This is a genomic window from Dolichospermum sp. LEGE 00240 (genome assembly GCF_015207875.1).
GTDB classification, from domain to species: Bacteria; Cyanobacteriota; Cyanobacteriia; order Cyanobacteriales; family Nostocaceae; genus Dolichospermum; species Dolichospermum gracile.
In genome coordinates this window covers 57,672-99,169 of record NZ_JADEVZ010000010.1, presented here as the reverse complement: position 1 = coordinate 99,169, position 41,498 = coordinate 57,672, and the positions used below count along the sequence as shown (strand labels likewise).

At 36.7% G+C, this 41,498-nt stretch carries 24 protein-coding genes and 1 pseudogene (1 of these 25 only partly in view); 16 read left to right on the top strand and 9 right to left on the bottom strand.

What is annotated here, in order from left to right:
- Nucleotides 1-127: pseudogene (locus IQ226_RS05485) on the bottom strand (photosystem II D2 protein (photosystem q(a) protein)); the annotation flags it as partial.
- A 499-nt stretch (nucleotides 128-626) separates the two neighbouring features.
- Between IQ226_RS05485 and IQ226_RS05480 the strand changes: the two are divergent.
- The 3 genes from IQ226_RS05480 to IQ226_RS05470 all read left to right on the top strand — a co-directional run bounded on the left by IQ226_RS05480 (nucleotide 627) and on the right by IQ226_RS05470 (nucleotide 3,405).
- Entirely contained in the window at nucleotides 627-1,196 is a 570-nt protein-coding gene (locus tag IQ226_RS05480; RefSeq protein ID WP_193893047.1) for a photosystem I assembly protein Ycf4, read from the top strand.
- A 158-nt stretch (nucleotides 1,197-1,354) separates the two neighbouring features.
- Complete coding sequence (locus tag IQ226_RS05475; protein WP_193893058.1) at nucleotides 1,355-2,137, top strand: peptidylprolyl isomerase; 783 nt, start codon at nucleotides 1,355-1,357, stop codon at nucleotides 2,135-2,137.
- A 125-nt stretch (nucleotides 2,138-2,262) separates the two neighbouring features.
- A complete protein-coding gene (locus IQ226_RS05470; protein WP_193893045.1) occupies nucleotides 2,263-3,405 on the top strand; it encodes a beta-ketoacyl-ACP synthase in 1,143 nt (380 codons plus the stop codon).
- Nucleotides 3,406-3,410: 5 nt separating this feature from the next.
- Here the strand turns inward: IQ226_RS05470 and IQ226_RS05465 are convergent, their stop codons facing one another.
- The 3 genes from IQ226_RS05465 to IQ226_RS24945 form a co-directional block, all read right to left on the bottom strand.
- Nucleotides 3,411-5,054 carry a radical SAM protein gene (locus tag IQ226_RS05465; RefSeq protein WP_193893043.1) on the bottom strand — a complete coding sequence of 548 codons (1,644 nt, stop codon included), beginning with the start codon at nucleotides 5,052-5,054 and terminating at the stop codon, nucleotides 3,411-3,413.
- A 208-nt stretch (nucleotides 5,055-5,262) separates the two neighbouring features.
- A complete protein-coding gene (locus IQ226_RS24950; RefSeq protein ID WP_228039260.1) occupies nucleotides 5,263-7,371 on the bottom strand; it encodes a hypothetical protein in 2,109 nt (702 codons plus the stop codon).
- Between the two features lie 122 nt (nucleotides 7,372-7,493).
- The gene (locus IQ226_RS24945; protein ID WP_228039259.1) at nucleotides 7,494-8,903 is read right to left on the bottom strand and encodes an NB-ARC domain-containing protein; all 1,410 of its coding nucleotides are present in this window, start codon (nucleotides 8,901-8,903) and stop codon (nucleotides 7,494-7,496) included.
- 700 nt (nucleotides 8,904-9,603) lie between these two features.
- On the opposite strand from IQ226_RS24945, the gene IQ226_RS05455 reads away from it, so the two are divergent.
- From IQ226_RS05455 to IQ226_RS24930, 7 genes are all read left to right on the top strand, one after another.
- The gene (locus tag IQ226_RS05455; RefSeq protein WP_193893041.1) at nucleotides 9,604-9,963 is read left to right on the top strand and encodes a hypothetical protein; all 360 of its coding nucleotides are present in this window, start codon (nucleotides 9,604-9,606) and stop codon (nucleotides 9,961-9,963) included.
- A 252-nt stretch (nucleotides 9,964-10,215) separates the two neighbouring features.
- Nucleotides 10,216-10,455 (top strand): hypothetical protein, encoded by a 240-nt coding sequence (locus IQ226_RS05450; RefSeq protein ID WP_193893039.1) that lies wholly within the window; start codon nucleotides 10,216-10,218, stop codon nucleotides 10,453-10,455.
- 652 nt (nucleotides 10,456-11,107) lie between these two features.
- A complete protein-coding gene (locus IQ226_RS24940) occupies nucleotides 11,108-11,398 on the top strand; it encodes a hypothetical protein (protein WP_228039258.1) in 291 nt (96 codons plus the stop codon).
- A complete protein-coding gene (locus tag IQ226_RS05440) occupies nucleotides 11,395-11,688 on the top strand; it encodes a hypothetical protein (RefSeq protein ID WP_228039257.1) in 294 nt (97 codons plus the stop codon). Before IQ226_RS24940 ends, IQ226_RS05440 begins: the two co-directional genes overlap by 4 nt.
- A 61-nt stretch (nucleotides 11,689-11,749) precedes the next feature.
- Complete coding sequence (locus tag IQ226_RS05435; RefSeq protein ID WP_168642875.1) at nucleotides 11,750-12,040, top strand: nucleotidyltransferase family protein; 291 nt, start codon at nucleotides 11,750-11,752, stop codon at nucleotides 12,038-12,040.
- Between the two features lie 512 nt (nucleotides 12,041-12,552).
- The gene (locus tag IQ226_RS24935; RefSeq protein ID WP_228039256.1) at nucleotides 12,553-13,614 is read left to right on the top strand and encodes a helicase-related protein; all 1,062 of its coding nucleotides are present in this window, start codon (nucleotides 12,553-12,555) and stop codon (nucleotides 13,612-13,614) included.
- A complete protein-coding gene (locus tag IQ226_RS24930) occupies nucleotides 13,523-14,296 on the top strand; it encodes a Zn-binding domain-containing protein (RefSeq protein ID WP_228039255.1) in 774 nt (257 codons plus the stop codon). The genes IQ226_RS24935 and IQ226_RS24930 overlap by 92 nt, the downstream gene beginning before the upstream one ends.
- Nucleotides 14,297-14,479: 183 nt before the next feature.
- Here IQ226_RS24930 and gcvH read toward each other — a convergent pair whose 3' ends face one another.
- A complete protein-coding gene (gcvH, locus tag IQ226_RS05425; RefSeq protein ID WP_193893037.1) occupies nucleotides 14,480-14,872 on the bottom strand; it encodes a glycine cleavage system protein GcvH in 393 nt (130 codons plus the stop codon).
- Nucleotides 14,873-14,953: 81 nt separating this feature from the next.
- Nucleotides 14,954-16,090: a glycine cleavage system aminomethyltransferase GcvT gene (gene gcvT / locus IQ226_RS05420; protein ID WP_193893036.1), complete on the bottom strand. Its 1,137-nt coding sequence runs from the start codon at nucleotides 16,088-16,090 to the stop codon at nucleotides 14,954-14,956.
- A gap of 155 nt (nucleotides 16,091-16,245) precedes the next feature.
- On the opposite strand from gcvT, the gene IQ226_RS05415 reads away from it, so the two are divergent.
- Nucleotides 16,246-16,743: a pentapeptide repeat-containing protein gene (locus IQ226_RS05415; RefSeq protein WP_193893034.1), complete on the top strand. Its 498-nt coding sequence runs from the start codon at nucleotides 16,246-16,248 to the stop codon at nucleotides 16,741-16,743.
- 136 nt (nucleotides 16,744-16,879) lie between these two features.
- Nucleotides 16,880-18,232 (top strand): C1 family peptidase, encoded by a 1,353-nt coding sequence (locus tag IQ226_RS05410; protein ID WP_193893032.1) that lies wholly within the window; start codon nucleotides 16,880-16,882, stop codon nucleotides 18,230-18,232.
- A 71-nt stretch (nucleotides 18,233-18,303) separates the two neighbouring features.
- On the opposite strand, the gene IQ226_RS05405 is transcribed toward IQ226_RS05410, so the two are convergent.
- Nucleotides 18,304-21,813 (bottom strand): WD40 repeat domain-containing protein, encoded by a 3,510-nt coding sequence (locus IQ226_RS05405; RefSeq protein ID WP_193893030.1) that lies wholly within the window; start codon nucleotides 21,811-21,813, stop codon nucleotides 18,304-18,306.
- 639 nt (nucleotides 21,814-22,452) lie between these two features.
- Between IQ226_RS05405 and IQ226_RS05400 the strand changes: the two genes are divergently transcribed.
- From IQ226_RS05400 to phnE, 4 genes are all read left to right on the top strand, one after another.
- The gene (locus IQ226_RS05400) at nucleotides 22,453-36,165 is read left to right on the top strand and encodes a LamG-like jellyroll fold domain-containing protein (RefSeq protein ID WP_193893028.1); all 13,713 of its coding nucleotides are present in this window, start codon (nucleotides 22,453-22,455) and stop codon (nucleotides 36,163-36,165) included.
- A gap of 1,309 nt (nucleotides 36,166-37,474) precedes the next feature.
- On the top strand, nucleotides 37,475-38,446 hold the full coding sequence (locus IQ226_RS05395) for a phosphate/phosphite/phosphonate ABC transporter substrate-binding protein (RefSeq protein WP_193893025.1): 972 nt from the start codon (nucleotides 37,475-37,477) through the stop codon (nucleotides 38,444-38,446).
- 99 nt (nucleotides 38,447-38,545) lie between these two features.
- Nucleotides 38,546-39,319, top strand: a complete 774-nt coding sequence (locus IQ226_RS05390) for a phosphonate ABC transporter ATP-binding protein (protein WP_193893022.1) — start codon at nucleotides 38,546-38,548, stop codon at nucleotides 39,317-39,319.
- Nucleotides 39,320-39,358: 39 nt separating this feature from the next.
- Complete coding sequence (phnE, locus tag IQ226_RS05385; RefSeq protein WP_193893019.1) at nucleotides 39,359-40,153, top strand: phosphonate ABC transporter, permease protein PhnE; 795 nt, start codon at nucleotides 39,359-39,361, stop codon at nucleotides 40,151-40,153.
- Between the two features lie 103 nt (nucleotides 40,154-40,256).
- On the opposite strand, the gene IQ226_RS05380 is transcribed toward phnE, so the two are convergent.
- Together IQ226_RS05380 and IQ226_RS05375 are read right to left on the bottom strand one after the other, a co-directional pair.
- Nucleotides 40,257-41,066 carry an alpha/beta fold hydrolase gene (locus tag IQ226_RS05380; RefSeq protein WP_193893016.1) on the bottom strand — a complete coding sequence of 270 codons (810 nt, stop codon included), beginning with the start codon at nucleotides 41,064-41,066 and terminating at the stop codon, nucleotides 40,257-40,259.
- Between the two features lie 72 nt (nucleotides 41,067-41,138).
- Nucleotides 41,139-41,498, bottom strand: partial view of an NUDIX hydrolase gene (locus IQ226_RS05375; RefSeq protein ID WP_193893055.1) — the 3' portion only. Its footprint extends 135 nt past the window's final position; only the last 360 of its 495 coding nucleotides appear in the window; its start codon lies beyond the right edge, outside the window — the gene reads right to left on this strand; it ends in the stop codon at nucleotides 41,139-41,141.

Below are 41,498 nucleotides of genomic sequence, written 5' to 3'. Positions count from 1 at the left end.
CGAGGAAGGCACAGGGGAATAATAATATTCCTGACCAACCTACGAATACGAAGCGATCGCGCTTTAGCCAGTCGTCTAATACGTCAAACCACCCTCTACTGGGGGCGCGTCCAACTGCGATGGTCATTTACTAAAATCCTCGTTTTTACTAAAATTGCCACGTTTTTTCAGCAGTGTTTCAGCGAGTTTACTGATTTATATCATCTGCCGTGAGGAATTCAACGTTTTCTTTCAATCCTAGCAGCTTTACAGACGCTAGGATTGTGAGAACTGATTGCTTGACAAAGTGATCATTTCTCATAAATTATGACATGATCGGCTACCGTTAACCAGCAATCTAGGTTTTGGTAACGTAATGATTCTTAACTTATCACATTAGTCAGAATTTGGGCTGGATATAGAACAGGAAGTTAAATATTTTCTATCAATATCAGAATTTTAACAATTTGACACAGATTTTCTCATAAATCTTCGTAGGGGCGCAGGGCCTGCGCCCTAAATTCTCTCCATGGCCTGCGCCCTAGAATCCTTGAAGTTGAGGATAAAATTCATTGTCATCTCTTCGATAACTTGCAATCCAGACTGCTTCAGTGGCAGACTTGAGAAAGATAGTCCAAGGTAGTTTAATGACCGTATCAACAACAATTAATAAAAGCGAGAACCTCCTCTCTCAAAAGGTTCTTGGTTCACGTCGGTTTAGTAACTACTGGTGGGCAAGTATTGTGACTATGGGAGCCAGTGGTTTTTTCTTAGCTAGTGTTTCTAGTTATCTCAAAGTTAATTTACTCATAGTTACTGATGCAACACAACTCATATTTGTCCCTCAAGGATTAGTGATGGGACTCTATGGTGCTGCTGGCTTGCTATTAGCTACATATCTGTGGCTTGTAGTTTTATGGGATTTAGGTGGTGGTTATAATGAGTTCAATCGGGAAACTGGGACATTAAAAATCTTTCGCTGGGGGTTTCCAGGGAAAAATCGTCAAATCCAAATTGACGGCAGGATTTCAGATGTACAATCTGTCAAGATTGTGATTAAGGAAGGTCTGAATCCTCAACGCGCTTTATATCTTCGGGTTAAGGGTAGACGGGATATTCCCCTGACACGAGTAGGTCAACCCTTATCTTTGGCAGATTTAGAAACCCAAGGTGCGGAATTAGCTCGTTTTTTAGGAGTATCTTTAGAAGGACTCTAGGAGTTTTGGATTTTGGATTGGTGAACAATAAGAATCAGATCCCCGGATTCTTAGAGAATTCGGGGATCTGAGGTCAAGTTATTTTCACAATTTAAAATCCAAACTTCAGGAATGGGCAAGAACAAATTAAGATATTTTGATTAATGCAGTTACTAACAATGCGGTTTAAATTTCCACAATTTTTTGTAGTTCTATTGATGATTGGCGCTTTAACTTTGGGAGGATGTGCGGGTAATACAACATCGTCTAGTGCATCCCCAACTGCAACAGCTACCTTAGACACGACTACTAGTGCAAAAACAGTATCAGAAACTATTAGCGAGAGTGTTCCTGGAATCAAAGGGTTGCCACGTCTTGAAGGTAAGGCTACGGTGGTGATGACGGTGAAGCGTGGAGAAGTAGTTAATCCCACAGAAATTGAGATGGAAATAGATGGGACAAATGCACCAATTACTGGCGGTAATTTTGTGGATTTGGTCCAAAAAGGTGTTTATGACGGTTTAGTATTCCATCGTGTTGTGCGCGAACCTCAGCCTTTTGTAGTTCAAGGTGGAGATCCACAAGGTAAAGACCCCAAATTTCCCGAAAGTAGATTGGGAACCGGTGGTTATATTGATCCTCAAACTAAGACTGAGCGACGGATACCCTTAGAAATTAAACCAAAAGGCGCAAAAGATCCTATTTACAGTCAGACTATTACTGAGAAGCCTGTGTTACAGCACAAGCAAGGAGCGATCGCTATGGCTAGATCACAATCCCCGGATTCTGCTTCTTCTCAATTTTACTTTGCTTTAGCAGATTTATCGTTCTTGGATGGTAACTATGCCGTGTTTGGTAATGTTACCAAAGGTTTTGAGGTAGTTAACAAAATCCAGCAAGGCGATCGCATTGAGTCTGCTAAAGTCACGAAAGGTGCAGAAAATCTGAAAATTCCTCAGTAGTTAGTTGTCAGTTGTTGATTTGTGATTTTATAAGTATTCTGACTTCTGACTTCTGACTCCTGAGAAAGGGCGCAGGCCCTGCGCCCCTACCTCCTGACTCCTCAGTTATTATATAAAATCTAAAATTGGTTAAAGTTGTTGTGACTGGGATTGGTCTAGTTTCTGCTTTAGGTGAAAGCTTAGAAGATAGTTGGCAAAATCTATTATTAGGAAAAACGGGAATTAAATTACATCAAATATTTCCAGAATTGGGAATAGTTCCCCTGGGATTAATTGCTGAAAAACCCTCTTTATTAAATACACTCGCGGAAATAGTTGTTAATTCAGCCCTACAAGATGCCGAATTGGTAGCACCTTTGTTTGATTGTGCTGTAGTCATCGGTTCTAGTCGGAGTTATCAAGCATCTTGGGAGATAATGGCACGACAGATGGATCAGCAAGAGGCAGAATCAAACTTAGACAATTGGTTAGATACTCTACCACAAATGAATGGAATTGCTGTAGCCCGGAAAATAGGCTCAACAGCAGCGGTTTTAGCACCAATGGCTGCTTGTGCAACGGGAATTTGGGCGATCGCTCAGGCTACAATGTTAATTAAAACCGGGCAATACCAACGAGTAATTACAGGGGCAATAGAAGCACCCATAACCCCCCTAACAATTGCCGGATTTAGGCAAATGGGGGCTTTAGCCAAAACAGGTGCTTATCCCTTTGACTTACAGCGAGAAGGCTTGGTACTAGGTGAAGGTGGTGCTATTTTGATTCTTGAATCTGCGGAGTTAGCAGCCCAACGACAAGCTAAAATTTATGGAGAAATATTAGGTTTTGGCTTGACAGCAGACGCATATCATGGAAACTCACCAGAACCATTAGGTAAAAGTGCCATCATAGCCATTAAGCAATGTTTAGAACGTAGTCATATTTCACCCACAGACATAGACTATATTCACACTCATGGTACAGCCACCCAGTTAAATGACCGGATAGAAAGTAAAATTATTCAACACTTATTTTCACCAAAATTAGCGATTAGTTCCACCAAGGGTAGCACAGGGCATACATTAGGAGCATCAGGAGCTTTAGGTGTAGCCTTTTCACTCATGGCATTGCAACAGCAAATTTTACCCCCCTCTGTAGGACTTCGGCAATCAGAATTTAATTTAAACTTCATCACCTCAGCACAGGAAAGTAAAATTCAGCAAGTCCTATGTTTTAGCTTTGGTTTCGGTGGACAAAATGCTGTGATAGCTTTAGGGACTGCCAATTAAAAAAATCATATGTTAGCAAAATATTCTAAAGGAGCGATCGCATATTTTCCCTGTTCATCCTGACTGACTAAACCTAAAGCTAGTAAGTCTCTATCAATAAACAACTTTGTAGCTTTACCACCTGCATCAATCTTATTATTAATCAACTGCATAGCATAGTAGATAGTATCATAAACCCGTTGAGGATTCAGGGCAGTTGAAATAGGTTGATATCTACTAACTGATTCACACAATCGGTAAACACCATGTTCTTGGGATAGGGGATAGCCATAATGCTGGACGGTTCGTGGTAGAAAATACCCGGCAGTAATTGGCTGTTTTTTTGACGGGCGTACACAGGAATAGTTGCAATTGCCAATCGTATCAGCAGCTACACTCCCAGGCATAAATCGCAGCACATTGAAATTTAAAAAATCTGGATGACAATTTTCAATACCAAAACGAATTGCTTCCATATCATCAGCCAAAGTTGTTGGCTCATAATCAATAATATCAGTTTTACTAGCGTTTAATTTAGCTTTTGGTAATCCTAAAATCAAAAAATAACTACTGGGTAATCCAGCTTTATTCATATCTTCAAAAACTCTGATAACCTTAGTTTGATAATCAAAAGCTTGCTTAATTTGACTAGCAATAGACCCATTAAACTTGTGACTAGCTAATGATACTTCTGGTAATGTATGTTCAACTCCGAAAAACATATATACACAGTTGTTTTCTACTAAATAACGCATTTGATCATAGTTAATTTTATCAATTCTAGTATTTGAACCCCAAGCAAATCCCTCTTCTTTAAGAATCTCTGCTTCTCTTTTGGCATCCTGGTCATGAACTGTAAAAGTATCAACATCGAGATAAACTGCTTCATAACCATGTTGTTTTAATTGCCGTAATTGTCTACGCAAAGATTCCGCACTTAATCTCACAACATGATTACTTTCATTACTTTTATTGCAGAAATGACATCCCCAAGGGCATCCTCGCTGAGTAAAGATTTGGGCTGTTTTTAATTGTCTTCCAGCTAGAGATTTAAAAATATCCATATCATGGACTTGTGGTATGTGAATTAAACCAAAATTTTGGTCAATATCATCAAACTTGTTAACTCTTGTTGTAATAGCACGATGAAAAACAATACTTGTATTATAAAAAGAATTAGGTGTAACGCGGTAAAATTTACCATCTTGATTCATAAAACATAATCCTGGTAGATTTTTCATATCTTCATAGAAAGTACCTCTGGCTACTGCATGAGCAATTTCTATAATTGATTCTTCTCCCTCACCATCACAAAAGGCTGTAATCCAAGGTGTAATACGGGCAATATCTTCAACACTTTTAGTTGCATAACCACCAACTAAAATTGGTACTGTTTCCCGTTGATATTTCTGAAGCTCTCTAAAAATTTTTCTACTATGATCATCAATTTCTGCCCATTGGGTTGTTAGACAACCAGCAAAGATAATTAAATCAGCATTTTTAACTTCATTTAAAACATCATCAATAGTCAAATCAGGACGTTCTAAATCTAGTTGTAAAACTTGACTAAATCCAGCATTAAATAAACTGGAAGCTAAAACAGGTAAGGCTTTATTAGCTCCGTTGAAACTTCTGTGTTTAATAAATTCGCCAATCAGTACAATTTTCACTTTCGTTTATTGATCATAACTCATTTTAAAACCTAGCATATTCATTGATATATTTGATGCCAAAATGCCTATTTTTGAAGAAATAGTAGCCAGGAGTTAGAATGAATTAGTGGAGATTTAGTCCTATATCCTCAGAATGATTTCAGAAACCAAATTTGATTATGAATGTATCAATTCTTGAAAAACCGACTGTCTGAAAACTCAGACTTTAATCAATAGCACCCAACATTTTTAAAGAAGCTTTTTCTGCATCGGTCAAGCCTGTAGTATGGTTAATATTCATACCTGCATACAAACGTTCAGATTTAAGAGATTGCAATCTACTACAAGTTTGCATATCCCACAACTGAATATTCTCATCTTCGCTACCACTAGCTAATAAATTACCATCAGCACTAAAAGCTAGAGAACGAATCGCTTCTGTATGTCCTAGTGTGAGAACTTCTACACAATTACCTGTACTAACTTGCCATAGTATCACTGTAGTATTAGCGCCAGCACTGGCTAGAGTCTGCCCATTGGGACTAAATGCCACTGAGTAGACTTGTTTATCATGCTCTAATGTTTGAGTACATTTATTTGTATGAAGATCCCACAATTTCACGGTTTGGTCTTCGCTACCACTGGCTAAAAACTCCCCATTGGGACTAAATGCTAGTGACCAAATCATGTCTTGATGGTCTGTAAAAGTTTGCAAACATTCTCCAGTTGTGACATCCCAAAGTTTGATGGTATTGTCAGCACTACCACTTGCCAGTATTTGTCCTTGGGGATGAAATGCTACTGTCCACACCCAATTACTATGGGCATCAATTTTTTTGAGACATTCACCGCTAAATGTGTCCCAGATGCGAATACTGTGGTCTTCGCTACTACTGACTAGAGTTTTTCCATCGGGACTAAATGCAACTGTCCACACCCAGTTATCGTGTCCTCTGAGAGTTTGAATACATTGGCTTTGATCAATATTTGCGATATCCCAAAGTTTGATGGTATTGTCAGCACTACCACTTGCCAGTATTTGTCCTTGGGGATGAAAAGCGACTGAGCGAATTCGTCCTTGATGTTCCCTCAAAATGTGGCATTTTTGGGTTTGTAAATTCCATAAGCCAATGTTAGAGTCATCCCGTCCACTAGCCAAAATCTGACTATTGGGACTAAATACTACTGAATATACATCACGGGTATACCCTTGTAAGGTATTCAAACAACCACCTGTTTTTACGTTCCATAACCTAGCTGTTTGGTCATCACTACAACTGATTAAAGTGTCACCATCAGGACTAAAGGCGATCGCCCACACTTGGCTAGAATGACCTTGTAAGGTTTTGAGGCATTCCCCCTGTGGCATATCCCAGAGTTTAATGGTTCTGTCTTCACCGGAACTAGCTAAGATCTGTCCATTAGGACTGAATCTGACAGAATAAACTTTTTTACTATGTCCCTCTAATGTTTGTCTACATTGACCTGTAGTTACATCCCACAGTCTCAGGGTTTGGTCGGCACTACCACTAGCTAATGTTTGTCCATCAGGACTAAAAGCTACAGAGTGAACATCGCTATTATGATCATTTAACGTTTTTAGGCATTTACCTGTATTAATATCCCACAGCTTAATTGTGCTGTCAGCACTGCCACTGGCCAGTAAAGGAGTAATGTTACAAGTTGTAGATGCTTGAAAAGTGACAGACAACACCAAGCCATTATGATCAGATAGTGTTTGCTGACAAACTCCTGTTTCTACATTCCAAAGTTTAATAGTTTTGTCTTCACCAGCACTAGCTAAAAGAGAACCATCGGGATTAAATGCTACTGAATAAACTTTATTGGTATGTTCTTTCAGGGTATTTAGACATTTACCTGTTTCTACATTCCAGAGTTTAATGGTATGGTCCGCACTACCACTAGCGATGGTTTTATTATCTGGACTAAAGGCTAACGTCCAAACCCAAGTAGTATGATCTTTATAAATGCGAAGTTGTTTAGTATCAGAAGTACGCCATAATCTGATTTCTCCACTCATTAAACCTGTAGCAAATTTTTTACCATCAGGACTAAATTTCACAGAAACAATACTAGACATTGTTTCCTTGAATACAGAACCAGTTAAATCAGCATTGGCAAAGCTGGTGTTTTTTAAGTCCACATCTTTGAGATAAGCTTGCCAGATGGTCAAACCGGAAAAATCGCGTCCACTTAAATCAATTTGGGAATTACTTTGGGATTTATATATCTGAAGTTGTCGTAGTAGATTAATTAAGTTGCCAACTGCATAACCTTGAGTTGGCGGTGATTTCCGCTGTAAATTCCTGATCAATTGCCGTAAATGAGATTCTAGTTGTGTGGCTGTACCAAAAGCTTTAATAAGTCTTTGCTTAACTGGTTCTAGTATCAGTCGTTCTTGTATTTGCCGGATATAATCAAGTGATCTTGCCTGGATTAAGGGGTGGGCATTAATAAACTCCAGTTTTTTTTTTCATTAATGTCAGAAATGTCATAAGTTGCCTGTTCAATGTAGCGGTCATTAATATATTCCATCACCACAGACTGCTGCCCAAATCTGCTACTATTTGTTTCTTTTTCAATTAGCGATCGCCGTAACAATGATTCAATAATTTCTAGTATTTTAGATTCTGCATCTGGTGTTTTTACATTATTTTTTACATCGCTTTTTATGTCTGTCAATGAGATATATTCACGACGTAATGCTAGACGATACATTACGTGTTGTTCTAATTCTGATAGACGGTTAAACTGTGTATCTAAAAGCGTGCGAATATCTCCATAGGCAGCACTTGCTTCCTTCATTTCTTTTAGGAATTCCGCAATGTTATTGCTGAATAAATCATAAACTGTAGTGGCAACTATTTTTAAAGCTAAAGGATTACCAGAATATCTGTTGACTAATTCTTGTAGTTGTTCATCATCACAAGTGCAACCTTTATCTAGCAAAATTTCTCTGGCTTCTGCTAATTTGAGACTATTTAACTGTAACACTTTTACAGGCAGATTTTTACCTTCTAGTGCAGCTACTTCTTTTGGCTTTTCACGACTAGTGATTAATAAACAACTATCATGTGATGCTTCTGCTATCTTTTTAAAAAAGTAGCCATAGTTTTCATACCCTGGTTCATATTCACCAGCCCATCCCTGAGTTTTGCCTTCACTACTACGTAGCACCGATTCCACATTATCTAAAATAATTAGGCATTTATGTTTTCTTAAAATATCAATTAGTAAAAGTATTTTATTGTTTTCACTAATTGCTAAGAAATTTTCAGTATGATTAGAGGGTAAAAATCCTAAAAGTTGACTTAGAATTTCTTCTAATGATGGTGCATTGCGGAGCGATCGCCAAATCAAATAATCAAAATTTGGCTGAACTTGTTTGGCAACTTTAGCTGCTATCACAGTCTTACCAATTCCACCCATTCCTAGCACTGCCACTAAACGACACCGCATGGTATCATTACCAACTATCCATTCTTCTAACTCTAAAATTTCTTCATTTCGACCCCGAAAACCTTCTACATCAACGGCTTCACCCCAATCTTCTGTTGAGGTAAGGACATTTTCTTGAGTACTTTGATACTGAGTAAACAATTTCTGTTTCAAGTTATAAATTTTTTTATTACCACTCCCTTCTATACCTAATTTACGATAACTTTCTCCTAATCTTTTTCTCACCGCCGGTTGAGAAATATTGAGTTTCTGGGCAATTTCTGCACCAGGGTAATTTTTTAATGCTAAAAGTAATGCCTCTAGCTCGGTTTTGCTAACATTGTGTTTGTTAGCCACTTTTATAATGAAATCATCAGGAATCTGAGGTATATTATCTACAATCTTCATATTATCTAAGCTCCATATATATTAGTTATTAGTATGTGAGATTTTTTTTATAGCATGAATATTAACTCTAAAAAGACTGTTATGTAACAGTTTTTAAGTTTGTCCACCCTACACTACTTGATATTTTATGGCTACGCTACGCAAGCTATCAGGAATCATTTAGGAGTCCTATATTGATAAGACATGGCGGTAACTGGGAATCTCACAGTGTCTTTAGACCTGAGAGGGATGGCTCACCCGTCAGGAACTAGTACAAAACGGCGTAAATAAACCAACCATTCTAAATTCTCCAAAAGCCTATACTGTCTTGATTTTGACTTCCGCCTTGCGGTACTAGTGGTCTGTCAATTCAAAAATGACGGGTGAAGGAGAATGGGAGGGAAGTAGTCTGGTCAATACGGCTTGCTTGATTACCATTGCAAGCCCAGTACCCTTATCACTGGGTTACTGACTCCTGTAAGGTTTAGGAATTCTATTTAAAGATTTTAACACTACTCCTTAGTATAACTTCTTTATATTTATGTGAGATAAATTGTCTCAAAAAAGTATACATAAATTTACATAGTCAGAATTTTCTAGAAAAATTTTATAAATACCTTGCTTTTTTACTGTATGTGTGATTATCTTATATATAAATACCTCTATGTGAGGTATACGGATAAGTCTTAAGTCAAATAGCCAATATTAGGGGGCAACTAATATGAAGAATTCTTTAAGACTGGCAGACTTTATTAGGAGTTCTAACGCTATCAAAGGTATTTTGAAGATAGGAGAACAATCCCCAGAAATTTTAGCCAAATCTAAACAGGCGTATGTAGTAGAGTTACCATCAGTCTTTGCTCACTTAATTATTCTGCTGATTGAAACTTTGTCAGAAACTCAACACGGACAATTAACTATCTCTAGTAAAAAGGGGAAATACGAGGCCATAGTAGAACTAAGTGGTCACATTAGCCACCGTTACACATTAAGTCCACAACAGCTTTTAGAAATCCAGCAATTACACGATTACATTATTGATACCTGGATAGATTGTAGGCATTTGCAGAATCAAAAATAATACCAGACGTTATAGTATAGCTATTTACAGGTTAAGAATACTGATAGCTTAATGAAATTCTTTACACAATTAAATATCTAATTTTCTCAGGACATTTGGCTTTTGATAAATGGGAAGTTTACAAGCTGGTGATGTATATTTGCACGCCGGATTTTATTGAGGTTTTTCTATCCCGTAGACAATTTTATGAACAGCAATAGACAGGATGACAAGATTTCTGTTCAACTCTTATCTAAAAAACAGGAGAAAACTATGAAAACTAATGACAAAGATAACCAAAGTCTGCTGTTAATTTTGACTGGAAAGGGATTTAAGTATCTGATGTTAACTATATTCGGTTTTGCGATCGCTGTTGTTGTGTTTTATGTTTGCGGTGCATCCTCAATCAGTAAAGTTTTGCTATCTTTTGATGTTTTTATCTATTTTCTGCGGTTTGGTGTTCTGCTGTTTTGCTTGTTAGCAATCACCATGATTTGGGAGTCTTGGAGTTAGTTCAACTTATCTGCCTGAGATTGAGATATTAACCGTAGTTTCTTTCCACTTAGCCAAAGGTTTTCAATTACAGGAGGTCATATCATCTCAGATAATGGCAATAGCATCAAAGGTGAAATATTAAGCTGTTGTGCATTTAGTTTGTATAATTCTAGCGGGCAAGATGCCCGCACTACAAAGTTCAAGTAAATTATGGTTATCAAATTTAGCTGCGTAACAGCTTATCACAACTTTTGCTAATCTTAGTTATGGGATTAATAACCTTAGCAATTGTGAATAAAGATAGTGAACTTGCTTATTTTGATATCGTGAAAATAGTAATGGTTTACAGCTTTAGCCCTCAAAAATCCAAAGATAACCAAAAAGTAAACTTTTATACTCTCTGCGTCTTTAGATACGGAGATTCTTAATGGCTAATAAGTAATTCAATACCTTGGTCAAAACCCTGAAACCCTATTGATATCCTAAGGATTTTATTGGGTTTCAGACCTATATTGGGACAATTGGCTAAGGTATTGCTATTATTAGTTGACTATGAGGATAATTGTATTTTATAATATTAAATATTTACCAATAATTTATCAATAACATCCTGTAAATCTTCAAATCCTGGACATCCTGATTCAGACAAAAATTGTACATATTGTAGCTTATGGATAGCGAATTAGAACAAAAAATCTATCACACATTGATAGAAAACTTACCTAATGATGATAACTTTATCAATGTTGTCAATAACTTATTGACTCTAATTGAAAGAGGTTGTAGTGAAAAAGCTGCATATCATAATCAACCCCTACCCAATGAACAGTTTAATTACTGGAATAGTTTTCAACAAGAAATACATCATTTAAAGATACTAAAACAGCAAGAAAAAATTAAAGCCTATAGAGGAAAACTGAAATGGGAAGATAATTTAGAAGAAATGAGAACAAATGGATGATTATTGTAGATTCAAGCGTATGGATAGACTATTTTAATGGTGTAGAAACACCAGAAACGAATAAATTAGATACACTGTTAGGAGTAGAACAAATTGCTGTTGGTGATTTAATTTTGACTGAAGTTTTACAAGGTTTTCGTTCAGATGAGGGATATCAAACAGCAAAAGAATTACTAACTTCTCTACAGATTTTTGAGATGTTAGGATTAAATATTGCTATCAAAAGTGTTGATAAATATAGATTTCTTCGGAAAAGAGGTATACCAAATTACAAAAAACAAAAACAATAAACAACATCCTGTAAATCCTTAAATCTTGGACATCCTGATTCTGACAAAATAATTACAAGTTATGAACAGAGAATATTTAATTAACTTCCTCAAAAAAAACTTAACCACCATTAAAAGTTATGGTGTAACTTCCTTGGCTTTATTTGGTTCTTATGCAAGAGATGAAGCAAAAACTACTAGCGATATTGACTTATTAGTAGAATTTCAAGGGAAAGTTACCTTTGATAAATATATGGACTTAAAATTCTTCTTAGAAGATAATTTGTCTTTATCCGTTGATTTAGTCACTAAAAAAATGTTGAAACCTCAAATTATTGATGCTGTAGAAAAGGACGCTATTTATGTCGCGTAGCTTAAAACTTTATTGTGCTTATCAAACAACAGGTGAACCTCTTCCACAACCAACAGTTAATCAAGCTGGATAAATCCTGTAAATCCTGATATGGCTTGCGTCACGCTTCACTATCAGACAAAATAATTACGAATTCCAAATTCCAAATTCCAAATCACGAATCCCCTTCGCGTAGCGTTTCCGAAGGAAATATTCCGAATCCCAAATTCCAAATTCCAAATCACGAATCTCGAATTCCAAATCACGAATTACGAATCACGAATTACGAATTACGAATTACCTCCACACAACATTTCCACAGGAAATAACAATTACGAATTACGAATTACGAATTATGTTCGCGCAGCGTTTCCGCAGGAAATATTACGAACTACGAATTACACCCGACGTACACCCATTATTGATGGTAATTATACATCAAAATCTCAACAAAAAGCCCCGGTAAATTAACAATTAAAAGTAAAATTGGACGGTTTTTACGTTCTCCTAAAGCTTGGTCATTACACAGTGAATTGTTAACAGAAACAGAATACAATACTTTAATTAATACCTTCATTGCTGCATTAGCTGATGCTGGTTTTTTAACCACTAAAAATGGTATTCAACTACAAATTAGTTCCTTAGCATGGAAATTTACAATATTAACTGAAATTCCTCCCGACCCTCTTTCATCTAAGCGTTTACAGGGTCAAGAAGATGCCAAAATACTGGTTAACAAATTCTTTCAAGAATTTTATCAAAGTAATGCCCAAAAAATTCAAACAATGGAAGGGCGAGAACATACAGGACAAGTTAAAACTAAAGCACGTCAAGAACGGGAAGAAAGATTCAGAAAAGGAGAATTAGCGAGTTTATTCTGTTCTCCGACAATGGAATTAGGTATAGATATTTCAGATTTGAGTGTGGTTCATTTGCGGAATGTTCCCCCCAGTCCTGCAAATTATGCCCAACGTAGCGGACGCGCTGGACGCAGTGGACAGGAAGCATTAGTTATTACTTATGCAGCTATTGGTAGCGGTCATGATCAATATTTCTTCCAACGTCAACAGCAAATGGTAGCTGGTGCTGTTGCTCCGCCTAAGTTAGAATTATCAAACCAAGATTTAGTTCAATCTCATGTGTATTCAATTTGGTTAGCACATACAGGAGTTTATTTAGATGACTCCATGAACAAAATTCTGGATTTAGATGTTACTAATTATCCCCTGAAAGATAGTGTACGTGAACAATTAATACTTAGTTCTGGGAAATTAGCTGAATGTCTGCAAGCTACTCAGTCAATACTTGCAGATACCTTCTGTCAAAGTGATTTACAAAAAGCCTCTTGGTATTCTGTACATTGGCTACAATTTACCATAGAGAATACACTGAATACATTCAATAGAAAATGCGATCGCTGGCGTAAACTTTATGATAGTGCAGTTAAACAAAGAGATCAGGCTAACATCATAATTAGTCGTTCTGCTGCTGGTTATGTCACAGATGAAGAACGCAAAAACGCTGAAGCTCAAGCACGAGAAGCGCAACGACACTCTCCAATATATCCTAGAAACAGCAATTCAAGCAGTTTATAAATTAGAACCAGATGAACTGGATTCAGAAAGATTAGGAGAAGGAAAATATTTGCTATTTTGGGAAGCATCAGAAGGTGGTGCAGGAGTTTTATCTCAGCTACTCCAACAAACAGATGCTTTTCAGAAAATCGCCAATTCTGCTTTAGATATTTGTCATTTTCAAACACCAAAGGATAGTTGTGTGCAAGCTTGCTATGAATGCTTACTTTCCTACAGGAATCAATTTGATCATCCGTTAATTAATCGTCATTTGATTAAACCTTTACTCGATGATCTGCAAGCAAGTACAGTAGAGATATCCGGTGTATTCCGAGATGAACAATATCAAAAACTATTCGCACAAACAGACCCAAATTCCGATTTTGAACGAGAAGTTTTACAAGAGATTTACCAACGGGGTTATAAACTACCTGATACAGCCCAGGAATTAATTACCGAAGCCAATTGTAAACCAGATTTTGTGTATAAGGAAGATGCGATCGCTATTTTCTGCGATGGTTCAGTTCATGATAGTCCTGAACAGAAAAAGCAAGACCAAATTGAGAGAGATAATCTGAGATACAATGCTGGATATCAGATATTAACCCTGCGCTATGATAAAAATTGGCGGGAGCAATTAAAGGTTTTAGCGTTGCAATCGGAACGTTCACGAAGTGTGGCGATAGCTTGCGTGGCGACGTAGGAGCCATAGCCATAACCCAACAAAATCCTTGGTAATGTTGGGTTTCACTATCGCTCAACCCAACCTACATTTCCTTAACCGACAAGTATTGCTGCCCGTCCTTGATGATTAGCGGGCAATTCGTCCCGCACCACAAGAAATTTTTGGGTATTTTTTTAATTGTAAGTCCCTAAATGAACTTATTTACACACCCTCTACCTGATCACTATATTCATCTGCTGTTAATGTATCCTCATTCACTTCATCAGGATCATTAATGCGAACTTTTAAGAACCAACCCTCACCATAGGGGTCTTCAGGTACTTGTTCTGGATCATTTATTAAAGCTTCATTGCGTTCTACAACTGTGCCAGTAACAGGTGAATTCAAGTCTTCAACAGCCTTCACGGATTCAATAGAACCAAATGTCTCTCCCTTGGTAATAACATCACCAGTATCCGGCAGTTCCAAAAAGACAATATCACCTAATTGTTCTATAGCAAACGCAGTAATACCAATAGTGGCAATTTCTCCATCTAGACGAACATATTCATGGGAATCTAAGTATCGAAAATCCTGGGGATATTCTAAAGACATATCACTTTCTCTTCCACGTTAAAAAAATAGTGTTACAAGAGTAACCTAAAAGACATTATTCCTCAAAAACCTCAAAGATTATCAGTTAGTAACACGATTCTTTGAGCGATAAAATGGGCGTTTCACAACCACCGCAGGGTAAACTTTACCACGAATTTCCACATCTAGCTGCTGCTTAAGCTTTGCTAATGGGGTGGGAACGTAAGCTAAGGCGATAGGATAACCAAGTGTCAGGGAGAGAGTACCACTTGTTACTTCTCCTACAACTTGTTTAGATGATAATACGGGGTAGCCGTGACGAGGAATATTGCGTCCTTGTGTTTGCAAACCAACGAGTTTACGGGATATTCCTTGGGCTTTTTGCTGTATTAAAACTTCTCTGCCAATAAAATCACCTTTGGTATCTAAATGTACTAACCAACCTAAGCCGGCTTCTAGAGGAGTGGTGGTATCGTCAATATCTTGCCCATAAAGTGCCATTGCAGCTTCTAAGCGAAGGGTATCTCTACAACCAAGTCCGCAGGGAATAACACCAGCATTATATAAACTTTGCCACAAGTCTATCCCAACGGAGGCATCCACCATCACTTCAAAACCATCTTCGCCAGTGTAACCTGTGCGGGCGAGGAATGCGTGTTTGCCAAAAATGGTCGTTTCTAAATGCCCAAAAGCCTTAATGGGTGATAAGTCTGTTGTGACTAGGGATTGTAGATGATGAGTAGCTGTGGGTCCTTGAACGGCAATTAAGATTTTATCCCGTGATAGGTCTTGAAATTGGACTACATCAAGATCAAGATGTGCCAATAGCCATTTTTTGTCTTTGTCGGTAGTTGAGGCGTTGACGATGATGACTAAATTTTGCGTCCCAGTGCTGTCTGTATTTTGGTAATAAATAATGATGTCGTCAATGATTCCGCCTTGGGGGTTAAGCAATACGGTATATTGTGCTTGTCCAGGTTGTAACCGACTTAAATCGGAGGGAACTAAATACTCCAGTTGGGAAATCAGGTTTTTACCTTGGAGGGTAAATTTGCCCATGTGAGAAATATCGAACATTCCAGCGGTATTTCTGACGGCATGGTGTTCTTGGGTGATACTGGTATATTGTATGGGCATTTCCCAGCCCCCAAAGCTGGTAAATCTGGCTTTGAGTTCTACACCCATTTGATATAAAGGGGTTCGTGTGAGAGATTGGGTAATATTTTCTTGATTAGCCACAGGTAGTTATTTATATTGACGTTTACGTGCGATCGCATCTCAACATTTATCTATCCTACGCGATCGCTGTTAATTTAGCAGAAAATTACAAGCTGCATCCTTCCTGCGGTTTAATGATTAATAGTGGAATTGTTGAGATTTATTAAGCAAAAATTATGAAGTATCGCTCAATCTTGGCTAGTGTGATTTTAGCTCTAGTGTTGTTTGTGTTTCCCTTATCAGCGCAAGCAGCAAGTTCTTCTAGTGTTACTAATTCTCTTAGCAACAAGGGAGTCGGGGGGAAGGACTTTTCTGGACAAAGTTTAATTGGGATTGAGTTTACAAGCGTGAAATTAGAAAATACCAATTTTAGCGCCGCTGATTTACGTGGTGCTGTATTTAACGGTGTCTTATTGGATACTGTAAATTTTCATGGTGTGGATTTTAGTCAAGGAATTGCTTATCTATCAAAATTCAAAGATGCCGATTTAAGTGATGCGGTTTTTACAGATGCAATGATGTTGCGTTCCACTTTTGATAATGTTGATATCATTGGTGCTGATTTTACCAATGCAATTTTAGATATGCTACAGGTGAAACAACTCTGCGTTCATGCCAGTGGTGTAAATTCTAAAACTGGTGTAGATACTCGTCAATCTTTAGGATGTAAGTAAAAACCCCATATCCCCTTCATTAATCAGAAGGGGCGTTAAGAATAATTGAGTAATTCTTAAATTCTTGTATCTATGCTAAAAGGATATTTTACAATTTTTATACCTTCTGGTCTGTGGATAATCCACATAAAATTCCATGTCTAAAAAAGCTGTATTATCTTATGTCGTAGATCGGAATACAGGTCTATGGAAAGCCTTAAGCGGTTGCAGTGCTTCCCAACAAGAAATTTCCGGTTCTCAAGTTTACAATAGTGAGAGGTTTACAGAAGCAGAATTACCACCACAGGTTGATCTGCGTCCCTTCATGACTTCCGTAGAAAATCAAGCTGGCTCTAACAGTTGTACAGCTAATGCAGTTGTAGGCGGTTATGAGTATATCATGAACCGTGTAGGAGAAGAAGTTGATTTTAGTCGTCTTTTTGTCTATTACAATGCCCGAGAGCTAGGACTAGAACACAATGGTGAAAATAAAATTCAAGACCAAGGAAGTAGCATTACTTTAGCATTGATGAGTTTACAGGAAAAAGGTATTTGCCATGAATCAACCTGGGCTTATGAAGTTACAGACAATGGTAAAGTCAGAAACGTTAATACTAAACCAATTTATGATGCCTATGAAGAGGCTGCCGAACTCCTAAGTGTTCCTGATTTCCAATGGGAAAACCCAGAACAAGTTCCTGTGGATCTTCATGCTATGAAACATTGTTTAGCAGAAGGTTATCCTTTTGTTTTTGGACTCACTTTGTTTAAGTCTTTTGATCGTGTTACCAACAAAGGAAGAGTTCCAATGCCAGATTTAGCCAGTGATGAAGGCAGGCAAGAACATGGTAAACACGCTATGCTTTGCGTGGGTTATAAAGATAGCGCTGAAGTCTTTATTATCCGTAATTCATGGGGGGAAGAGTGGGGAGAAGAAGGCTACTGCTATATCCCTTATGAGTATATGACTAACCCAAATTTATGTTTTGAATGCTGGAAAATTAAAGGAACAACTGACTTCGATTTAACTGCGGATATTTGGGTTGAAGAAGATGAGGATTTTGATGAAGATTTCTATACAGAGGACGACGGAGAAGAAACAAATAATTGTTATTTAACTCTTGTAGAATCTATTGCTGTTATTTGTTTGTGTGGTGCCTCTGTAGATGGCTTATCTGATGAAGAATCAGAGTTATTAACTGGACTTTATGAAACTTATGAAATTGATACTGAACTTCTTGAGGAGAAAATCCAGGGTTTAATGGAAATCGGCGGGCTTGAACTCCTTTACAATGCGGCTTTACAAATTATTTTGGCGGAAGATGCAGCAGAGGAAACTTTCCAAATGTCGGTTGAATTTGCTCTTGCTGATGAATGTTTTAGTGATGAAGAATACGAATACTGGACTAAGTTAGCACAAAACTTAGAGCTTGATGAAGATAGGGCTACAGAACTATTTAATGAGGTTTTAGAGGAATATGATTATGAAACCTTGGACAGTCTATTTTAATCTGGCTATAGAAACATTAATTAGAGGATGTTTGAAAAGTTTTTAACGTATAAACAAACCCCTCTCCAGTATTAAATGATCGCACCCAAACCTGTCAATGTTTCTAATTGGCATGAGGTTAAACCAGTAGCTTCATAAACATTCATACCTTCGTAGGGGCGATCGCTGGTTAATACTTGTAGACATTTTGCCGTATTCACATCCCAAATTCTAATTGTACTATCGGCGCTACCTGTGGCAAAAGTATCTTCATTCACGATAGTTAAACTGGTAATAGGTGCTTGATGATCAGTTAAGATATGGAGACATTTTCCTGATAATAATTCCCAGATTCTCACTGTACTATCCAAACTAATAGTAACTATTAGTTGATCTTGTTTGATAAAAATTAGACCTACAACTTGAACAAGATGTCCTTTTAAAGAAGTAAGAAAGGTATTACTTTCTAAATGCAAAACTTCCACTTTAGCATCATCACTACTAAAAGCGAGATAAGCATGATCTTGACTGAAATTTAAACCATTCCTGACATCATTAATATTAGATTTTTCCCTTTGAAAAATTTGATCTAAACAATTTTGTGAGAGATCATAAAGAAAAATTTGACCTGTTCTGGTATCTATGGCTAATAAATTACCATCATTTGACCAAACTAATTTCATAATTTCAGTAGTTGGTATTTCTAATTCATGATGATATTGATTAGTGGTATATTGCCAAAAATAAACTTTATTTCCTGACCCAGCTATCGCCAATAAATCTCCTTGGGGATGCCATGAAATAGAAAAAATCACATCTATAGGAGTTGACAAGATTTGTAAACATTCTCCTGTTATACCATCCCACAATTTAATAGTGCTATCGCTGCTACAACTAGCTAAAATTCTACCATCGGGATGCCATTGAAGCACATGAATAGACCCTTTATGGGCATTTAATTCTCGTAAAAGAGAGGCTTTTTCTACAGACCATAATCTAATTTTACTATCAGTACCACCACTGGCTAATACATTATTTTGGTTAATAGATAATGCCCAAATATGATTACTATAACCAGATAAAATTTTTAAATGATGACCACTTTCCACATCTACAAAAATGGTACATTCATTGTGTGAACCTGTAATTAATGTTTTACCATCAGGACTATAATCTAGGGAATTAACTGTTCCTTTTTGTTTTGTTAAATGTTTTACAATGCTTCCAGTAATCGTATCCCAAATCGTCAGAATTGATCCTGAAGCTGTGATAAAAGATTTACCAGTGGGATCAAAAGTAGCTGTAAAAATCATTAATGTTTGATTTCCTAAAGTGTACAAACATTGACCACTTTTTATTGACCACATTTTTAATTTACCATTAAAACTAACACTTAAAAGAAATTGATCATTCTTTGTAACTGATAATTTTTTTACGCCAGTGACATGACTTTCAAAAGTTTTAATACATTTACCTTCAGCTAAATCCCATTGTTTAATTGTATGATCTAAACTAGCAGTAAATAAATATTTTTCATCGCCACTCAATTGTAAACTATTAATTGCTCCTTGATGACCTTTTAAAATCTGATATTGATTTTCCTGCCAATACCACAATTGTAAATAATTTGCACTTGTACCAATCATAATTATTTTATTATCTTTACTAATAGTAACTGCATTAGGTTTATCTTTTTTTAATTCATAATTAGCTAGACAATTACCTGTATTTATATCCCAAACTTTTACAGTTTGATCATCGGAAGCACTAACTAATAATTTACCATCAGCACTAAATTTAAAATCCCAGATCAGACCTTGATGTCCAATTAATTTTAAGATTGTTTGTCCATCACTAACTCGCCATAAATGGATAATCTTTTGAATATCAGAATTTGCTATAATCTCACCTTGGGGATGATAAGCTACTTTTAAAACCAGGGCAAGATTTTGGAGAAATTTCACATTTTTAAAGTCTGCATAACTAAAATTAACTCCTTTTACTGATATTTGTGATAAGTCGGTTTGCCAAATCGGTAATTCTGAAAAATCATAGTCTTTAAGAGGTAATTTTAAACTATTATAAATATTGATTAAATTGCCTACTCCATAATTTGCTATTACTGAATTTCTTAATTGATGGAGAATATTTTGTAAATGTTTTTGCAGACGAATTTTAACAGGAAAAGTTTGTTTTAATCTATCAACTAATGGCTCAATAATTAATTTTTTTTGCGTTTCTGTTACATATTCTTTAACGGTGGTTTTATTTAGGGAATATTTACCAAATAAATCTATTTTTAAATCAATTAATTCTTGATAGATTTCATTAATTAAATTATCTAATACATATTCCATGATTACAGCTTGTTGAGTATATTTTCCTTCTTTTTGTTCGATGAGCGATCGCCCAATTAAAGATTCTAAACTCTGTAATAATTCTGACTTAGTAATAGGCGGAAAAATATCTTGTTCCAATTCTTGAATAGATGTTAATTCTCGATTAATAGCTAACCAATTCATAATCGTTTTTTCCCCAGTGCTAAGACGGGTAAATTGTTCATCTAATAAACGATTTAGCCCATTAAAAATAAAAGTTTTCTCTAATAAAAATGTTTGAATGTCACCATTAAATAAATCTTGAATTGAAGTTGCTATAATTTTAATAGCCAGGGGACTATTATCATATAGATTGCTTAAATATTGTTTATCTTCTGAATTTCCTTGAATATTTCTGGCTTCTAAAATACTTAGAGATGCTTCTAAACAACCTTGGACAATAATACTTTTTACCTTAGTTTCTTTTCCTTCTAAATAATTAACTTCGGGAGATTTTTCTCTGCTAGTAATAATAATACGACTTTGATGATCAGACTCTCCTAAACAGCGAATCAAATTACCATAATTTTCAAAACCTGAACGATAATAACCAATTTTTCCTGATTCTAAAATTGTCTCAAAATTATCTAATAAGATTAAACAACGATGATCTTGAAGAAAAATTAATAAATCTTCAGTTTTTCCTTGTAAATTTTCTGATTTTGAAATAACAGTAACTAGATCAGTTATTAAAGTATTTAAAGGAGGTGCATTACGCAGCGATCGCCAAATTATTACTTCAAAATCTTCTTGATATTGTTGAGCAAACTTAACACTTAAAGCAGTTTTACCAATACCGCCCAGCCCTAATAAACTAATTAAACGATTATCATGATGAAAAATTACATCTTTAAGTTGTTTGATTTCTTCATTTCTACCATAAAATTTCTCTAAAATTGGACAAGCATTCCAATCTATAATTTTTATTTTCTGATGTATTTTTTGACTTTGGTTAATTTCCGCTTGATATTTTTCTGTAATAATCGTGTGAAAATTCTTTTTGGTAATTTTAGTATTGAGATATTGGGATAATAATTGCCATAATTCCGCAGCAACCCGCTTAATATAATTAGCATCATAACTAATTTCTTCAGCAATTTCAGAATAACTCTTTTCTAATAAAACTTCTTTTAAGATTAATTCCATCACCGGAGTTAAGCTATCTGGAGGAATGATAGTTTTCAGATAATTAATAACTTGTCCAAAATCATTGATTAATAACATATAAGTAGGTGGGCTTAATTAATTGTTAGATCGTAGAACAGGCTTCTAGCCTGTGGACAGGCAGGATGCCTATCCCACATTTTATATTTAATTGCAACCAGCTACTTAGGCTCTTCGACATTTGTTATGCTAAGTTAGCAAGCTTTGTAGAGCTTATTTTACACCTCATACGACTGAATACTGCTATATGAGATTTCTTTGATCCAAAATCAGCCAGTAGTTTTTGATCATAATTTTCCTCAAAAAGTAACCTTTTTAGAAATTTAAGTAACTTTTATACACTTACATAATTAGTCTCTTGTATCATACTGTAAGAAATACCAGCAATTCCAAACTCAGAGTGTAGTCAAACAGACAAAAATCTCGAAGTGCTTACTGGAAAGAGGTTTCATGTCAATATTTAGAATCAACGTAACGCTCTATTGAGTGATTGATCAAGTTTGCTTGCCGGTTACTTACTCTCCAAGAGACTGAGATTCGAGGAGGAAATGCAAAAAATCTCAGAGATCAGCCTAATCTCTCTTACTTTTATAGAAGCGAGATTATGTCTGTATTCTATGTTGCCGTTTGAATTTGGAATTGCTGTGTAAATAGATTATTTTTTTCATTATCCAATAAAGTAAAAACCGAGGTATCACCATGTCTAATCTAAATAATACAAGCGGAGTTATTAAACCCACTGGTCAAAATGCTTCTGGTCTTAACTTTTGGACTGTAGTTGACTATAACGGCGATGGTGTAGTTAACGATAAAGATTTAGAAGCAATTATCGCCAGAGGTTTGAAAAGTGGTGCTGGCTATGATCCCCAAGAGTTATCCGGTTTATTAGGTACACTAAAATCCATTGTAGGCAGTTATATCAATGGGGCAACCGTTACCGAAAAACCTCTCAGTGCGGACGGAAAATATTTCTTTAGCGTTGAGGTAAAAAACCCTAATTTTAAACTTAGTGATTTTGTTGCCGGAAGTGAATCGGGTAGTATTGGCAAAGATTTAAAAAATAATATTAATCCTAACGATCCTCAGACTAATCCCACCTTTAGTAATCCTATTTTTAACTTCACGATTTCCCCTAACTCTAAGCCAACAATGGCTATCACCTTAAACGGGATTCAATTTAGTGCCATAACCTCTCTGTTAGCAGTTGCTACTAATCAATTTACCGATGCCATCGGTGTAACTGCCCCTGGTTTGATTGATGCTTTAAAAAATGTGCCAAACAGCACTCTCATTAACTTAATAATAGACGCACGTAGCGAAAATTTTGCGATCGAGTTTGATGACCCAAATTCCTTGCCCGGTTATCAAATAGATGTAGAAAAATTTATCAACACCTTAAATAAAACAGGTTTTCCCGCTCTACCAACAGATAAAGCAATTCAAGCCCTCAATACTACCCTCAATGGGTTTTCTAAGATTAAAGTAGATAAACCAAAAATATATTTTGCTAAAAGTGATAAAACGACAGGATTTAATATTTCCGTCAAAGTGAATGATGATATTTTAACATTAAAATACGAGGGAAACGTAAAATACGAGAAAGACAAAAAAGTTGCTAATGAAGTCATCTATAAAGTTGAATATAAAGATGGCAATACCATAGAGCTTCCCCTGAGTTCGATTTTGGATCTGCCTGGAGGTCTAACGATCAAAAACCCGACATACACAATCAGTAGTGGCAATACTAAATTTGATGAAGAAGGGAAAGAGCCGAAATATGTAAAAGGATTTAACTGGACAGGGACAATTGAAATTGACAATCCCATGCCCAAGGAAATAACAAATTTTCTTGATAAATATGTGGGATTTAATTTAGACAAATTATTTGATTCTCAGTTATTAGCAGGAGTGGGATTTGGCACAGATGGCGCTAAAAATCTGAATCTTTACCTCGATCTTGAGCTAGATAAGCCCGTAGTTAAGTTTCCTTACCAAATTCCTAATTTTGACGAGTCATTTGAACTATATTTTAACGGATTTGGTTTAGATTACAGTTTAACCCCCATTAATATGGGCTTTACCACCACTCAAGCCCTATCGGGTAATATTACCCTTCAAGGTTATGATCCGGTGCAAAAAAATGAACCCGGATTAAATTTAGTGGGTGGTTTCAAAACAATAGTTTCCAGTGATCCGACCAAAAATGGTGTATTAGGATATTTTAACCTAGATACTTTAGGATCAGGATGGCGTAACCCCTTTGGGATTCCTAATTCAGAATTTCGCCAGTTAGCACTAGAAATAGGTTTTGGACCTACTGCACTAAAATCTATTGGCTTTATTGGGGATTTAAGATTTGGTAACTATGACTTCGATGCTTTTATTTCCCTTGATATTAATGATCCTCAAAAGAACGGTTTTGGACTAACCCTTAATCGCCCGATCAGCGCAATGGATCTATTTTTAGGTCCAGTCGGCTCTTTTACGGCGGGTCAATTAAGCAATACTTTTGACGAAGTAGAGAATGTATTTGATCTCCTAAACTCAATTTTTGATCTTACCCTAGAGTCTATTGATGGTGATGGTGATGGGGATTTAGATCCCCTATTTTACTTTATGCCTCAAGCCACTAGTATTGCTGGACAACCCTTTGATCAAGGGACTCACATTAATGCTGGAATTAGTGCTTGGGGTTGGGATGGTAGGCTTTCCTATAGTGCCACTACTTCATTATTTGGCTACCCTATACAGAAAGGTTCTCTTTCTTTAGAAAAAATTGATATCGGAGGTCTGGGTTGGTTTGTCCTGGAAGGGATTGATGATCCAAAGACTACTACAGTAGATGAAAGTAAAGAACTCAATTTGGACTTTTCCAATACTGGATTGTCCCTCTCAGCCGATGCTTCTTTGACCCTATTTGGTTTGAATGTAGCTAAAGCCTCTGTTGAAGTGGGTTTAGGTGGCATTGATATTGATGCTAAACTTAATTTATTTAATACTTTAGGCATTGATGCTAAACTCTTTGTCGGGAATCTCAAAGAAGGCCAGTCAGCGCAAGTTACAGTTAATGCTGATGGTACTGTAAGTTTAGCGGAGGGTGTGAATAATCAAGGATTTTTGAGCCTAGCTGGACAACCGCGCACTTACTTGAGTTTAGATGGAATTAATGATTATGTTCAGGCAACACCAACGGGATTGAACCTCGCTAATCAAGACTTTACCATTGAAGCCTGGATTAAAACTACAGGTACAAAAGAGAGCATTCTTGTTAAAAGTGATGGTGATACCATTTGGGAGAAAGGAGAAAAAGCCTTTTATATTAATGAATTAGGTAAAGTTAATTTTGTTGGCTTTGGCAATAACTATATTAAGGGCAATACTGCCGTAAATGATGGTAAATGGCATCATGTAGCAGTAGTTTGGGATTATAGTAGTGGCACTACTGGCACTGGTCGGGTCTTTGTTGATGGAGTTAATGATACTCAAAGTAGTAATTATGCGGCTACTAATCTTGATAATAGTACCGATACCTTAAAAATTGGTAGCCTGAATTTCAGTGAAGCGACTAATTATTTTTCTGGTCAAATTGACGAGGTGCGGATTTGGAAAACTGCCCGTACAGAGTCAGAAATTAAAACTAATAGCGATAATCGAGTCAATCCGGCCACAGAAACTAATCTAGTTTATTATTTACCTGTGGATCAAGGCGATCGCGCTACAATCACCACTACAACAGTTAATAGTGATCCCCTCCCCAGAAAGGAAATATTAACTCTAGAGGGAGAAACAGAACAAACAGCTTTAATATTTGACGGTGTAAATGATTATGTCCAAGTCAAAGCCGGAGATGCTAGTTTTGCTGATTTTAACACCAGTAATTTTACTGTTGAGTTATGGGTTAAAACCACTGATCTGAATGGTACTTTAATCGGTGCTAGTAACACCAGCACTGGTACGGGAGATTATTGGCGGGTTTGGCTAGAAAATGGACAGACAAAATTTAACTTTCAGCCCGGTGGTAATACCCAACCCTCTGCTAGTTCTATCAATGCGATTAATGATGATTCATGGCATCATATTGCAGTAGTTAGAGATGGTTTCTATACTGGTAAACTTTATGTAGATGGAGTTTTAGACAGTAAACTTAATTTCACCGGCAGTTCCAACGGGATTGATATTAATAGTGATCTATTTATTGGTCAATGGGTATCTGGGACAGATCAGTTTGCTGGGAAAATGGATGAAGTCCGGATTTGGAAAACTGCCCGCACTGAGACAGAAATTAGTGCCAATATGAATCAGCGCTTAGATAAAACTGTCGAAACCAATTTAACCTATTATCTACCAATTGATCAAAGCGATCGCTCTATTCGTGAAAATAAAATTCTCAGTGAAACCTTTGACGGTGGTTTACCCAAATCTATTTATAATGTTTCCCTAACGGACAATAATATTGCCTCTGTTAGTGATAAATATCGTCAAATAACCCCCACACTTTCAACTCCTAATGCGATCGCCCACTGGCGTTTAAACGAATCTAGCGGCACAACAGCCACGAATATCGGCACATTAGGTACTACCGTTAATGGTACTTATGTAGGTAGTCCTACTCTCAATAATCCTGGTTTAGTGGCTGGGAGTACAGGAGTTAAATTTGACGGTGTTAATGATGGAATTGCTATTCCCGATCATAATAATATTAACCTTCTAGCTACCACCGCCCGGAGTATTGAACTTTGGTTTAAAGCCGATGATCTCACAGGTAAACAGGTTATCTATGAAGAAGGTGGCACAGGAAGTGGTCTCAATATTTATCTCGATGGTGATCAATTAAAACTCGGTGCATGGTCTGGAAATGCAGGAGAATGGTTAGCGACTCAAGTAGTTAAAGACAATAAATATCACGTTGTCTTGAGTTTTGATCAAGGTAACTTAACTGGTTATCTCAATGGTGAATCATTTGGGACTGTCACCACCAGCTTTACCAGCATACCTGTCCATAGTGAGGATATTGGTATTGGTTACATGAAACAAGATACCCGTTTATCCGATACTGTGAGGCTTACGGGTGATGGTAACTATTTTAATGGCGTAATTGATGAAGTAGCCCTCTATAATGTGGGGTTATCTCCTGAAAGAGCGATCGCTAATTATGCAAGCGGATTTACCCAAGGCTTAAAAGTTGAAACTTTTAATAATATTAATTTAGCAGGTGATCCCGTTACTATTGACTTAACAAATAGCTTCCAAAACCTGACTGTAGCTAGTAATTCTAGTCAAAAAATCACAGGCTGGATCCAAGCACCTGTTACTGGTACTTACACCTTCAACACTACCAATAATTACGGTACTCGCCTTGCTGTTAATGACACTAAGTTAATAGATAATTGGCAAAATCCTGAAAAAGCCATAGATTTTGATGGAATTGGTGATTATATTCAGATTGAAAACTATGATGGGATGTATGATCGAAGTAAATCCATGACGGTAGAAGCCTGGATTAAAGTTGATCAGTTTAATACCGCATCTCAAGCCATTATTCGCAAAGGAGATAATGGTTGGAGGTTAGAGCGCAACGGCACTACCAACAAGATTGATTTTACCTTCGATGTATATAAAAATACGACAACAACTCAAGTCCTTGATGGAAACAGAAGCGTAGTTAGTAATCGTCAATTTAACGATCAACAATGGCATCATGTTATAGCAACCACTGATGGCTTAAATGTGACTCTTTATGTTGATGGAAAATTGGATAATTCGGTAACATATACTAATCCGAATGATGGCTATAGTCGCTCTATTTTCAATAGTAATGCTCCAGTGATTATTGGGGGTTATCGTGGAACAACACAACAATACTTTGATGGAAAAATTGATGAAGTCGCAATTTGGAATAAATATTTTACGGCGACAGATGCTCAAACTAATTTTACTCAAAAGTTAACCGGATCAGAAGCTAACTTAGTAGGTTACTGGAATTTTGATCATCCTCAAGGATTAAAAACCATTGTGGATCAAAGTTCTAATCACAACAATGGTTATTTTCGAGGTGTTGTATCTCCTGATCAATCTCAAGTAAATTCTTGGAGTAGTAAACTTGTAGCTTACAAAAACGACTATAGCAGTGTTTTCACTCCTACTACCCAATCAGGTACAAATACCATTGATTTAGTAGCTGGAAAACTCTATAAAGTTGAATTAGATGCACAAAGTTTAAATGGAGTTAGCACCCCTCAACTGCAATGGAATTATACTGGAGTAAGTAATCAAATTATTCCTACTTCTGCTTTATTTACCGATGCTCAAGTAGAGACAGATTGGAAAGTTAGTGGTGGTAAAATCGGGACTAGCTTTCTTAATACTGATGCAGATGGAGCGTTGGAATTTTTCAATACCACAGGCGATCGCTATGCCATTTCACAGCCTTATGATCTTAGTCAAGGTGGAAACCTAAGTTTTAGTTTAATTTTAGGTGGTAACAGCACCATTAATAACATAAGTGGTGGTCAGGTGTCAGTGGCCAATGGTTCAACCAATGGAGATACTGTAGACGACAATAAGGCCATTAAACTGGAATATTCTATTGATAATGGCAATACCTGGGTATTGTTAGATAGCTTTACTTCTAAGTCAGAGGGCGGAAACTGGCATAATGTCGTTATAGACTTACCGAAGCAAGCGCAAACTCAATCTACTCGGTTTAAATGGTCACAACCTAGTTATGTGCTAGATAATTGGGCAATTGATAATGTTGGTGTAGTCACCAACTCCAATAATGTATGGGCGGATATCAAAGGTGCAGACGTATTAAAAGCACAAAGAGATAATGGAATTACCATCAGTAATGGCGAAGCCCTTTATTTTACTGGTAAACCCTTTGCAATTGTCACTCCTCTGCCAGATGTATCTCAACCTCTATTAAAAGATTCCTTTGCTAACTTGATTACGGGAGACTTTAATGGTGATGGTAAAACAGATTTTCTTCGGCAACAAAAATTCCAATGGAGTTATGATAACCAATTAGTTACGACTTATCTTTCTCAAGGTGATGGTACTTTTAATACTGTAAATACTAATTACCCGTCCCCTGTTGCTAATGACTTTTCAGCGATAATTCAAACAGGAGATTTTAATGGAGATCGTAAAACCGACTTTATTCGTCAGAATAAAGATAGTGGCGGGAGCAACTTTCAAGTAGTTTTATCCAATGGTGATGGTACTTTTAATGCCATTAACCCATCTGGTAATGCGGGAAGTACTACTTATAATTACCAAACCTCGCTTCTAAGTAATCCGGGTGTCAATCTCATTATGGGAGATTACAACGGCGATCGTAAAACAGACTTTATTCGTCAAGAAAAAAGTGGGTGGGATAATGATAACGATTCGACTTTTAGCGTCTGGCTGTCTAATGGAAATGGTACTTTTAACCCCATGACTCCTTCCGGAGATGTCTATCAAAAGGATCTTAAGTTTGATGGAGGAGCAAATATCATTACCGGAGACTTTAATGGTGATGGTAAAACCGATTTCATCCGTCAAGAAAAAAATGGCTATGATGATGATAAAAATAATACTTTCAACGTTTATTTCTCTAATGGAAATGGTACTTTTAACCCCATAACTCCTTCCGGAGATGTCTATCAAGATGATCTTAGGTTTGATCCAGGAGCAAATATCATTACCGGAGACTTTAATGGAGATGGTAAAACCGATTTCATCCGTCAAGAAAAAGGTGACCGGGATAATGATATAAAGAATACTTTCAACGTTTATTTCTCTAATGGTAACGGTACTTTTAATATAGTTACCCCCGGTTCTAATGTATCCGGAGATCCCTATCAAGATAAGTTACGGTCTGATCCAGGCGTAAATATCATTACCGGAGACTATAACGGTGATGGTAAAACTGATTTCATTCGTCAAGAAAAAGGTGACTGGGATAATGACATCAGTGATAATTTTAGTATCTATCTTTCTCAGGGAAATGGTTACTTTAATATAGTTAGTCCCAACCTCCCCGAATATCAATCGGTGCTTAACTATGATAAAGGGGCAAATATTATTGTAGGAGACTACAACGGCGATGGTGCAGGTGACTTTCTCCGTCAAGAAAGAGGGACTTGGGGTGATGACTATGCTAATACTTACCAAACCTATCTTTCTAAGCTAAATCAAACAAATCAGCGTTATGCTACTACCCAATCTTTAAATACCACTGACACAAAAGCGTTACAGTTTGACTTTGTTTTTGGACAAAAATATACAGCGGGAAATCCTTTCACTTACGAAGGCTCTACCTATGGTGATGAAGATGTAATATCAACCACAGGAGATGCACCAGAAGCAGGGGAAGATGTGTTAGTTTCCTATTCCACCAATGGCGGTCAAACTTGGACGACTTTAACCACCTTATTAGCTAGTAATTACGCCACTACATACACTAATTGGACTACCCAAGCGATCGCTTTACCCGATGCAGCTAAAACTGATCATACTCAATTCCGTTGGCAACAAACTAATTTTACTAATACGGGTGATGATACTTGGGCGATTGATAATATTACCCTAGCCTCAAATACTATTATGAGTGGAGTACAGTTTTATACTCCTATCACTCAAGTAGATAACTTTAAAACTGTTAATAGTACCAATCCAAATTCAGGTAATAGTAACAGTAAATTTGTGATTATGGGTAATGGCAACATTAGTTTTCTAGGAGAAACCATATCCAGTGTATCCTTGGATGTGAGTGAAAATGGATTAAAATTTAACCTGTTTGATACTTTTGCTTATGTTCTACTGGATAATGGGCTTACAGCCACAATGCCTGTGAAAACAGCTATAAGCAGTGGCGCATACATCATTGGGACATTATCTAAAGACATCAGTGTTATTGCGGGAAAAAATGGTGCTAGTGTAACAGGAGCATTAGGTTTAGAATTTCCTTTAAGCTTGAGTGTTCCCTATTTCGGTACTCTTAAACTAGCAAGTTTAAAAGCAGATGGGGTATTAAATTTAACGGTGGGTACAGATGGCAAAATATCTGGTTATATCAAAGATATTGACTTTACTGTATGGGGTAAAAACCTCTCTATTCCTAGCTTTTCATTTAGTAGTAATGTCAATTCTTGGGATGACCTCATTGTTGAAACCTCTCAAGCAGTAGCTGATAAAATCCAGAAAGAATTTCTTAATCTCTTTGATGATGCAGAGCAATTATACAATGGCATCAAAAATGGCACGATTGATTTTGCGAAGGATGTCGAAAGTTTCTTTGCTAATTATGGTCAAACGGGAATCAATGCTTTAAAAGATTTGGGAAGTAATGCGGCATCACTCTACACTGATGTTGGGATTGGAGATTCCTACAATACTTTTAATAAGTCTCTTCAAAACATCGCAAATGCCGTTGGTAGTGGTATAAGTGGTGGTGTTAAAAAAGCAGGCAAAACACTTAAAAAAGCCTTTAATGGACCGATCGCTGATGCTAAAGTTTTCCTTGATATTAATGGCAATTTCATCCCAGATCAAAATGAACCGACCGTAACAACCGATAATTATGGGCGTTTTAATCTGCAATATAACCTTAACGATTATGACACCAATGGGGATGGTAAATTAGATTATACCGAAGCCTTAGTCATAGGTATGGGCGGTATTGATACCACCACTGGCAAAGAAGTTAAAGTCCCCTTTATGGCTACGGTAGGTAGTGAAATTAGCCCTCTGACTACCCTGAAAACAGGTTTAATGCTGCAAGGTTTAACGGAAACAGCAGCCGAAACGATCATCAAGCAAAGTTTTGATTTAGACAAATTTGGCGGTATTTTACTAAATCAATTTGATGCCTATAGCGAAATTGGTCAAGGTCATTTGGTTGGTTATGATGTGGCGATCGCTCAAACTATGGCTCATAACCTGTTATTATTGGGCAGTGCCGTTATTAAACAAATTCAACCCCAGTTATCTGATTCTGAGGTTCAAAATCAACTATTCAAGATCATTGCCCAAGTAGTAGCAGATCAAGGGACTATTGATCCTACTAACCCAGGAGTTAACCGCAGTTTAATTAATGCCTTAACTCAAAATAGTCCCACACCTGTTAGTGATGAAATTGTATCAGCGTTTTCATCTTTGATGATCGAAACTGAATCTCAACTTCATAAAATCGTTGGTGATACTTCTCATCCAGATAACTTAAGGTTAATCTTACCAACCCTTAATTACATGAAAACGATCCTGGTGGAAAATCTACCTGTGATCATGCAAAAGGTGATTACCAAAGAAATAGAACCCGCAGATGTTATGGATAGTTTCCATGCCATTTTAAATCAGAATAATCATCTCATTCAATATGGTTTAAATGAGGCGCGGACCGTCACCATCAGCACGGAAGGAATATTAAAAGAAGGTGATAGTTCTTTCCATCATGGTAAGTTTATTGTCAATCTTGGCGAGACAGCACCCGCACAAGGTTTAACTATCTTTTATACTCTTTCGGGAACTGCAACTTTAGGGGAAGATTATCAATTACTGTATAATCCCACAGTAGGACAGCTAAATATAGCACCTTATGAAAAAACAGGGATTATTGATTTAGAAGTCTTGGATGATACTTTAAGTGAATCTCCTGAATCAATTACCCTCACTCTTCAATATGCTGGTGATGGTTTTGCTATCAATCCTAATCAAAATACAGCTTATTTCGTGATCAAGGATGATGAAAATTCAGGTAATAATTCAGTTTTCCGACCAGATCAAGTGATAGCTGGAACAATCAATAATGATATTCTCACTGGTACTGATCAATCTGAATGGTTAAAAGGTAGCTATGGTAATGATCAAATATTTGGTTTAGGGAATAACGATAAAATTGATGGTGGTTTTGGTAATGATATTCTTCACGGTGGATCAGGTGATGATATCATGGCTGGTCAATTTGGTGCAGATCAACTTTGGGGTGAAGATGGTAATGATTTGCTCCAAGGAGGTACAGGCAATGACATCCTTAACGGTGGTGCAGGTAGCGATGTTATTAATGGTGGAGAAGGTGATGATCAACTCACAGGTGATGCTGGTAATGACCAACTAGAAGGTGATGCTGGTAATGATCTGATTAATGGTAATGCCGATAATGATTGGTTAAGTGGTGGTATTGGTAATGATATTCTCATTGGTGGCGCAGGAGATGATGTCGTTAGTGGTGGTATCGGTGCAGATCAATTTGTGATTACTTCTGGTAATGATGGGTTTGATATCTTTAGTGATTTTAATCCCGCAGAAGGCGATCGCATTGTCATTGACTCTAAACAATTTGACTCTTTTGATCTGAGTAAACTTACCTTTGCTCATGGTTTTCTTAAATATGATGGTCAAAACCTCGCTTTAATCCAAAATCAAGGTAATATTTATGCCCTGCTAAACTTAAAACCAGTGGTAGATGTGGTATCTGAGTTAACCTTCCCCACTGTTTTCCCTGCTAATAGTAATATTCTGACTACAGGTGACATACCTAGTTTAGCAACTCTGACGCATACAACAGTTGATCCTACTCAATCGGAAGGTTTATTAGGGAAGATTTTGACCAGGGGTTATATTAAAGTTGCGATCGCTCCAAATACTCCTCAATGGCAAAAAGAACAAGCTAAAGCCTTAGCTGCGGCGCTCTTTGGTGATTCTCAAGCACTGCAATATGTCACCTTAGATGAAAAAGATATTTTTGCAGCAGTAGCCACTCAACAAGTAGATATTTCGGCGCATCTATTCCCCAATACCTATGAAAATCAAATAGATTTTGCGCCCGCGACTTTCTATGACAGTGAAGTTATTGTTGTTAAAAATAATAGTCATATCACTCAAGCTCAAGATCTACAGAATGTCACCATCGGAGTGATCGCCAATAGCGACTCTCGCCAAAATCTCCGCGCTGTTTTAGGTAACGCTGGTATTAACTACAAACTAGCTGAATTTGCTGATAATCAGACATTAAGGTTGGCTTATGACAATAATCAAATTGGTGCAGTAGTTCTCAATCCTAGTCAAGTTAAGGATTTACCCACAGGTAACTCTGTCTTAGATTTAGAACTATCTACTCAAGCCATGAGTATGGTATTACCAGAAAATGAATCTTCTTGGGCTGATGTGGTACGCTGGGCAATTACCGCACCCATCGCAGCAGAATCTTTAGGTATTACTTCCACTAATTTGGATAGTTTGGTAAATAGTAATGATCCAGCAATTCGACGCTTTTTAGGTTTAGAAGGTAATTTAGGACAATCTCTCGGTATTAGTAATGATTTTGCTAATCAAGTTATTCGCACAATGGGTAACTATGCTGAGTTTTGGCAAAATAATTTTGGAGATTTATCGAGAAGTCGCAACCATCTTTTTGCTGATGATGGTTTACTCTATTCTTTACCCTTCGCTGGTAGCGTCAGTCAAAAACCGGAATTAATTAACAATAATGATCGCAATGTCTTAACAGAAATCAAAGCACGAGGTTTCATTAACGCGGGTGTATCATCGAGTCAATATCCAGGTTTGTTTTACCAAGAAAATGATCAATGGAGTGGCTTCCATATTGATATTCTCAAAGCCCTATCTGTGGCTTTATTTGGCGATGCAAATCACTTAAATTTTAGTAATCCTACCAGTTTTTTACTGAGCAGCTTAACTAATACGGCTAACGGTGTTGTGGATATTTCTTCTAATAGCACTACTCATAATTTAGTCCGGGATGGCTCTGTGGGTATTGATTTTAGTAAGCCTTATTTCTTTGATGGACAGGCTATTTTAGTAGGTCTTGATAGCGGTATTAGCTCTCTTGGGACGCTGACAGGCAGACGTATCGGGGTAGAAGCAAATACGACTGCTTTCGCTGGTTTAGATGATAATTTAGTTGGCATTAACTTCACTAAGGTAGAGTATACTAGCACTACTAATCTTTACAATGCTTACCAAAATGGAGAAATTGATGCTTTAATTGGCGATCGCTCGATTATTGCTAGTCGTCTGAGTACCTTTTCCAATCCTGAAAATCATAAGATACTGGATCAAGTATTATCAAGAGAACCAATCGCTTTTGTAGTGGATGAAAATCAGTCAGATTGGTTAGATGTGATCAATTTGATCATTGATACCCTCACCAAAGCCGAAGAATTAGGCATTACCAGCGCAAATGTAGATCAATTAGTTAAGGGTAATAATCCTGCTATCCGTGAATTTTTGGGTGTTAATGGCAAACTTGGCGAAAAATTTGGTCTAACTGCTAATTTTGCCCAAAATATCATTAAATCTATGGGTAACTATGGAGAAATTTATCAACGAAATCTAGGGGCGATATCCATTCCCAGAGATGCTAATCAGAGTTTTGCTGATTTTGGATTACAATCTGCTAATAGTTATACCAGTGCTTTGAGTATTGCCAACCCTGAATTAGAAATCAGGGGTAATGGTATTTTCCAAGTGATGGATAATTTAGCCAATATTAAATTTAACCTCCTCAAGCATGACGGGAGAACTCAGGCTGAAATCGGTCTATATAAAACTGATGCAGATGGCAGCATTAATGGCATTAATCGCAACAGCACAGGTTATCTAAGTGAAGTTTTAAAACACAGTCAAACCATCTTCTCTATTCTGGACAACAACCCTAATGGTTTTGATAGTAATAGCTTCAGCAGAACATTAGGAGAGTTTGATAACAATACCTACTTTGGCTTATATATGATCCAAGGTAGGGATGCTACCACCGTTCTTAACACTGGAGACTATAGTTCTTTGGTGTTGTCCCAAAATGTCAAAGCCCTGCAAACCCTTGATAACGGAGCAAATCTTGTTTTTAATTGGGAAACCAACGGTGATAACAGTTACGATGATCTAATTATCGAAGCTGCTCCCACCTTAGAAGGAACTGTATTTGGTACAACCCTTGATAAAACAATTGATCTGACTGGTTTGGATCATCAAGTCCATAACATCAGCTTTACCGTAAACCGCGAAGCAGCCTATGATAATTTAATCGGTTTCTATCGAGTTAATGAACAGGGTCAGGTGCTAGATAGCCAAGGTAAAGTGGTTTCTGGTAATCCAAATCAGGATAGTAACTATGCTCAATTAGCCATAAACAATCGTTTGGATATACTTCTGAGTACAGGCAATCAACAAACTGCTGTCTTTAATGAACAACTCATGGGCGGTGTACGTTATGCTCCCATCCTCATCGCTAATGGTGGTTCAGCTTCCAGTCCCAATTTCAGCCATACCTATTTTGCCTATAGCGGAGCTAATAGTGATGGAGTTAATCATGTGCGACGCATGGCAGATAATATTTTTGGCTTTGAAGATATTCGCGGCGGTGGAGATAATGACTTTAATGATGTGATTGTGTCGGTAAAAGTCATCTAGTAGTCTGTCAACCCGAAAATGACGGGTGAAGGTAAGGGGGGGTAGGGGAGGTTAAAAACTTCAGACACGCCGAATTTTTCTAAGGGAACACCAAAAAATAAATTACCCAATTTTGTGGGATGGGCATCCTGCCCGTCCTTGATGATTAGCAGGCTTTTCGTCCCGCACCACGAAAAATTTTTGGGTATTTTTTTAATTGGAAGTCCCTAAGAGAAGTCCACAGAATGATTGATCCTATAGTGAGAGAAGATAATTTCAGTGTGCAGCCTTAACGGGTGACAAGGTGACTAAACAGCTTGTTTCATAAGGGATAGAACCTGAAAGCCACGTTGAAAAAAGAGGTGCTTAAGTAATTGGACAAAAATATTTACAGTCATTGCGAGGGAAGGGAAGCAATCACAACCCTTGCGAACTGCTTGCAGCAGCGCAACGCTTACGCAATCACATTGTGTAATTAATTTTATCTCACTACTTACTTATTCAGCAAACCCTAGTTATCATTTTATTGTCAATTTGTCAATAGGGAATTTTGGCGATCGCTCAAATTAGATCATTTCTGAGCAAATTCATGGCTAAAATTGTTAAGGGAATAGGTATTAATTTTGTAAAGTTTTGTATTAGCCTGGGAAATTAATTTCTGAAACTACTGTCAATAAAGGGTTTGAGACTAACATCTTTTAAAATATCTAAAATTGACAATAATATCCTAATTATGAAATTCTTTGAAATTATAGCAAATCGCTGAAAGTATAGCAACCTCGTTGATAAATAAAAAAGATTATCAATTAATTATTAAGGAAATATAAAGGCAAATCACTAAAACTTATAAATATCAAAAGTATTATTAATTTTATATAATTCAAGCTTATCATACAGCTATTATGAATAATCTATCTGATAAATAGCATCTAGGATAAAACTAAGAGCATATTATTAGATTATAGTTGGGCGATAGCGAAGTGCTATCCAATCCTGTGGGATGGGCATCTTGCCCGTCCTTGTATTATTAGCGGGCTTTTCGTCCCGCACCACAAGAAATTTTGGGATATCTTTTTAATTGGAAGTCTCTAATAGCCATTATACTACATATTAATACTTAAGCTTACTGGTAATTTATGTTATTTATTTAACTATTGTTAATGAGATTTTGGAAACTTACGCATATTACATAATGAAGTACGGAAAGTCAGGGTAAAAAAATTTTGCTTTGCTTATTGACTTCTATTCCTAAAAAGTCTATAGTTTTTAACGAAGTTAATTGCAAATAATTTGCAAAAGTGTTGAAAATAATTCTTATTGGAGTAAAAAAATGGTAGTGAGTGAAAAAAGCTTTTGGGGTGTTGGAGGCGGATTGTTAGCCTTGACAGGAATGGCTTTGAGTAGTTTGGGTTCTATGCAAATAGCCATAGCTAAACCCTTGCAAAATCAACCAGCACCACGCTTAATTGTTCAGAAAATCAACCCTTTAACTATAGTTTTTCCCACTCGCTCTGATTCTACTGACTTGCAAAATAAAGCTAATAATGTAGCTGCCTTTTTGTCTAAGGAATTAGGCATACCCGTTAAAGCGCAAGTAGGTGATGAGACAGCCGCAGTAGAAGCTTTAAGAGCGAATCGGGCTGATGTAGCATTTTTAAGTAGCCGTCCGGCTTTAAAGGCTGAACAATTAGCAAATTCTCGGTTATATTTGGCGGAAGTTCGTAAAAATTACTCCGGTAGATATACTTATAATTCTATTTTTGTTGTTCCTAATAACAGCCAATTAAAAAGTAAAAATTCTCCCAAAGCAACTTTAGAACAACTTAGAGGCAAAACTATTGCTTTTACTTCTCCTACATCTGGTTCTGGGTTTATTTTTCCAGTGAGTGAGTTAGTAAAACAGGGTTTCGTGCCTAACCGCGATCGCTTGGAAAACTTCTTTGGTAAAGTTAGTTATGGTGGAAATTATAGTAAAGCTTTAGATGCTGTAATTAGAGGTCAAGCGGATGTAGCTGTAGTCTCAGAATATGCTCTTTTCCCTCCCTATTTGGCTGCTGAGAATAGAGGTAAAGTCAGGATATTACATAAAATTTCTGGTGTTCCGGCTCATGGTATTGCCATTGATGATGATGTCCCAGTTGTCATCAGAGAAAAGCTAATTAATGCCTTGTTGAAGTTAAATAAATCAGAAAACAATCAATTACTAAGCGGTTTATATAATTCCACAGAATTGGTTAGGATTGATCATAATCGTCATCTTCGACCAGTGCAGGAAGCCCTAAAAAATGTGGGAATGGAATAATACTTAAAAGGTCAGCATTAAGAATTAGGAATATTGCTAATAAAATTCTTAATTCTGACGAAATTATGATTTTTTGATGAAATTTTCACAAAAGCGACTATGACTCTTGCCTCTCAAGTAATTACAAATTATCATTTATCTACAAGTAACGTGAATTTTATTCAATGTTGTCATTTGCAAACAGATTATCTTGCTTCCTTAGAACGTCCGATTTTAAATAATATTAATTGCCAAATTAATCAAGGTGAATTTGTAGTTTTACTAGGATTGAATGGGGCAGGTAAATCAACATTATTAAAATCACTTGTGGGTTTAGTTCCCTTGATTAAGGGGGAAATTAAAATTAATGGTGTGTCTGTAAGTGAGCAAAACTTACCGCAAATCCGTCGAGATGTGGGAATGCTATTTCAGGGAGGGGGCTTAATTCGCCAATTATCAGCAATTGATAATGTTTTATGTGGTAGGTTGGGGGTGAGAAAAACGGGGCAAACTTTATTCGGATTTCCGCAGCGCGATCGCACCTTAGCCTTAGAATTATTAACACAACTAGGTTTGCAAGAACAAGCATATCAAAAAACTAGTAAATTAAGTGGTGGACAACAACAAAAAGTAGCGATCGCTAGAGCATTAATGCAATCTCCACAAATACTTTTAGCCGATGAACCCACCACAGGTTTAGATGTGTTAGCCTCACAACAAGTCATGGCGACTTTATCGGAATTACATCAACAAGGATTAACTATAATCACCGTTTTACATGACTTAGCACTAGCTACAGAATACGCTCAAAGAGCGATAATTTTAGATGGCGGAAAAGTAGTTTATGATGGCAAATGTGAAAATTTACAACAGCGATTTTTATCAACTATCTAAATAAAATAATTAAAATTATCTGGAGTAATTTAAAAAACAATGAAAAAAATTTCTAGTTCACAAATTTTCCATCGTTATCCTTGGTTTATACCTTCACTTGTATTCCTATTAATGATAGGAATTTATATTTGGGCATTACAAGGATTAAAAGTTGATCTGAAATTATTAGAAGATAGCTGGCCTTTTATCACGGACTTTATTTCCCGATTATTTCCTCCTAACTTACAAGTTTTAGACATTGCCATTAAAGGATTAATTGAAACCGTACAGATGTCCGTCTGGGGAACATCCATAGGTGCAGTTTTATCCTTACCAATTGCCATAGCCAGTTCTAATAATATCGCCCCTTTATGGTTAAGATGGATAGCAAACTTACTGCAAAATGCTGTGCGTTCCGTACCTTCAATTATCTTAGGTTTAATCTTCGTAGCTGCTACAGGTTTAGGCGCACCCGCTGGAACATTGGCATTATCAATATATACTATTGGCTATCTTGCTAAATTTTATCAACAAGCTATAGAATCAGTAGATTATCATTCCTTAGAGTCTTTACAGGTAATTGGAGCATCAAAAATACAAATTGCTCAGTATGGGATATTGCCGCAAATATTACCTTTAGGATTAGGTTATACCCTATGGATGTTTGAATATAACATTCGTGCTGCTTCGGTTTTAGGAGTAGTTGGTGCTGGGGGAATAGGATTTCAATTAAAAAGCTATATAGATGGTTTTGAATATACCAAAGCCACAACCATGATGTTAGTGCTATTAGTAGTAGTCACAGTTATTGATTGGTTTAGTAGTAAATTACGCCGATACCTAGAGTCAATTTAGTATTTATCTGCGTTTATCTGCGTTTATCTGCGTTCAATTATTCCAAAAATCTTACCAATTCTTCCTCCTGACTCCTGACTGGGCGCGGGCCCCGCGCCCCTACCTACTTATTAATAAAATCTAAAATAGCTTCCGCGACAACACCAGCACAAGTTTCTGGTAAATTACTTTCTCCATGAGCAATATTATGTAACTGAACTTCGGGAATTAATCGAGCATAAGTATTACTTTTGGATATAGCAGATTGTGTATCTTGACCACCTTGCAAAATTAAGCAAGGAACGCTAATTTCCGGTAAGCGTTTTTCTAATAATTCTGCTGCTATTTCTGGTTGCTGACGATTAAAAAGTAATTGACAAGCTGTCGAAGACTGTAACAATGTTTGTCTTAATTCTAAATCCCTAGCAATTTTTCCCTCCCAACCAATCAATTTGATAAAAGGCATAATTAAGCGTAAAAATTTAATTATTAAGGGTGAACAATTAAATAACCGCCGTTTTTTTTGCCATTCCTCTTTTTTATCTTCCGCTGCAACACCCTCTGGTGATAACAATATTAAGCCAGATATTTGTTCTGGATATTTTAAAGCATAACTAGCCGCAATCCAACCGCCTAGAGAATTACCAGCTAAATAGACCTTTTCTAATTTTAAAGCTTTTAAAAAATCAGCTAAACACTCGACTTGTAAATCTATGGAATGGTGAATTTTAGGATTTGCTGATTCACCAAAACCTAACAAATCCGGTGAGAAGCAATGGATGTTTTCAGCTAATAATTCCATTGTGGATACCCATTCGCTACCATCATTCCATGCACCATGTAGAAAAACTACGGGTATTCCTGTACCAACTTCACGCCAAAACAATACCCCTTGACTAAGTTTTATTCGGGAGTTACGAAATAAAATATTCATTTATTTTAATTTACTAATTTAGTTGTCTAAGTTGTGCGATTTCCAAACCCAAAATTTTGAATTTTCCATCTTTTAGGCAAGTGTTGTTAAACCATTTAAGTAGTCTTGTAACTGACGAAAATGGTCATGGGACATATCTGGTTTTGGCAAAGAACTGGGAGGAAAAGCTTGAATTTCCATAACTTCTAAAGTATCTTTGATTGCCATTTCTCCTTGAACTTCAGCTTCAACAGTAATACAGATGGAATGAATCCGAGGATCACGATCTGGTGAAGAGTAAACTCCCACTAAACGGCGGATTCTAACTACTTCTAACCCTGTTTCCTCTATCAATTCCCGACGGACTGCATGAGGAACATCTTCTCCCCAATCCACCATACCACCAGGTAATGACCAACGACCATCATCCTTTCTCCTAATGAGGACAATCTG

What these genes read in the sequence shown, in the direction of transcription:
- IQ226_RS05450 (WP_193893039.1), top strand. Translation starts at nt 10,216, where the DNA reads ATGAAAACTAATGACAAAGATAACCAAAGTCTGCTGTTAATTTTGACT.
- IQ226_RS05380 (WP_193893016.1), bottom strand. Translation starts at nt 41,066, where the DNA reads ATGAATATTTTATTTCGTAACTCCCGAATAAAACTTAGTCAAGGGGTA.
- gcvH (WP_193893037.1), bottom strand. Translation starts at nt 14,872, where the DNA reads ATGTCTTTAGAATATCCCCAGGATTTTCGATACTTAGATTCCCATGAA.
- IQ226_RS05405 (WP_193893030.1), bottom strand. Translation starts at nt 21,813, where the DNA reads ATGTTATTAATCAATGATTTTGGACAAGTTATTAATTATCTGAAAACT.
- phnE (WP_193893019.1), top strand. Translation starts at nt 39,359, where the DNA reads ATGAAAAAAATTTCTAGTTCACAAATTTTCCATCGTTATCCTTGGTTT.
- IQ226_RS24930 (WP_228039255.1), top strand. Translation starts at nt 13,523, where the DNA reads ATGAAGAACGCAAAAACGCTGAAGCTCAAGCACGAGAAGCGCAACGAC.
- IQ226_RS05415 (WP_193893034.1), top strand. Translation starts at nt 16,246, where the DNA reads ATGAAGTATCGCTCAATCTTGGCTAGTGTGATTTTAGCTCTAGTGTTG.
- IQ226_RS24940 (WP_228039258.1), top strand. Translation starts at nt 11,108, where the DNA reads ATGGATAGCGAATTAGAACAAAAAATCTATCACACATTGATAGAAAAC.
- IQ226_RS05410 (WP_193893032.1), top strand. Translation starts at nt 16,880, where the DNA reads ATGTCTAAAAAAGCTGTATTATCTTATGTCGTAGATCGGAATACAGGT.
- IQ226_RS05390 (WP_193893022.1), top strand. Translation starts at nt 38,546, where the DNA reads ATGACTCTTGCCTCTCAAGTAATTACAAATTATCATTTATCTACAAGT.
- IQ226_RS05475 (WP_193893058.1), top strand. Translation starts at nt 1,355, where the DNA reads ATGCGGTTTAAATTTCCACAATTTTTTGTAGTTCTATTGATGATTGGC.
- IQ226_RS05400 (WP_193893028.1), top strand. Translation starts at nt 22,453, where the DNA reads ATGTCTAATCTAAATAATACAAGCGGAGTTATTAAACCCACTGGTCAA.
- IQ226_RS05455 (WP_193893041.1), top strand. Translation starts at nt 9,604, where the DNA reads ATGAAGAATTCTTTAAGACTGGCAGACTTTATTAGGAGTTCTAACGCT.
- IQ226_RS24945 (WP_228039259.1), bottom strand. Translation starts at nt 8,903, where the DNA reads ATGAAGATTGTAGATAATATACCTCAGATTCCTGATGATTTCATTATA.
- IQ226_RS05480 (WP_193893047.1), top strand. Translation starts at nt 627, where the DNA reads ATGACCGTATCAACAACAATTAATAAAAGCGAGAACCTCCTCTCTCAA.
- IQ226_RS05440 (WP_228039257.1), top strand. Translation starts at nt 11,395, where the DNA reads ATGATTATTGTAGATTCAAGCGTATGGATAGACTATTTTAATGGTGTA.
- IQ226_RS05435 (WP_168642875.1), top strand. Translation starts at nt 11,750, where the DNA reads ATGAACAGAGAATATTTAATTAACTTCCTCAAAAAAAACTTAACCACC.
- IQ226_RS05395 (WP_193893025.1), top strand. Translation starts at nt 37,475, where the DNA reads ATGGTAGTGAGTGAAAAAAGCTTTTGGGGTGTTGGAGGCGGATTGTTA.